Raw genomic sequence first — 57,671 nt, forward strand, 5'->3', positions numbered from 1 at the left:
ATCTTCTTCGGCCAGTTGGCTATATCTGGCCAACAGCCAGATCATGTTACAGCGTATCGAAGATCATTACCAAACTTAATTCCCCAACACGTTCTAACCTTTCGAAAACATCTTTAACACTAATAGCATCGTTTACGGCATTCTCTAACTTATGCTTTTTATAATAATCATCATTACCAATTACTAGTGCCAGAGTCTTCATAAAAAAATACAGTATACACTTTTCACCACATTGAGAAAGTTCGCGTTTCGTGTCTCTGTTCTACACAGACACGAAACGCGAACTACGAACCACAAACCGAGATTTACGCTTCCAGTGCGGCTACGCCGGGGAGGGTTTTGCCTTCCATGAATTCGAGCAGTGCACCACCACCCGTCGAGACGTAGCTGACGCGGTCGCCGTAGCCAGCCTGATTGACGGCCGACGCCGAATCACCACCGCCGATGAGCGAGAACGCGCCATTTTTTTCCGTCGCTTCTACCACCGCTTCAGCAATGGCGTTGGTCCCGTGGGCGAAGTTCTCGAACTCGAATACACCCATCGGGCCGTTCCACAGAATCGTCTTCGATTTCAGTACGACGTCCGTGAACAGCTTGATTGTTTCGGGGCCAATGTCGAGCCCTTCCCAACCGTCCGGAATTTGACCCGTAGCGACCGTTTGCCGGTTCGCATTGTTCGAGAAGTCGTCGGCACATACGTTGTCGACGGGCATGTAGATCGTTACACCTTTTGCTTTGGCTTTCTCCAGCAGTTCGAGCGCCAGATCCTGCTTGTCGGCTTCGAGCAGCGACTTACCGATCTTTCCACCTTGGGCTTTGGTGAACGTATAGGTCATACCGCCACCGATAATGAGGTTATCGACTTTGTCGAGCAGTTTCTCAATGATCAGGATTTTGTCGGAGATTTTGGCTCCGCCCATGATCGCCGTGAATGGGCGTTCAGCGTTTTCCAGAATCTTCTTAGCGTTGTCGAGTTCGGCCTGCATAACGTAGCCCGATACGCGGTCGGTGAAGAACTGCCCCATCACGGCGGTGCTGGCGTGGGCGCGGTGTGCCGTTCCGAACGCGTCGTTTACCCATACGTCGCCCAGTTTCGACAGCTTTTCCGCGAAGTCTTTATCGCCCTTCTCTTCTTCTTTGTAGAACCGGAGGTTTTCGAGCAGCAGGATTTCGCCGGGTTGCAGCGCAGCCGCCTGATCGACAGCCGATTGACCAATCGCATCATCGGCGAACTTTACGGGCCGACCGAACGCTTTTTCCAGCGCCGGGATGATGTGCTTCAGCGAATATTTTTCTTCGGGACCACCTTTCGGCCGGCCCAGGTGCGACATCAGGATAGCCGAACCACCATCGTTAACGATCTTCATCACCGTTGGGATGGTGGCTTTGATACGCGTATCGTCGGTGATGGTATACGCTTTGTCGAGAGGGACGTTGAAATCGACCCGAACCAGGGCTTTTTTGCCCGCGAAATTGTAGGTATCTACGGTTTTCATGCGAGGGGTATCGTCATGTTGGTTTACGGGTCAAACTTAGTCGTTTTATAGACAGGATGACAGGATTGGCAGGATTTGATGGCGTACCACCACCGAATACACTGCTAATGGCCACCGCCTGTGTGGGGTTACAGTTGGCTACGGTGGGAAGCCATTCGGTCGAAGAAATTCGGTCAATCCCGTAATCCTGTCAATACAATCCCTGTTCCGGTGTATTTTTGCGCATGAATTGGTATGAAGACGAGGTTGGGCAGCTTGACAAAAAACTCCGCAACAGCTCACCCAATAGTGTAATTTTCTACGGTAGCTCTACCGTTCGGCTCTGGACAGGACTAGAGCAGGATTTTCCCGACGTAAAACCCATCAATGCCGGTTTCGGCGGCTCGACGCTGGCGGCCTGTGCCTGGTTTTTTGAGCGGCTCATCGTTCCCGCCAGGCCCCGTACGCTGGTTCTTTACGCAGGCGACAACGATCTTGGCGACAATCGGCATCCCGAAGAGGTTTACCTCTCGTTTTGTGCCCTGGCGGCCAAGATTCAGCGCGACCTGCCCGATACCGACGTCACCTTTGTGTCGATCAAACCAAGCCCGTCGCGCTGGCACATCGTCGAGCAGATTCGGGCGGCCAACCGATACATCGAAAACGAAATCAAACGCCTGCCCCGCTTCTCGTTTGTCGATCTGACCCAGGTCATGCTGACACCTGACGGGAAGCCACGCAAGGAATTATACCAGGCCGACGGTCTGCACATGAATGCGGACGGCTACGCGCTCTGGTGTCGTGAGTTGACAGCCCGCGTACCGGATCTGACGCAACCGACGGAGGTCGATAATTTCATAAAATCGTAATCTACCAAGCCGAAAAAAATGTAGACATTCGTTTTACCATCATCGGCCGCGTATGCATCGTAACTACCAAAAATGGTTTAGTCCCCACCTGCAACGGGATATGGAGTTACTTGTCTTCGGACACGGTGGCACGCCCGTGCTGGTGTTCCCGGCGCGTCGGGGGCGCTTCTACGACTACGAAGACTGGGGCCTGGTCGAAGCTTTAGGCGACAAGATCGAAAACGGCTGGCTCCAACTGTTCTGTGTCGACAGTATCGACGCCGATGGCCTGTACAGCCGCCGGGTTCCACCCAATGAACGCGTTCAGCGACACGAGCAGTACGAGCGTTACATTCTGGAGGAAGTGGTGCCGTTCATGCACTGTACCAATCCGGAGCCGTTCCGAATGGTTCATGGCTGTAGTTTCGGGGCTTACCACGCCGTTAACATTGCGCTGCGGCATCCGCATCTGTTCAATAAGGTGGTGGCCCTGAGCGGTCGGTACGATCTGTCGGTGCCGGTGGCCGAGTTCCGGGATCTGTTCGACGGCTACTACGACGAAACCATCTACTTCCACACGCCCAATCATTTTCTGCCCAACATTCACGAGGAGCACGCACTGGCCGACCTGCGCCGGATGCAACTCGTACTGACGATTGGCGAAGAAGATCCCTTTCTGGAGAGCACTAAAGCACTGAGTCAGGCGCTACAGATGAAACAGGTCGATCATGAACTTCACTACTGGCAGGGTCGCGCGCATCAGGCAACCGACTGGCGTAAAATGGTGCAGTTGTATCTTTAGTTTGACGTTCGAGGGTTAACGTTTAAAGTTCACCGTTGCCGGAAAGACAAACACCGGGCTGAAGTCCGGCGCAGGACAATGAGTATCTTACTCACTATTGCGCCGGACTTCAGCCCGGTGTTTTATTTTGTACTTGCTATACCGCTACGGCGGGGGTGCCCCGGCTGATCGCCAGCAGGGCGTCGCGACCAGAATTCCAGCGATGCGACACGTTAGCTTCACGGACGGTTTCGGGCGAGCGGGCAATGTCGGCCTGCACGTAGTAGTCGGTCATGCGCTCGGTCATGCGGCTAACAATAGCTTCCGTGCTACCCGATACCAGCAGTTCAGGCGTTTCAGCGGCCAGTTGAATCAGGGCACCGGCGATGGCGTACGTGTAGAACGCGCAGTCGATATCCTGATGCCGAACGGGAACACCGTCGTGCAGCCGCTGCAATTTCACACCCGCATCTTCGAGCCGGTCCGAAGCAAGCGCTTCGCCTTCGGGTTGCGGAAACACAGCATCAACTTTCCGCTTGAACGAATGCCACCAGGGTGGTGTACCGCCCGGATTCAGCGTGTCGCAGAACAGAATGCGCTGCGGCTTATCCGGTTGCGACGCGTGAACCAGCAACAGAGCAGCCCCCAGATGCCGGTCGTCGGCAGCATGACGGGTTTGGATGATGAAGCAATGCAGTTGATCGTCACCGTCGGCCTGCAACTGCGTTGCCTGGGCTTTAACCCGTTCCATTGCTTCGGTCATGTACGCCTTCGTGATGACGTGAACCGGCAGGGATGTCTGTGCCGACGCCTGCGCGTTGAGCTTCTGACCCAACAGCGCCAGTGCCGTCGGATCGGAACGGCGGGTACCAAAGTAGTAGCCAATATCTTCACGACCTTCACCGGGAGGCAGGTCCGCCAGTCCGATCGAGTCGCCGTAATCACCCTGCCGACTGGCCGGACTATACCGGAATGGCACTTCAAGATGCTCGCGGTGAGCTGCCAGGTTATAGATACGTCGTTCAAAACGGGCCAGCAGCGGCTCGTAATGATCGCCTTCGAGAAAAACGTCGCCAATGGGGCGCAGCAGATGCCGGGCAATGGCGTCGTTACGGAGCAGTAGCTCCAGTGCGTCGTCGTGATGGTGTTTGAAAAATTGCCGAAGCGCTCCCTGCTCGACAAATTCTTCGGAATCGGCCAGTGCATCCGGGCTACGGTCGATGCCCGGTACAGTGCCTTGCGCGATCCAGTCGCGCAGGTACTGCTTTACGGTTTTGTCAAAGGCCAGATTAGCGGCTTCAGCCTGCTCACGGCTGTACGACTGCTGATCGTTCACCGGGCTGATGGCGGGCAAAATCTGGTCGGTTCCAAGGGGGTTCAGTACGCCCATGCTCAACTGCTGGGCAACAGTAAGACAAATAGTGAATGCGCTCTCCGGCATTGATCGGGTTGATGAGAAATAAGGTTATAACACCCCACAGCCGTGTGCTACGGAGTTTACAGTAAACAGTACAAGTGGTGACAGAAGTCGGTGAAAACCGACCCAAGAAGAGCTGGACGCAAAACCGCCATGAAACTACACAAATTTTTACGCTTCCCAGCGGTTAATTCGGCGTTTCACACAAAAATAACAACGATTCTTTGGCAATCGTTCGATTGTTTTCAGCGACTTAGTTGGGCATGAATCTAGTACGATTCGCCCGCGCCACCGCCACCCAGTTTTCCACCACCAAAACGGATGCCGGGCTGGTCGGTTGGGGGCATAGTCTGGCTGGTTTGCAGAGCCGCCAGCACGGTCGGGACGGGGCCAGTTATGTCGTTGCTGTCGTCGTCGGGAGCGTCGGTAAAGCCGTTGGCGGGGGTACGCAGGTGTCGGATGCCCAGAACCGCCAGCCCGATCAGGATAAATCCGCCCAGGGTCAGGGCGGCATTGGTTGGCACGAGGTGCCAGTAGCTATGCAGCGTCGCGAAGGCCCCGGTCAGCCCCGTCAGACCCAGAATGAGCAGCATACGGTCGCGTCGGGTTGTGCCGAGCCACAGGTAAAACAGGGGCAGGCTAAACGTCAGCACCCAGAACAGGCCCGGCAAGGCCAGTGTTCCCGGCGCACGCAGAGGTTGATTTTGTAAATCATCGAGTTGCCGTACCGAGTCAGCCAGTACCCCATTGAGTTCGCGAACGACGTAGTAATTGCTACTGCCAAGCACCATCGACAGGCCCATCCATTGACCAAGGTGTAATCCGTCGAGGTAGTACGTTGTCTTTTCAAGCCGTAACAGCCAGGTCGATACAGCGTACAGGGCTAATGACGCCAGCATCAGCGTGTACGGCAACAGGCCCCGACCGGTATCAGTGTGCAGGGTTAAGTCGTAAATCAGTGCATAGAACGTCAGCACCGCCAGCAGGGCGATGAGTGTATCGCCGTAGTACCAGAAAACAAGCAGGAGCAGCGGCAGTGTGAGCAGACAGTGTGTACTGAGCGATATGCCCTCCGGGATAAACTGATTCAACCCAAAGGCAACGAAGCCCGTTGCGAGCACGACAAAGGCATTATCGACTCCGTTACGGTATAGCTTGCGCTTATTGATCAGCACGGCTCCGACAACACCCACGGCTACCCCAAACCCGGCATTGACCAGCCCATATACCAGTCGATCGTTTTCGATCGCCGATGCGAACGGCAGAACCAGCAGGTACACGGCCAGAATAACGACAGTCGTGAACAGAAACAGACCAATTTCAAGGAAGCTGTTGGTTTGCAGAAAACCGACCGAATACGTTGCCTGAACCGTTGCCTGCTGCGCGTCGGTCAGCAAGCCTTGTCGATGCCAGCGGTCGGCCTGTTGCAATACATCCCGATTACGAATCCATGTCTGGTTATAGGCTCTATTCATACGCCGTTGGCCGGCTCCGGCTTACTGGGAAAAGATACTTCGTTACGGCCAGAAAGAAGGCCGCCACGTTGATGGTTGTCGTGGTAATGAGTGCGACCATCACCGTGTCCGACAGTTCGAAGTTGAGCGCTTTAACGCCCCGGCATACGACCACAGCGAAAATACCGAGTAACCACAGCGCCACCATCCAGAAAATGTAACGGGCAAACGTCCGGCGTTCGTGCGTATCCTGCCGGTAACTTTCCAGTCGGGCCTGCTCCATCTCCTGCGTCAGGTTGGCGGCCGTTTTCGGATCGGGATTGGCTAATTGCTGGTTGAAAACCCGCGCAGCCTGTTGTGTAAATCCTGACGGTATCGATTCGTCCATCGCGCGTAAGCAGGCCGATTAGTTGGTAGCGGTAGCCTTCGGTAAAAACGTCTCGCTGAAATAGCGTTTCATCAATTCGTTGCTGATGGGCGCATTGTAGTTCGTTTTACCACCAGCGTTCTGAAACGCCTGATCCCAGGGAGAGTCTTTCAGATGTGTCCAGTTCGACAGCTTGATCGGATCGATGTTTTTGGTAATGTTCCAGACCGCACTCAGCAAATCGAGCGTCATTTTGTCGGGTTCGATATCGCCCGATGGCTGGGGTTTGGTAATTGGCCGACTACCCCACTCTTTAAATTTGTGGTACACCGATTCGACAACGGGACCATATTGCCAGGCTTCCACGTTCTCCCGGATCAACGGTTTACCCGTCAGCGCCAGGTTCATGCCGTTGGCAAAGTACAACACTTTCTGAAGCTTCATGGGCGACAGTGGCGCGTCGTTGAGAATACCCAGATTGATGAAGTAATTCGCTATATAAATCGCGTCAAACATAATTCTTCTGATTAGTCACGCAGTCGCTACATGGTCAAGTAACGCGTACCGATCCGGTTTTGTGCGCCACCTGTTAACAACCCGACCGAAGCGACAAATTACCGCTTTCCCGTAACAATTAAAACTCCGCTTCGCACATAAACCTAAACGATCTTGGAGACCTTTTAGGTTTGCTTTTTAGTTCATTACCAAACAGATATCCCCCTTTCGCTACGCTGTCTGCCGACTACCGGTCAGTTGGCGAATCAGGTAGGCGATCAACGCGATTCCCGTCAGGATGAAATACCAGTAATACCAGCCATCACCCCAGTTGGTCGGGTGGAAGTAGGTAAAAAACAGGAACGTTAGCCCGATGTAGCCATAAACGGTAGCCATCAGCAGAAATAAAAACGAGCCGGCAACCCGGTCAGGTTTAGTACGTCGTTCGTAGCGGGCGTACAGGTCAAACCCCACACAGGTAACAAGCAGGGCCAGTGCATAAAGCAGCCGCTGTTCCCGGAAATTGAACAGTCCACCTAGCAACGCAATCAACAGCAGATTACCTGCGGTAGTTAGGTATGTGTACGTGAAATGCGCTTTGATCGACCGTCGTTCGAGTGCCAGCGCCACCCCGATCAGCAGCAGCGACAGGCCAATCGCCGATAGTACGGTCGGTTGCGCGAAGAAATTGGTTTTCAGGTACAGGTTCAGCGGCCGGACCGTTACGCCTACCCACGAAATCAACGCCACCAGCGCGATCGCCAGAACGCCCCGGTGATCGAACCGGTACGCCAGCGGCAGAAACAGCAGCGCGGGCAACAGCGTCGCCAGACCGTAGCGGGTACCGAAAAGGGTGTATTGGTATTGCGCGTAGCCTTCCAGCGTCAGAAACAGCAAACAAAACAGCAGCAGCGCATAGTCGGTAAAAGCGGCCCGATCTGTGACCATTGTCGTCGACCAGACCGGTCGGTTCAGCCAGGCGTAGACCAGAGAGGCAACGCACCCGGCAATCATAGCCAGCAGCAGTGATCCATGCCCGATCTGATCGAAATTAGCGTAGATCAGGTAACCCAGCCCCGCACTTAGCGCCGTAATACCGACGTAGAGCATCGACCGCAGTTCCCAGTGAATCGACACCGGCTTTTTCTGCTCATAGTCAGCGAGTAACGATTGCTGTTCGGGCGACAAAATACCCTGCTTGCCCAGTTCGTTCAATACCTTTTCGGGGGACATATCAGGCTTTTTTTTTGTTCTTATCATAGCCCCACTACCTCACGACCGGGGATACTTTATCCAGTTTACTCAACGCTGAATGCCGTGAGCATTCGAACCACTGACTGCATGGTTGGACGCCAGAAAGTTATCCTGACCCCTCGGTATTACCTCGACAACTTCCGCTATGTGCTGGACTTTGTCAAGCGGCTGTATGGTACGCTGTTGAACGACGCCGAGTGGACGTTTATTCATCAATTTGAGGCCCTGGGGCTCGACGCACAGAGCCTGTACGTGCGGCTCAGCAACCGTAAAGGACTCTTTTTCCGACTCAATAAACTAAACTACGCCGAAATAATTGACTTGCCGGGGGCGGCCGACGCCCTGCAAACGGCGGGCTTTATCGACCGACTGTCGGCCCACCACGAAGCCATGGGTGAAGCCGCCCTGAGCGTATTTACAAAACCTGAACTGCTGGAATTGCTACCGTTTGAACCGGAGGAACTGCGTCAGCTGGGCAAGGAGAAAAAGGAAGCGGTGATGCAGTATGCCCTGCAGGAGCTTAATTTCGGCGAGATCGTCACGGCGCTGTCGACCCGCGAGTCGGTGGTAAAACTCAACTTCGAGGCCGAAGACATGATGCTTAAATACTTGTTCTTCGGCAACCGGGGCGGCAACATGACCGAGTTTGTGATACGGGATCTGGGCATGATCAACTTCGAGCAGTACGACGAAAGTCAGATGACGGCCCGCTTTCGTACGCGCAAGGAGGTGGAAGACAAACTACTGATTTCGCTGACGAGTGAATCGTTCTACGAGCAGAAGGAAGCGGAACGCCCTGCCGAAGACATTTACAACTGGTTTCTGAACTGGAACGAGACCCGCCCTGAACTCAGTGACATCGCGATTCCTGGCTATCAGAAGCTGGTGTGTCGTGTTGGGGCGCACCTCGAACGGCAAAAACTCCCCGATCAGGCGCTGGCCGTCTACGAACTGTCTGACCGGGTACCGGCCCGCGAACGCCGGGTGCGGCTGCTGTTTAAAAACGGCTCGACGGAAGAAGCGCTGGCGCTGTGCGACGAAATCGCCGTGGCTCCGCTTAATGCCGACGAACGGTATTTTGCCAATGACTTCCGGGATAAGATACTGGGCCTAAGCGAGAAAAAGCGTACCCGCAAAGCCACCACGCGCTTTCTGTCCGATGCCGAAAGCGTATCGATTCCGGCGGCTTACCGGCATCATGTAGAAGAAGGGGTTATGAACTATTACTTCGAGCAGGGTTACGATGCGGCTTTCACCGAGAACTACCCATGGCGGGGTCTGTTCGGGCTGGTGTTCTGGGACATTATCTACGACGCCAACGTGTCGGCCATTCACCACCCGCTGCAACGCGCCCCGTCGGATTTTTACCTGCCCGAGTTTTACCGGAAGCGCGAAGACCTGCTGAAGAAGCGGCTGGCGGAGCTGACAACAAAAGACGACTGGCGACGCCATACCGGCCGGACGTTTAACGCCAAATACGGCATCACCAACGTGCTGGTCGACTGGTCGGACGAGCTGATGAAGCTGGTGCTGCGGTTCATCGATGTGCTGGACGTTGAACAGCTCCGGCTGATTCTGCTCGAAATGGCCCGCAACGTTCGGGAGCATACGCGCGGCTTCCCCGACCTGCTGATCTGGACCGACGACGGGCAGTATTCGTTCGTTGAAGTAAAGTCCCCGACCGACCATCTGGGGCCACAGCAGTTGCACTGGCTTGAATTTTTCCAGACCATCGGCGTACACGGCAAAGTCAACCGGGTGATCTGGGAAGCCGTATAACCGTATAGCCTGGACGCAGATCGTAGCCTGGACCGGTCCGCCGGCGCGGGTCCACGTCCGGGTGCCCGACAGGGCAATTGTGGCAGGCGGCAGCTTTGTTGGCCGCTACCGCGTTCACCAGACGTGGACCGGTCCGTCGGCACGGGTCTGGGCTACAGAGTGCCCGTTAGGGCAACTGCTTACAGTGGATGCGAACAGGCCGCTTCGCGCCCACCCGGACCAGGAGGTCCAGGCTACACAACCGCTACTCTTTCTTCGGTTGAAGCGTTCCCCGCGCCATGATCGTTGGTTTGTCCTCAGCAGTGGTGTAGTGCAGTAAGGTCGCCACAGGTAAAGACGCCTGCGGGTTTTTCACGACCACCAGCCGGTATGACTGCTTGCCGACAATCAGGTTTTGATACGACAGCTGCGGGCTGGGCGTCTGCGGCAAACTCCAGTTGGCAATCGGCTCCTTTGTGACGACAGCAATAGCTTCGTCGGACAAACCGGCTACGGTCGTGTCGGGCGTAAATGTTTTACTCGTTATCCCCTCAATCAGTTTGACAAGCGCCGGGGAAGCCATTTTGGTTTGGGCATAGGCAGTGCTGGTCAGCAACATACCCAGCAGAAGCAGGAGACGGTTCATAACGTGAGCAGATGGTTTAAAGAGTTCTTAAAAACGAACCGCTCTTGTTACGAATAGTTTACCGCCGACGATTTCGGATAATCGTTCCCAATGCTGCTGTCAACGCTGACCGGCGTAGGTTTTCGGGTTGGTAGCCGCTGGTGACCAGTGCGTCAGGAACTCAGCGACCAGCTTCGGGCTATGCCCTTTCCCCTCTTCCAGGTATGCTGAGTTTTGCGTGTGAATCCGGTTGCCTTTCTCATCGAGTACGACGAATACCGGGAAGCCAAAGCGCTGCGGATAGCCTAGTTGTGCCAGCGTTGCTTCGTTCTTGTTTTCGGGACTGTAGTTGACATGCACAACCTCGTAATTCCGGCGCAACAGCTGACTAAGCGTAGAATCCGTCGTGGTCAGGGTGTTGAAGCGAATGCACCAGATACACCAGTTTCCGCCCAGTTGCAGCAGCACGTGCTTCCCCTCCTTTCGCGCTTTGGCAACGGCATTTTTGATATCCTGCTGCGCATCGGCCTGCGGATTATAAATGTGTGGAGCAGCTTTCGCCGTTTCCTGCGCCCGAATGGTTGTTAGGGATGCGGTTAGCAGGCCCGCGATCAGCAGTAGTCGTTTCATGGTTGTATCTGGTAAGGATTAGTAACCCTGCAAGTTAATATCAGACGAGGGGAGCATCTCCACACGTTTGCCCATCTTTTTCTGAATAACCTTGAAGTGATGCTCGTCGTCGGGCGTAATCAGTGAGATTGCTTCGCCCTGGGCATCGGCGCGTCCCGTCCGACCAATGCGATGCACATAATCTTTGGGGGAACGAGGCAGTTCGAAGTTAATCACGTGCGGTAAGCCCTGAATATCAATCCCTCTGGCGATCAGATCGGTAGCCACCAGCACGGTAAGCTTACCATTCTTGAACCGACTCAGCGCATCAGTGCGCGCACCCTGACTTTTATCGCCGTGGATGGCGGCTGCCTGAATACCATTTTTGGTCAGTTTCACCACCAGATTATCGGCCGTGCGGGTCGAGGACACAAACACCAATACCTGCTGCATGGCGTCGTGCTTAATCAGGTAGCGCAGCAGCGGCCCTTTCCGCTCGGCATCGACCCGGTACGCCCGTTGCTGAATCTGGTCAATCGACTGCTCCGGCTCGGCAATGTCGATCAGGATGGGAGCGCGCAACAGATTGTCGCGAATGTCCTGTATGGCGTCACCCAGCGTAGCCGAAAACAGCAGCGTCTGCCGTTGCTGGGGCACCTGCGCCAGCACCTGATTCATTTCCTCGGCAAACCCCAGGTCGAGCATTTTGTCGGCTTCATCGAGCACCAGCGTATCGATGGTCGACAGATCGGCCGCGTTCTGGTCAATCAGATCGAGCAGACGACCCGGTGTCGCCACGACGATTTCCGCATTTCGCAGGGCAATCATCTGCGGATTAGCGGATACGCCCCCAAACACCGCCACCGTTTGCAAGGGCGTTTTCAGGTACTCCCCGAACGTTTGAAAGACCTCGGCCACCTGCACGGCCAGTTCACGGGTCGGGACCAGCACCAGTACCCGCATACTACGCCGACCGGCTCCTTTCCGTCCCGCGAAGCGTTGCAGAATCGGCAGCGCGAAACTGGCCGTTTTCCCGGAGCCGGTTTTGGCAATACCCAGTATGTCGCGACCGGTTAGTATGGCCGGGATGGCCTGCTGCTGGATCGGATAGGGTTGGGTATAACCCTGCTCGGCAACGGCGTCGACCAGCGTTTGCGAAAGGCCGAGGGCGGCAAATGATGAAGTGGTTGTCAAGTAAAATACCAGTTTAGTCCCGACGAATTCCTGCCGTCCCTCCTTCGCGGAAGGGATATACATTCGTCGGGTGGGTTGTAGGGCTTACAACGGATATACGGTCAAAACGTGCGTTTTCGTCCAGCCGATTCGAAAAAACGTCGCATCAATACTACCGTCATTCAGCCACATAAATCGGGCGTTCGCCGGTTATTTTTTCAGACTCAGGCGGTATTAACCGTATTTTTATCCAGCAATCACCTGAATAACACCGATTCAACAAATGAAACCTAAACCCTTACCGTTTAAACTCTGGGTGTGGCTGTTCCCGGCCCTGCTGACAGCCCCGGCCCTGCTGGCGCAGGACGCACCCACCTACCAGACGCCCCCCAAAGCACTGGCCGATCTGGTCACCGTGCCGCCGACACCGACAATCAGCGTATCGGACAAGGGCGACGTCATGTTGATTCTGGAACAGGCCGGTGCGCCCGACATCGCGGAGCTAGCTCAGCCCGAACTCAAGCTGGCCGGTCTGCGGCTCAACCCCGCCAACAACGGCCCCAGCCGAATGCGTTATATCACGGGCCTGAAGCTGAAAAAAGTATCGGGCACGAAAGAGGAACAGGCGCTGACGGGTCTGCCCGCCAAGCCGCTCATCAGCTACATACAATGGTCGCCCGACTACAGTAAAATCGCCTTCGCGCAGTCGACCGACGAGCATATCGAACTGTACGTGGCCGATGTCGCAACGGGCAAGGCCCAGCGCGTAGGAACGGCTTACCTGAACGCTACCCTCGGCACGCCTTACCATTGGCTGTCGGATAGTAAAGGACTGATCGCCCGCATCGTACCAACGGGTCGGGGAGCGGCACCGGAAGTAAGCCGTGTCCCGGTCGGACCAACGACGCAGGAGAACGTAGGCGGTAAGCGCGGACAAGCCCCAACCTATCAGGATCTGCTCAAAAGCCCATCCGACGAGAAACAGTTTGCCTATTACACGACGGCGCAGGTGGTTCGGATCGGTCTTGACGGGCAAACGACCAACATCGGCCCCGCCGGTATCATCGCATCGGCTGACCCATCGCCGGATGGGAAGTACGTGATGATCGAGACCGTGCACACGCCGTTTTCGTACCTCGTCCCCGTCAGTCGGTTTCCGCTGCGCACGGAGGTCTTCGCCGTAAGCGGTACGCTGGTCAAGCTGCTGAACGATGGTCCGTTGCAGGAAAGCGTCCCGTACAGTGCCGACGGTGCCCCCACCGGTCCCCGCAACTACAACTGGCGGGCCGACGCCCCCGCGTCGGTATACTATACTGAAGCGCAGGACAAAGGCGACCCAAAAGTAAAGGCCGACATTCGCGACAAAGTGTATCTGGTCGACGCGCCGTTTAGTGGTCAACCCAAAGAAATTTACGCAGCTCAGTACCGCTTCGGTGGTTTCGACTGGGGCAACGCCACGATGGCACTGGCCAGCGAACGTTGGTGGCAGAACCGCAAGAGTCTGGTCAAAACCGTCGACCCGACCAACTGGCAAACGGCCGTGCTATTCGACCGGTCGTACGAAGATCGGTACAGCAATCCTGGTCAGCCCGACATGCGGCACAATCAGTATGGGTACGAAGTACTGAATATGCTGCCCAACAACGAGATTCTGATGCTGAACGCACAGGGTTCATCGCCCGAGGGTGACCGACCCTTCGTCAGCCTGCTGAACCTGAAGACCAAGAAAACGACGGAGCTGTGGCGGTCGCAGGCTCCCTACTTCGAGCGGCCCGTGGCGGTGCTCAACGCGGCCAAACGGTCGGTACTCGTTACCCGCGAAACGCCCGACGAAAGCCCGAACTACTACGTGACTAACCTGCTGACGAAAGGCAAGAAAGCGGCCGCTCCGGTGCAGGTGACGTTCTTTCCCCACCCTTATCCGCAGCTCAAAGGCATTCAGAAACAGCAGCTTCGGTACAAGCGCGCCGATGGTGTCGACCTGACGGCAACGCTCTACCTGCCGGCTGGCTATAAGAAAGAACAGGGGCCGCTACCAACCTTCCTGTGGGCTTATCCAGCCGAATTCAAGAGCAAAGATGCCGCCAGCCAGGTGTCGGGTTCGCCCTATCAGTTCAACCGCATCAGCTACTGGGGAGCCGCAGCCTTCGTGACAATGGGCTACGCTATTCTCGATAACGCCAGTATTCCCATCGTGGGTGAAGGCGACAAAGAACCCAACGATACCTACGTCCAACAGCTGGTGTCGAGTGCTAAAGCGGCTATAGACGAGGGCGTCCGGCTGGGCGTCGTTGATTCGAGTCGCGTTGGGGTCGGTGGTCACTCCTACGGCGCTTTCATGACGGCTAACCTACTGACGCACAGCAAGCTGTTCAAAGCCGGTATCGCGCGGAGTGGTGCCTACAACCGGACGCTGACGCCGTTTGGCTTCCAGAACGAGCAGCGTACCTACTGGCAGGCACCCGACGTGTACAACACGATGTCGCCTTTCCAGAACGCCGACAAAGTGAAAACGCCCATCCTGCTGGTACACGGCGAAGCCGACAACAACACGGGTACGTTCCCGATTCAGTCGGAGCGGTATTACAATGCGTTGAAAAGCTTCGGCGTCTCGACCCGACTGGTGTTGCTACCATACGAAAGCCACGGGTATACCGCGAAAGAATCGCTGCTGCACATGCTGTCAGAAATGAACGGCTGGCTTGACAAATACGTCAAGAACCCCACCGCGACGGCTACCAAAACTGGTGGTCAACCCGCTAAAATGGGTGGTGGCAACTAAGAGAAAAACAACCCCTAACCCTTCGACCGGCCCCTCTCTCCTTCAGGAAGAGGGGCTTTTTTTGTAACCTGTGTAGCCCAGACCGGGACCGGGCCGCCGGAGCGGGTCCTGGCTACATAGTTGCGGCCCCAAAACTGTCACCTCGAGCAAGTGTAGCCTGGACGTCCACGTCCGGGTGCCCGTCAGGGCAACTACGCTGGCGGCAGCTATTTGGTCGCTCCGCGCCCACCCGGACCTGGAGGTCCAGACTACGATATAGGCTACGCTACGCGCCAGCCCCTTCACCCGATACGCTGGGTTGTGCAGGCTGCGCCGTACTGCTGCGGGTCAGCGAAATGGCGACGGCGGTCAGGATGAGGCCCGTTGCGGTCCAGTAGACGGCCCGCATCCCGCGTAGCTGTGCCATCGTATCCAGCGGGTTAGTATGATTCGTCAGGGCGTACCGGTTGCGAACGCTGTACCAGACAGCCGCGCTCATGGCAATACCGACGACTAATCCCATGTTTCGCACAAAGGCGATGATGCTACTGGCTACCCCGCGCTGCGCCAACGGAGCCGCATTAAGTGCGCTACTGCTGTTTGGTGACTGAAACAGGGCAAACCCAAAGCTGACAAGTGCACTTCGCCAGACGACATCCTGCCACACCCAGTCGGGGCGCAGAAACGAAAACGTGAAGTAGCCAACCGCCGTAACCAGCAGCCCCGCACTCGACAGCCAACGCGTCGGTACGCGGCTCGACAGGTAGCCACCGACCGGCGCAATGACACTGAGTGTCAGCGGACCAGCCAGCAGGGTCAGCCCCGCTTTCTGGGGGGTGAAATGCAGGAGCTGTTGCAGAAAAAACGGAATAATGAACAGGTTCGCCCCCGATGCGACAAAGCCCAGCCAGGCAGCCGCGATTGCTGACGTGTACGGTTTGATACGAAACAGGGCTAGTTGCAGCATGGGCAAAGGCGTGTGCGACTCCCAGAAAAAAAAGCCCGTCAATAAGGCCACGCCCACCACCAGCAGACCCAGTACACGCGGGTCGTTCCAGCCGAAATCGGGTTCGGGGCCAAAATCCAGTCCGATCAGCAAGGTCGTGACGCCGAATAGAAAGAGCCCCGCGCCTACCAGATCGAATGGTTTACGGCCCTGCGTCGGGCTGGCGGGCAGTACGACCCACGCCCGCCAGATAGCGATCAGGCCAACGGGCACGTTAACAAAGAAAATGCTCGACCAGCCAAACCGTCCCAGCAGCAGCCCGCCGATTACCGGCCCGGCACTGGCACCGGCGGCTACGATGGCCCCGACCAGTCCCAGCGCCTGCCCGCGCTCGCTGGGCGCGAACGTATCCGAAATAATGGCCGGACTGATCGCAAACAGCATCGACGCGCCCAGCCCCTGCACGATTCGCGACACGACCAGCAACTCAATCGAGTTCGACAGGCCACAGAGCAGCGACCCGACCACAAAGATGACGAACCCGGCAATGTACATCGGTCGCCGACCCAGCCAGTCAGACAGCTTCCCCATGATGAGCAGCGTACTCGTGGTCGTCAGCAGATAACTGAGCACCACCCATTCGACGCTGTCACCTGCGTTCAGTTCACGCCGGATTGTGGGTAACGCAATGTTGACGATGCTGCTGTCGAGCGTCGACATAAACGTACCGAAGGCCAGCGTAGCCAGTACAAGCCATTTATTGGGCGCTGCTGTTGTTGGGGGATTTGTTACCACGGAGACGAAACGATTGGGCACTGATTCGGTAAACCACCGACAGACCGCGTTGTTTCAACACCCCATTTTCGGGAGCGACCGGCTAACCTTGCCGTACCAAAGCCGGTTATTCAGATTAAACCAGCTACAACCATGATTACAGCCCTCGATCCTAAAACTGCCCTTGTCCAGATCGATATGCAACGCGGCATCGTCAGTGGCGACAAAGCCCACCCGACGCAGCCTATTATCGATGCCATTGCCCGCTTGCAGACAGCGTTCCGGCAGGCCGGTTTGCCCGTCGTGATCGTTCATGTCGAGCCAATTGGCAGTCCGGCGTCTATTGTTCGATCGGAGCGCAACCAGTTTCCGAAAGACAAAGTCGGGCAACAGCAACAGCAGGAAACAATGCTGGCCAATCACTTCTTCGACATCGTCGAGCCGTTAGCCCCCCAACCGGGTGACGTGACGATCACGAAAGAAACGTGGAACGCGTTTTTCAACACACCGCTGCACGACGAACTACAGCAACGCGGCATCACCGGCATCGTGCTCTGCGGTATATCGACCAGCGTCGGCGTTGAGGGGACGGCACGCGCAGCCAATGAATTTGGGTACAACGTCAGTTTCGCCACCGACGCCATGACCGATACCTTGGAAGATGCCCATGACCACAGCCTGAAAAACATCTTCCCCCGTATTGGCGAACTAGGCACCACCGACGAGATTATCGCCCGGTTAGCAGAACGAGACTAGGGCTGCGAAAGCTGATCGGCGGGCCAGATTACCGTCTCTTGTACACCTCTTCAAAATCGACCGGTGCCCAACCCGGCAGGCCCACCGCAGCAGGGCGTTCTACCAGAAACCGGCCCGTCTGCGTGTCGATGATAATGGTACGCGTGTCTTTGTTGACAACCGCCTGATAGCGTTGCGTTGGCCAGCCAGGCTGATTCTGTTGCGCAGGCTCACCGGTTGGTTTGTTAGCCATCAGCAGAACGGCTCCTACCGTTAGTGCACCAAGGCAGAAAGACTTGAGATCGATAGTAAATGAGATTGTTTTCATAATTTCACCTTCAAACGTACTGAAAGAAGAAACCGACGATTCTCAAAATCACGAAACGGCTATGAGAACGCTGACAATCACCAAAGCTAACTACGTAGACCGGTATAAAATACGACTATCATTTTCTGACGACACAAGTCAATTAATTGATTTCGAGCCGTTTTTAGTAAATCACCTGCATCCTCGGCACGATAAATATCGGCAACTCGCTAATTTTAAACAGTTTCACTTGGAGCGCGGCAACATTGTTTGGGGAGAAGACTGGGACTTAATTTTCCCCATTGTCCAACTCCATCAGGGGTTTGTCGCTCCTGCCCCCTATTAACACCATCGTGCAGTCAATAGGATTCATATGCAAGGCGAAGCGTTTGAATCACCTTATCGTCAATGATCGTGTACCGCATCGTAGGTAGGTTAGCGCTACTGTATTCATACCGATAGCTTACCCCTTCGACACGCGTGATGTTGTTAGAACTCAGCGTACTCAGGTTTAAAAACCAGTTGGCGATACCGCCGAAGTAACCGGGCACAACGTACACCCCATAAAATGGATTGATTTTCGTGTCGTAGGAAAGCGCATAGGTCTGCGGGCTGCTCGTTGTTCCGTTGATGGTCGTCAGCGTACGGACACTCGTCACCAGATCGCCGGTATCGCTGTAGTCACTGACATAGGTGGCACTGGTCGATTGACAGGAATATGCTTTCTGACTGCCTATCACTTTTTTGGCCGCATCGTATATCGGGCGTAGTACATAGCTGAACCGCCCGCTACAATCCAGTTCGCTCAGACCGACAATCGTCTGATTGGGGCACAACGGAACACCATTACTGGCTTTGTACCGGATCTCTGTTAGCTGACCGTCTGTGTTGTAATCGAACTGATGCTCCTCCGCCGGCGGGGCGACAAGCGTATAGCTGGCCGGCACAACGATCTGATGCTGGTGTTTGGGCATCTGGTTTTCGCGTCGTACTGGTAGTAATTCCGTTCGGTTGTTACCCATGTACTATCCGGGGTCTGCACCGCCTGTACCTTACTCAGGCACCCGTCACGATCATACGTAAATGTCGTTAGCCGGGCACTATTCTCCGGAAGCACTTCACTCATCAACGTCACCCGCAGGCGGGCTGCCGCCGAACCGGGCACAGTCACCGGCACAGCGCCGGGCGTGGGATTAGCCGGATCAGGCTCAACCTGTGGCGACTGACAGTCGGCTGCTATAGCCAGCAGAATAGGCAGTACCCAATAGCGACGTAAACGGCTAGCAATCACAGGATTTCGTGCTTACGTATTGCCTGGAAGCAAGTGATATTCCTGACCTACGCCATTGCGGGGCTTATTTTATCATAAGGTTTTTATTTAAACTCAAAACTGTAGCTCAGGCTCGGGATAGGCGCACCGAAGATGCTTAACTGATACGGATTTGTGGCCTGCCCTTCCGTGCGGTAGAAGATCGAATACACGTTACGACGTCCGTAGAGATTATAAACCGTGAATGTCCAGTGCCCCTGCCAGCGTCGATGCTTCAGGCTTGGATTGTAAATATTCCAGGCAAAATCAAGCCGATGGTAATCAGGAAGACGAGCCCCGTTCCGCTCGTTGTAATACGGATATGTCCGCCCTTGATAGCGGACAAACCCTTCGGGGGCGGTAAAGGGTCGGCCTGTACTGTAGATAAAGTTGAACGAAAAGCTATGGTGCTTACCCTGATTCAGATTCAGGCTGAGGTTGATGCTGTGGGGGCGGTCATAGTTAGCCCGATACCAGCTACCACCGTTGATCTGATCGCTCAACGAGACGCCCTGACTAACCTGATTGAACGTTCGGGCGAAGGTGTAATTTACCCAGCCCGTCAGTTCCCCTTTTTTCTTAGCCAGCATCACCTCCAGCCCGTACGCTTTGCTACGACCGCTCAGCAACTGGGTTTCAGGATAGGCTTGCAACAGAAAGTCCGCGCCAGCCTTATAATCTAGTACATGCTGCGTATTGCGCCAGTACCCCTCGGCGGACAACTCGAAAATAGCGGTAGGTGAAGTATAAAAATAGCCTGCCGAGACCAGTTGGTTAACCTGTGGTTGAATGTGGGCGTCGGCGGTTTTCCAGCGGGAGGTGGGTAGGGGTGTTGTTGTATTAGTAACTACCTGCAGATACTGACGCATCAGGTTGTAGCCCAGTTTGATCGATGAATGCGTGTTCAGAGCGTAGCGTAAGCCGATCCGCGGCTCCACTCCCCCGTAGCGGGCACTTACCTGCCCCCGACCATACCGTATTGAGTCGACAACCGTACTGACATCAGGCGTTTCACCAGCCCGGTATTGGCGCACCACCGATGGGCCCAGATTTAAAAAATAGCTGTATCGTAATCCGGCCGACAGGGCCAACCGGCCCGACAGGCTAATCTCATCTTCCAGATGGATGGCCAGTTCAAGCGCCTGCTCGGCCGGTGCTCTCCGGTAGTTGACTGACGGGCTCTGGTTAGGAATCAGCTCGCCCGGATTCAGGCTGTAATGTATCCCACTCACGCCTGCTTCAATCTTCTGGTTGACTAGTTGGTAGTTCAGGTTCGACTTTAACTGACGTTGGCCCAAGGCTTGTTTGAGCACAACCCGATTCGCCGTGCTATCTTCGATCGACACGATTTCCGGTCTGTATTGCGCACTTATAACCGTCGTCTGTAAGTTGAGCCGGGGTGAGACAGCGTGGAACCAGCGCATCATCCCATTCGTCGTTTGTTGCGCGTACTGCGTACCAGCCGCATTGACGTTTGCCAGACTACCAAGCAGATCGGTTTGAAACAGATCGACACCCGTGTAGCCCATCGCGGTGATCGTGTTCCGCTCGTCAAGCCGCCAGAACAACTTGGCCACGCCATCGCCGAACTTGGCCCGTATGCCTGAGAAGCGGGGAGAAACAAGCCGGAGTAAAAAGTCATTGACAGCCCCCCGACCAGAAACGAGCAGGGCCAGTTTATCGCGTACAATCGGCGTTTCAATCGTCAGCTTGTTAGCCACCAGACTTATCCCCCCCCTCAGACTGAACTGATTCAGCGAGGGATTGCGTAGGCTGACATCCAGTACCGATGCGGCCCGGCCTCCATACCGGGCCGGTACTGTTCCCTTATACAGATCCAGGCTCGTTGCCGCTTCTGGAGGAAAAACGGAGAACAGCCCGAACATATGAGTCGGATTGAAGATAGGCGTCTCGTCCAGCAGCATCAGGTTCTGGTCTGTCGTCCCTCCCCGAATATTAACGCCGTTGGCAGCTTCACCAACGCTGGTTACCCCCGGAAGCAACTGAAGACCACGCAGGATATCGACTTCACCCAAAGCGTTGGGCAGGCGTTTGAGTAGACTGACGTTCAGCTGACTAACACCCAGCAGCGGTTGATTAACAGTGCGATCAAAGCTTTTGCTGGTTACAATAACTTCGGCTAGTTGACTGGCTACGCTGGCTAATTTAACCGTCAGTTCCCGATTTTGATGCAGGCTGATGGTTGTCCGGAAGGGAACGTAGCCGATCCTGCGAATCACAATAACGCGGGAGCCGCCGGGCAGCCTGATCGTGTACCGGCCATTTATATCGGTATGAATGCCCGTTGTCGAGCGGTCGTAGTCAACAATAACAACAGCATGCTCGATGGGCTGACCAGTCAGCGAATCGGTCACAGTTCCCGATACGGTAAAACCGGACTGCGCCCAGGCAACGGAGCCAGTCGTCAGAAATAGCCAAAGAAATAAGAATGAGTACCGCGTTTTCCCCATAAAGCGGTTGGCTAGCCAATAGTACAGAATGACATTTGCCCCTGAACCAAGCTTTCGCTATCCGCCACGAGGCTCAATTGGTAGACGATCCACTCTGCCGTTAGATATTTATCGAACCAACACGTATAACTACCCGGCTAAATATAACTAAATACAGCATAAATTAAATTATTACCTTACGAGACTTGATACATCGGGGAAGAGGGCAACGTCTGGTTTAAAGCCTTCTGCCCTGGCACTACCGCAACCGAGCTACTCAGTCCTTGTATCAGGAGCAGCGCTATTATACAACAGCGATTACTATGCATCGTATACTTTCATGGACAAGTTGCTGGCTATGCGCCGTGGTCGTCGGTGCCTGCGTCGATCCGGTTTCCGTCGACAGCCAGCAGCAGAACGATATACTGGTTGTTGACGGCACTATTACCAATCTGGCGGAGCCACAACGTATCCGGATTAACCGGTCGGTAGCCGATCGACTGACTGGTCGCTTCGGTACGCTGCCCGTTACAAAAGCGACCGTAGACGTAGTAACCGACTCAGCGCAGGTTAGCGTAGCTACAGAAACTACCGATGGTACGTATCAACTACCAGCTGACTTTCGCGGTCAGGTAGGCCACGCGTATCAACTGCGCTTTACACTAAGCGATGGGAGCCGCTACGTATCCACTCAGCAAGTGATGCAGCCCGTGCCGCCAATTAGTCAGGTGACCGCTCAGTTTAGCAACACCAGTTTACCGACCGGTCAACTCAATGGGTACCGCGCCGGCCACACCCTCAATGTGCAGAGTCAGGACCCAGCCGGTCAGCACAATTACTACCGGTGGGACTGGCTCTTGTACGAACGCCAGTATTGGTGTCGTAGCTGCGTGCAGGGGGTATATTCCGTCTACAAAATCCTGCCCAACATCTACAAAGACCGGGACTACTTTGTGACGGGTGACGAAGTATACGAGGACTGTTTCAACCCACCCGCTGGTCAGGCAAGCTATGACGCTCCTGACGTACCTAAAGACTACTGGATATATGACTATCCCTGCCGAAGCGCCTGCTGGCAGATTCTACGTGGTTATACCATCAACGTCTTTAATGATTTGTACAGCAACGGAGGCATCATTAGCCGGCAAAGCGTAGCTCAGATTCCCTTCTATGCGCCACAACCCGCACTGGTTGACATTCGTCAGCTTTCCCTGACGGCGGATGCTTATCGCTATTACAAACTATTTGCGGATCAGACGCAAACAACGGGTGGCCTGGCCGACACACCCCCAACTGCACTGGTGGGTAACGTCCGGTCAACAACCGGCAATCCGCTGGCAGTAGTCGGTTATTTCACGGCTTCTGCTGTTTCACTCGTTCATTACTGGCTGGATCGTAAGGATACCCAGGGGGTTTCCTTCGGGGCAACGGACCCAGCAGGGGCACCTAGCGGTACAGGTGATGCGTTATTTTACGCGCTCAACCTACGCCGACCCATGGCGGAACCGCCACCGCCCTATCAGGGGGGGCGGGACGTACCCAAAATCAGGCTGTGGCCAACGACAGACCGCCCCCCTACCGCACCTTGTCTGTTAAGTGATAACCGGACTCCGTTCAAGCCGGAGGGATGGCGGGACTAACGACTGTGGTAATCAACTGTACTACGTTATTGGACGCTGCGCATCAATCAGATACAGTTGATCGGAGATCATTGAAAGCCTTTACTGACAGGTTATATGTAGCGTAACCAGACCTGTTCCGGGTGCGCAATTTTATAGCGTCCATACCAGCGACACAAGGGGTACAACGACGCAACGACACCAAGCCAGATCAGGTAGACGACGGGCAACGACACACCAAAGCCCGGTGGCCGACCGAAGCTCAGCGTCCCGATTACGAGCGAATAGCCCTGCGCATAGACCAGCCCAATCATAATCAGCTTGATCAGATACCAGTGTATCAGGTAATAAACCATCGGCACCGTGCCGTACACGCGGAGCACGCGGGTCAGTCCATTATCGACGCCATCGGTCCAGGCCAGCAGCAGCGCCATCAGTCCCAGCATCAGCAATGTGTACAGCAGTGAGGGCGGGTATTTACTGACATTCAGAAACGACAGCACCGTAAACAAGCCCGTCCGCTGCGCCGACCAGTGTGCCACATCGCCGTACTGATTGATAAAGCGCAACCCGACAAACAGGGCGAGACTCACCAGCCCCCCTATGCATAACCACCGCCGTCGGTCAATCAGCGGTCGACCAAACAGCATACCGCTGGCGTAACCCACCAGCATGATACCCAGCCACGGCACGAGCGGGTAGGCAACCAGCAGGGTAAACGACGGGCTGGGAAACAGCTGAAGCCTGAACAGCAACGCCCAGATCACCTGCCCGACGGGACTGGCAACCGGCGGGACAAGTAACAGCAGGTCGTGCGTAAAAACGATCAGTATACCCAGCGTACCTACCCATCGAACAGGCAACCGAGCCAGCAACGACAGCAGCACCAGTCCACCACCAATCGCGTAGATCACCTGGATTAGCATCGTCCGAAACTGAATGTCCGTCCAGAAAGCGAAGTTGATCAGCGTGAGTTCCAGCCCGATCAGCACCAGCCCCCGACGAAGCAGAAACTGGCGCGTCTGCGCTGTTGACCCACCCTGCTGCCGCCGTTTTTGCAGCGACAGATACGCCGACGTTCCCGACAGAAACACGAATGTCGGCGCGCACAGATGCGTGATCCAGCGGGTCAGGAAGATCGGAGCCGTTGTCGTGTTCAGGTCGGTCGGGTCCTGGGTCTGGGCGGGCAGGTGCAGCAGATCACGGACATGGTCGAGGGCCATAATCACCATGACCAGCCCCCGCACCGTATCAATGGCGAGAATACGCTCGGCGAGAACACGCTCGTTGAATGTAGTCGTAATTTTCATCGTTTAAACCGCTCTTTCATATGCCAGGCGAAGGCTTCCGGTCTTGGGTAATGTATCTCACCGAACGGCAAGCGTATCGGCTGACCATGAAACTGGCTAAGGTTGTAAGGACTGCTTATCGCATCGGCCAGAGCCGGTGAGACACGTACCTGAAATTGCTCATCAACACCAATCATTCCCCGATCGAAAGCGGTATGCAGCGTTGGACAGAGCGCAATTCCGTTGGTAACCTTATCATTACCGGAAACGCTGATCGGTACAATGTGGCAGGCTTCCACCAACGACAACCCATCTGTCGAAATCACGTTCATACCTGAAATGGCGCAAGTGAAACCATATACTTTCGGAACAAGTTTTTTGAATAGTCCACCGCGCACGAAACGTGTTTCCTCATCGTCAGTCAACGGTATTCCCTGCCGGTAAGGCATTTCTCGTTCGTTCAACAAGTATGTTTCCAGCTCACGCACATAGCTACGTCCTGCCTGTTTTACCTGCTCGTACGCCGTTTTGGTCACTGGAAAGTACGTATCGAGGATGGTAAATTTCAGTTGCTGACGGGCATCAGCATGGGTCAATAAGTCAAACAGGTCATCCGCAAAATAGGCATAGTCGAGCCGATCGTTCAGCGTCTGAACGCTTCGAATGTATGTATCCAGTAAGAACCCCGCCTTCGGCTTCAAAAACCAGAACCCTTCATTTTTCAAGTAAAAGAACGGTTGTGTGAAGTCGTCCTTATTAGCTACGGTTACCAGCAGGCCAAAATTTTCTTTAAACGAAGCGACCAGTTCGGGGGTAATTACGACACGATTCTCCGTGATTTCATTACGCTCAATCAACTCAATAAGCGTTAACAGAAAAACTGGTTTGTGCGGTGCCTTACCATACTGCGTCCCCCCCTGCCGCAATTTGCTAAATCGGCGACGGTATGCTGCTAGCTGCCGTTGGTAGAAAATAGGGGTCATAGGCGGTAGAGACACATGGTATGATTTTCCAACTATGTCGAGGCCAGGTTCACGTCACTATGGTCGGCAACAATATACTTACCTTTGCTTTCCTAAACTCGCTCATACGTATGAATCGATTACCGGCGCTGGGGCTTCTCCTGGCCGTGTTTACGCTGTCGCCAGTCGTGGCGCAGACATCCCCGACGACGACGACACAAAAAGCTACTTACACCAATCCGTTACCCGTCGAATTCGGCGATCCCTACGTCCTTCACACGCAGGGCACCTACTATATGTATGGCACGGGGGGCGGGGCGAAACAGGGCTTTGCCGCTTATTCATCGAAAGACATGGTCCACTGGAAACCGGAAGGGCAGGTCTATTTCCACGACAATAAAAACGGCTGGAGCGACCCGAAAGCCAAGTGGGACGGGGCCTACTGGGCACCCGAAGTCTACGAAGTGAAGGGTAAATACTACCTCTTCTACAGCGCCCAATGGCGCGTGAACCCCACCAACGAAGTCGAAAACTTCCGCATCGGGGTGGCCATCGCCGACAAACCGACCGGCCCGTTCGTCGACCTGACCAACAAACCGCTTTTCGACCCCGGTTACCCCGTTATCGACGCCAACGTATTCACAGACAGCAACGGTAAGATGTATCTGTATTATTCCCGCTGCTGCTACAAACATGCTGTCGACAGTGAGGTGGCCCGGATGGCCCGCCAGAAAGGCTGGTATCAGGAGATCGAAGAAAGCTGGGTGTACGGCGTCGAGCTGAAGCCCGACTTTTCGGGCGTGATCGGCAAGCCGGTGCTGGTACTGCGTCCACCCGTCAAGCTGGGCGACAAACAGGCGGAGTGGGAAAGTCGGTCGGTAACGGCCCGCGAAGTCAACCGACGCTGGACGGAAGGCTCTGTGACGTTCAAGAAAGATAACCTGTATTATATCATGTACTCGGCCAATCATTTCGGCGGGCAGTATTACGCCATCGGGTATGCCACGGCAACCTCCCCGCTGGGACCGTTCCGCAAAGCGGCTAACAACCCGATTCTGGAAAAGAACAGCGACAAAGGCGGCTCGGTAACGGGTACGGGTCATAACAGCGTTACGTACTCCCCCGACGGCAGGGAAATGTTCTGCGTCTACCACGGCCGGACCGCCAAAACCGGTGACGAGCGGGTCGTTTTCATCGACCGGATGCACGTAAAAGACGGACGAATTACGATCGACGGGCCAACCACATCGCCCCAGAAATTACCCTCGGGCGTACAGGCCAAGGGCAACACCCGCTGATACGAACGGATTAAGTCCACCGCCCCCAACAGATCACAAAAGCCCGTTGCCATGCGTCGACCGCACGGCAACGGGCTTTTTAGCGGCATACCGGGTCAACAAATCGGCTACCTAGTGGCAGATGGCTACATTTTTTCTATTTTTAGAATTCATCTACCCCTAAATCCCCTGAAGGGGACTTTTCTTACGCTTGGACAAAGTCCCCTTCAGGGGATTTAGGGGTCTTCAACCAGCACCCAACCAATACAACCAGTAACTCTATGAAAAAACAACTCCTCGTCACAGCGCTGCTTCTCCCGGCGCTATCCATTACCCAGCCTAGTGCGGCCCAAACCAAAAAAGCGATTAAAGCCGCGTCGGCTACCACGACCGACAGCGACAAGCAAGCCATCCTGACCGATCTGAATAAGCGGTTCCCGGAATACGCGGGTATTTCCAAGCAGATCTGGGATTTCGCCGAGCTGGGGTATCAGGAAGAGAAAAGTGCGGCTTTGCTGGAAGAACAGTTGCGCAAAGAAGGCTTCGACGTAAAGACGGGCGTCGCCGGTATTCCCACGGCCTTCGTCGCGACATACGGCTCGGGCAAGCCGGTCATCGGTATTTTGGGCGAATACGACGCCCTGCCCGGTCTGGCCACCGAAGCCAAACCCGACTTCACGCCCATTGCCGGGCAGAAAGGCGGGCACGGCTGTGGCCACAACCTGTTCGGCACCGCATCGGTAGCCGCAGCCACGGAAATTAAAGACTGGCTCAAACGGTCGGGGCACAGCGGCACGATCAAGATTTACGGTTGCCCCGCAGAAGAAGGCGGTTCGGGTAAGGTGTACATGGTACGCGAGGGGCTGTTCGACGGCGTCGACGCCGTACTGCACTGGCACCCCGGCGATAAAAACGCGGCTGATGCCGGAACGTCGCTGGCCAACAAAAACGCCAAGTTCCGCTTTCGGGGCATTGCCGCCCACGCAGCCGCGTCGCCCGAGCGGGGTCGGTCGGCACTCGACGGTGTCGAAGCGATGGATTACATGGTCAACCTGATGCGCGAACATATTCCGCAGGACACGCGCATTCACTATGTCATCACCAAAGGCGGGGAAGCACCCAACGTGGTACCGGCCTTCGCCGAAGTGTATTACTACGCCCGCCACAAAGACCGCGACATTCTGCAAAGTGTCTGGAAGCGCATCGAGAACGCAGCTGAAGGAGCCGCCAAAGGAACCGGCACGAAAGTCGAGTGGGAAATTCTGGGCGGTGTCTTCAACCTGTTGCCCAACGTTACCCTGGCCGAAGTGATGCATCAGAACCTGAAAACGGTGGGTGGCGTGCAGTATAATGCCGAAGAAACGGCCTTCGCCAAACAGATCAGCACGACCTTCGACAAGAAAGTACCCATCGAAGAAGCCGCTACGGTGAAAGACTTCCGGGATGCGTCGGAAAGCGCGACGAGTGGCGGATCGACCGACGTTGGCGACGTAAGCTGGACCGTTCCCACCGTAGGCTTGTCGACAGCGACCTGGGTGCCGGGTTCGTCGGCCCACAGCTGGCAGTCGACGGCCGCCAGTGGTATGGGCATCGGTCAGAAAGGAATGCTGGTTGCGGCCAAAACCCTCGCCCTGACGGCGCTCGACCTCTACAAAAACCCCGCACTGATCGAAAAAGCGCGCGCCGAATGGCAGCAGAAACGCGGGGCCGACTTCAAATACGAAGCCCTGCTCGGCAACCGCAAGCCCGCGCTGGATTATCGGAAATGATTGATTTGTTGAGTGACTGAATGATTGAATCAGCAAGCTGGTAAAGTGCTTACTGCGTCGGTTTGGGCAAACTCCCTACCTTTGCAGAAATCCATTTTGACTGATTGAGTGATAGAATGATTGACTGAAAGTTTCCTGGACTGGCTTATTCAATCATTCTATCACTCAATCAGTCTATCATTAAGAACTCATGCTTCGTTCCAAAACCTGCGGAGAACTCCGCCTTTCCGACGCTAACACCACCGTTACCCTGGCCGGGTGGGTACAGACCATCCGCGACAAAGGGGGGGTACTCTGGATCGACCTGCGCGACCGCTACGGTATCACGCAGCTGCTGCTCGAAGACGGGCAGACAGCACCAGAACTCTTCACGACAGCCCGTTCGCTGGGTCGCGAATTCGTGGTGCAGGCAACCGGTACGGTGATCGAACGGAAGTCGAAAAATCCGAACATTCCGACCGGCGATATCGAGTTGAAAGTGACGGAGCTTACCGTACTGAATCCCGCCAAACTGCCGCCCTTCCTGATCGATGATGATACCGACGGGGGCGACGATCTGCGGATGAAGTACCGCTACCTCGACCTGCGCCGGAACCCCGTCCGCCGGAACCTGGAATTGCGGCACCGCATGGCGCAGCAAACCCGGATTTATATGGATGGGCAGGGGTTCATCGAAGTCGAAACGCCGGTACTGATCAAATCGACGCCCGAAGGTGCGCGTGACTTTGTGGTCCCCAGCCGCATGAATCCCGGCGAATTCTACGCCCTGCCCCAGTCACCACAGACGTTCAAGCAATTACTGATGGTATCGGGCTTCGACCGGTACTACCAGATTGTCAAGTGTTTCCGCGACGAAGATCTGCGCGCTGACCGGCAGCCGGAATTTACGCAGATCGACTGTGAGATGTCGTTTGTGGAGCAGGAAGACGTGCTGAACATGTTTGAAGGGCTGGTACGCCATCTGTTCAAGAACGTGAAAGGCATCGACCTGCCCGAGGTACCGCGCATGACCTACGCCGACGCCATGAAGTTCTACGGCTCCGACAAGCCCGATACCCGCTTCGACATGAAGTTTGTGGAACTGAAAGGTACCTTCGACACGGTCGACCTGACGTCGGGTAAAGGCTTTGGCGTATTCGATTCGGCCGAACTAGTCGTCGGAATCAACGTACCTGGCTGTGCCCACTACACCCGCAAACAAATCGACGAGCTGACCGATTGGGTGAAACGCCCGCAAATCGGCGCGAAGGGCCTGATCTACGTTCGCTACAACGAAGATCGCGACGGCGAACCGGGCACGCTCAAATCGTCGGTCGACAAGTTTTATTCGGAAGAAGACCTGCAAAAGTGGGCGGTACAGTTTAAGGCCAAACCCGGCGATCTGATGCTCATTATTTCGGGGGATTCTGCCAAAGCCCGCAAGCAGTTGAACGAGTTGCGGCTCGAAATGGGTACGCGTCTGGGCCTGCGCGACCCGAACGTGTTCAGCACGCTCTGGGTGCTCGACTTCCCGCTGCTGGAATACGGTGAAGAAGAGAACCGCTGGTTCGCTATGCACCATCCTTTCACCTCGCCCAAGCCCGAAGATATCCCACTGCTCGACAACGAGGAGATGCTCGGCATGGTACGGGCCAACGCGTACGATCTGGTTATCAACGGGACGGAAGTGGGCGGTGGCTCGATCCGGATTTTCAACCGCGATCTACAGGCCCGCATGTTCAGCCTGCTTGGCTTCTCCGACGAAGAAGCTAAAGCGCAGTTTGGCTTCCTGATGGATGCGTTCGAGTATGGTGCACCTCCACACGGTGGACTAGCCTTCGGTTTCGACCGGCTTTGCTCGCTGTTCGGCGGTTCCGATTCCATTCGCGACTTCATCGCCTTCCCGAAAAACAACTCGGGCCGCGACGTGATGATCGACTCGCCCTCGACAATTGCCGACAAGCAACTCGACGAGCTGAAAATAGCGACTACTGCGCCTACCAAATAAGTATACGTTAGGCAGGATTTTTGTAAAGAACCCCTTAGGTATTAGCATACTCGCTATGCTAATACCTAAGGGGTTCTCGTTTTACGACTACCTTTACCTACCGTTTAATAAACATTAAACGGTACTCCTACTGCTTTATCCTACTGCTGAATGATTTTCCGTGTCGTGTGGCTTACGCTACTACTGGCGGGCCTGTGCTCGTTTTCTGTTTCCGCACAACTGACCATCACCAGTCCGGTGACCCGCATGGTCTTCCAGCGCAATCAGGCCAATCAGGCCAGTATACTCGTCACCGGCACAGCACCTGCCACAGCCACCACCATCGATGCCCGGTTTGTGCCCTTATCCACTGGGCAGGGTTCCGTAACCGCCTGGACAAGCTTGTCGCTCCTGTCGGGATCGCGCGTGTTTCGAGGCTTCGTAACTGTTCCGGCGGGCTGGTACCGGCTTGACGTCAGAGCCGTCACGAATGGATCAGTTGTCGCGCAAACGTCTGTCAACCGGGTTGGTGTGGGGGAAGTATTTGTTGTAGCGGGTCAATCCAACGCGGTGGGCGGCTTCGAACGGGAACCCGGTGCTACCGACGATCGGGTCTCCTGCGTCGATATTCGGCAAATCAACCGTATCGAAGAACACCTATATCCGTTGCAGTTTAGTCACGCCAGTGCCGGTAGCAACATCGGTCCCAGCCAGCCACCGCACATCTGGGCTCGGCTGGGGGATAAACTGGTCAGTCGGCTCAACGTACCGGTGCTGTTTCTGGGAGCAGCCCAACCGGGTACGTCAAGTACGCAATGGCTACAGTCAGCCATTGGTACGTCAGGGGATCTTTTTCCTTATCAGCGGCTAGGCAGCGTGTTGCGAAGTTACGTTGCCCGGACGGGTATGCGGGCGGTGCTGTGGCATCAGGGCGAAGGCGACATCGGTTCAGCGGAAGCGACGTATTTTGCCAACATGAAGGCTATTATCGGCAAAAGCCGGGCGCAGGTAGCCTTCAATCAATTGGCCTGGCTCGTGTCGCGGGTGTCGTACACGCAGGGTGCGACCAACCCCGGTGTTATTTCAGCGCAGAACCGACTCGCCAGCGAAGTCAACGATGTCTTCAACGGTCCCGCCACCGATGATCTCACCGGTTCCGACAACCGACTGGGCGATAACGTACATTTAGCCGGTAATGGGCTTGTTCGCTTCATTGACCGCTGGGACCAGAGCCTAAACACTGATTTCTTCACACGCTCAACCCCTTATACACCCGCCAATGCATCGTCGTTAGTAACGAGTGGTTATCCACTTTCCCTCGTCAACCGCCCCGGCGATGTGCTGTTGGCCCCATCTTTCCGCACCGCCCCTACCGACTCCGGTAATCAGTACTACCTTCAACTGGTCAATACCGGCACCAATACGGTCGTCTCTGAATCAGCCCGTGGGCTAACCGATCCTCTGTCTTTTACGTTACCAGCCAGCCTGAACGGTAGTTATCAATTACGTACAGTGGCAACCGCGCCGGCCCTGACCGGTACATTGAGCGAGCCGTTTACCGTTAGCCCGTCCGCACCCGGCAATGCCTACGATACCCCTACCCCGGCCATCGTGCAGGGCGGTACACTTGATTCAGCTATTATCCGAATCGGGTATCGCTACGAAACAGACAGCCACGGCTTTTTTGCCATGATCCAGGCCAATACACCGGTCGAAACCCGGATGCAGCGGCTTGATGGTGGCCCGTTTTCCGATACAGACTGGCGAACGGCGCCTTCTGCCAGTCAGGCACCTGACTACCCCGAATTCATTGATTTCAACTATGTACGCAGTTACCCACCTGTAGCAATGGCGGTTGGGGGTGTCGAGCCGGGCCGTTATCGGTTGTCGATACGCAAGCAGGGGAGTACGGGCGATGGTATCTGGTTTGAAACGACATTGCTGTACGGCCGGACCACGCTGTATCAGGGTTCCGAACCGGTGACTGCCGTACCGCCCGTCCTGACCCTGACCGATCCGGTTCCGAATGTTTGTCCCGGTGATGCGTTCAGCGTCGGTTTCACCCGGACCGAAAGCGCCGTTGACGCCACGAATTTGTATACGGTGCAATTGTCTGATACCAACGGCTCATTTACGAACCCAACGGCAATTGGCAGTGGCACGAGTAGCCCAATCTCGGTCACGCTACCCGCGACGACCAGTCCCGGCGACATCCGGCGAATCCGACTGGTAGCCAGCAGCCCGGCCGTTAGCAGCGCAGCCAGCGAAACGTTCGTTGTGTGTACCAACAGTACCAACCCGGCTGATCTGTCGATGACGATGCAGGTCGACACCCGCGTAGCAGCACTCAATAAACCCATAACCTGTACCCTATCCGTAATGAACGCTGGGCCGTCGACAGCGCGAAACGTTGTGCTTCAGAGTCGATTACCCGGCGGTCTGTCGTTCGTCGATGCCAAGAGCACCACGATCAGTTCAGCGAGTGGTGTGGTCACCATCAACGCCGGGCCGCTGTCGGCTGGTAGCCAGACAAATTACGTGTTCAGGTTGCAGGCTACGCAGCCCGGCAATTACGCCTTGGCCGCCCAGGTAACGGCCTGCCAGACACCCGACCCTGACAGCCAGCCCAACTCGGGCACCGGCGACGGACAGGACGATGCGGCCACGATTGACCTACGCACGACGCCGGGAAAAGATACCCTGTACACTTCCCCTAATCCGAATCAGGTACCACTGCCAACAGTGCAAGCCAACCAGCCCGCAACCAGTAGCAGTTCAGCCGACCTGAGCCTGATGCTAAGCCCCAGTCAACTGACCGTACCACCGAGTGGCACACTCAACGTTAGTCTGACAGTCAACAACCGGGGGGGAGCTAATGCGTCATCGGTCGGTGTGCAGGTACTCCTACCCAGTGGGTGGCAACTACTCAGCGGTAGTAGCCTGAGTCAGTCCGGACAGATCGTGTCGGGAACGATCGCGGGCGTTTCGTCGGCGGATTCTGCAACCGTCCGGTTCACGGTTCGGGTCAGCAGTGCGGGAACGCTACAGGCCCAGATCAGCAGTTCCTCGATCATCGATCCCGACAGTACGCCCGGCAATGGCTATACCAATGGCGAAGACGATACGGCCAGTCTGATGATTCGCCTAAAATGATAGAATATATCATTAACGCATGATTAAAATTACCTATTTTAGTAGGTTGATTTAGTATTGTCTGTACTCCACCGTTTCTTCTATGCTCCTTTTTACCCGGTTCGGGCTGCTCGTCAGCCTGCTTTTCGTGCTTTGCCAACCATTTAGTTCCGCCCAGGCCCCACCACAAGACACGCTCCGTTTTCTGCTGGAACAGGAACAGCAGCGCCTGAAAGACCCGGCTTTGGATCGGGTGCCGTACGAACGCCTGGAGGAAGCCCGCCAGCAAACACTAAAACGGTCGGCGAACAACGCAGCCCAGACCCAATCGGCCATTCCGAACGTTACGTGGCAGGAGCGCGGACCCTCGAATGACGGAGGACGCACACGGGCTATCCTGTTCAACCCCAGCGATGCCTCCCACAAAAAAGTGTGGGCAGGCAGCTTGATGGGTGGTCTGTGGTATACCAACGATATTACTGACCCCAAGGCGACCTGGACGCAGGTCAGCGAGTCGTGGGCCAACAGTACCATTACAGCACTGGCGGCTGACCCCAGCAATCCGCAAATCATGTATGCAGGAACCGGAGACAGATACGAATATCGATCGGGCGGGGGTATCTGGAAAACGACGGATGGTGGTGCCAACTGGAATCGCCTGACGGCAACCATACCAAATAGTTCATTATCTCCCACTGACCTGCCGCGCATCTTTGAGTATATCAGTCGACTAGCGGTTAACCAGTCAGGCCATGTTTTCGCGGCTACTCAATACGGTTTGATTCGCTCGACCGACGGTGGTTCCAGTTGGAGTAAAGTGCTGGCTCCCAACCAGGGCATCGGATTTGGCAGTGCTACGGGTAACACATACAACGACCGGGTTACGGATCTGGAGATTGGCTCGGACAACACCGTCTTTGTCGCCTTCGACCCCAGTCGGGTGTTTCGCTCGCTCAACGCCAACGCTCAGTCTTGGAAGGAAATTACACCGTCCAACACGGCCGGTAACCGTACCGAACTGGCCCTGTTTGCCGCATCGAGCGGTAGTTCGCAGACAATTTATGCGGTCGCACAGGCCTATACCTCATCCTATTCCAAAGACATTGGCTGGTTCAAACGAAGTTCAGATGGCGGTGACACCTGGTCAGACGTGACAATTCCAGCCGATGCCTACAGTACCTTTACCAGTGGCTCTGGCTGGTATGCGTTGAGTCTGGGAGTCCACCCTACCGACCCAAATCGGGTGTATGCAGGTGGCTATTATTGGTACCAGTCGACCGATGGGGGGAAGACATGGGGCAATCCGATTCTTTGGCCATCCGGGAAGCAGCACACCATACAGTTTCAACCGGGCAACAACACTGTCGCCGTCTTCAGTGGCGATGATGGCGTATCAGTATCGACAGACTTAACAACGGCAGCAAACCCGACGTTGGTCAGTCGGAATGCAGGCTACCGAGCGGCGGAAGTATCATCCGTCTCTCAACACCCAACACCTGGCAACCCCACTCTTCTGGCCAATACAGCGACTGCCACGTACCGGCAAAACACCGATGGCCTGTCGGATGGCAAACGCATTTTTTCGAGCCTGTCCGGTATGGGACTAACGTTTATTGACGACGACACTCCTAGCCTACAGTTGGTTAGCACGAGTAGTGGAGCCCTTTACCTGTTCGACAATCCATCCACAAACAACTCTACTTATTTAACGTACACAGGCTATAATTCCGCAGATTACGACAGCCAGTCTAACACGCTTTACACCTACATCTACACGAACGGCGGCTATTCGATCCGGCGGATGGCCGGTATTGGTTCCACAGTAACCACGACAGACCTTCCGCTAGCGGGACTCCAGTATGGCGCTACGTTCATCCGGCTTAGCAAAGATCGTAAGGCGCTGTTTGTAGGAACATACCCTGGAAAACTGTACAGAGTAACCAATATAGATCAATCGGCACTGACCATAACAGCCATCGATAACGGGGCTTTCCCTCAGTATAGCACGCCTTCGGCTATCGACATTGGGGCCGACGATAACGAGTTGATCGTTACCCTGTCGAATTATGGTGCACAGTCTGTCTGGTACACCCGCGACGGCGGACAAACCTGGATAGGTAAAGACCAGTCGAACTATGGCTTACCCGATATGCCGGTACGGTCGGTGTTGTTCAACCCACAGAACCGCAAACAGGTATTGCTCGGTACCGAACTGGGTGTCTGGTCGACCAACGATATCACTGCCAGCAACCCCGGCTGGGAACCAACCAATAGTGGCATGGGGATGATACGGGTCAATCAGCTGCGGGTTCGGCCGTCCGACAACCGCATCACGGCAGCCACGGCTGGCCGGGGTGTGTTCAGCAGTGATGCGCTGGCCATCCCCTATTCCGTACCTTCTATCACGCTAAACAGCGTATCGAGCACTAAACTCTGTGCGGGCAGTCAGATAACCGTCTCATTTTCAGTTAGTAGACCAGCCTTCAACGCGAACAACCGATTTGATGTGTACGTATCTGACGCTACCGGGAACTTCGCCAATCAGACGCGCATCGGCAGTAGTACCAACACGGTCGTTACAGCCACCCTGCCAACTGAATACGATCGCTTACCCTACGGCACTGGTTATCGTATCCGAGTTGTGTCGATCAGTCCGGAAGTATACAGTAATTCCAGTGAGCCTATTGCCATCGGTGATCTTTACCAAACTCGTATTTATGATCGGGTATCCGCTGCGGGTTATACCTATAATAGTTCAGCTATTTGTCTGGGCAGTCGGGTCACGATCAGCGCCCAGGGGCTTAACTCACAAGACGCTTCAACGCCAATCGAGTCGATTCAGTGGAAACGCAATGGCAGCCCAATCAGCGGAGCTACCACGTTGACCTATCAGGCCCAGCAAGAAGGCCAATACACCGCCACGATGCAACAGGCGGGTTGTTCGATAACCAGCAGCAGCTACATGCTGTATTCCAGCACTCAGCTAGCAGGCTCTATTCAATCGCCTACGGGCGGAGCACCTGTGTGTACGGGGCAAACTATCCCCGCGATATGTACCTATGCCAGCGACAACGCGACGTTTCAATGGAGCCGCGACGGCAGTATCATCAGCGGAGCTACCAGCTACACACTGGGCGTCAGTCAGACAGGTACCTATCAGTGCCAGATTACTGATGAAAACTGTACTTCCAGCCCCAACACGCTAAGCATTAGTTTTCAGTTCGGAGCCGCGCTGACAGCGTCGATACGGTCTATCCGGGGCGATACGCTGCTATGCACCGGTGCGAATCAGTACGTAGCTATGGCCTGGATGGATGATGGCGTTTTTGCGCGTCAATCGCCCTATTACTCGTATCAGTGGTATCGGGATAATGTAGCAATTACAGGTGCCACCAGCAGTTATTATTTTGCGTTTTCACCAGGACTATACACGTTGAACGTTAAACAGGGGACATGCTCGACCCGTAGTAATGGCCTTGCCATAAAAACGGTGGCGTCCCTTCCTCCTACTATCTCGACAAATGGCAATCCGATGCTCTGCACCGGTGAGACACGAACCTTAAACGCTACTCCCTATGGGAATAACTATCAGTGGCAACGAGATGGCGTCGATATAGCCGGAGCAACTTATGCCTACTACGATGCATCGGTATCCGGCAACTACACTGCTCGAATTACGAATAGCAGTTGCCCAACTACATCAGCTCCGCTTTCACTCACATTCAGTAACACGATTCAACCCAAAATCACCACCGACCCACAATACAGTCCGGGCTGCCGGTCCGTATTGTTGAGTCAGCCACCTGCCCCGTCGGGTACAGACTACCAATACCAGTGGCTGTTGAACGGCTCTCCCCTACCCGGTAATACCTTTCCGCAACTGACCGTCACGAGAGCGGGCTTATACGCGCTTCAACTGACAAAAGGTGCCTGCTCCGGCACGTCGAATCCCGTATCCGTTGTCTTCGGCACACCATTCGCTCAGCCGGTCAAGCCGGTCATTCAACGAGATAAAGCCACTGCTCTGTGCGCCAATGGGGCCACTCGCCTGATCTGTAACGCCTACGCCACTCTTCAGTGGAAACGTAACGGTCAGGCGCTTGCCAGCACGGGCAGCACGTTCTTTGCGACCCAATCGGGCCTATACACAGTAGTGGCAACCGACAATAATGGTTGTTCGGCAGAATCCGACCCTGTTGACATCCGTATCGGCGAGCCGACGACGGCACAGCTACTAGGCTACAGCCGTATAGGTGCTGGCCAATCGGCACAGCTGTCGGTAGTCCTGAGCGGCCCGGCCCCCTGGTCATTCGCGCTTACCGATGGGCTGACGGTTCAGAATACATATCAGAACCCGCACATACTCACTGTATCCCCGACAACGACGACATCGTACCGGTTGTCCCACGTCACGAATAGCTGTGGGTACGGAACGGTACTTGGCAACCCGACTGCGGTATTCGTAAGCAGTGGCAGTGCCGACGTATCTCTGCAAACCCGTGTTAGTAACCGGACGCCGAATGTGGGGGATGAAGTTGAATACGCACTGGTGCTGACCAACGACGGGCCGCAGGACGCAGCGGGCGTAGAAGTGACCAGTCGACTGCCGGCGGGCCTGGCATTTGTCAGTGCGACGGCGGGTTCACTCACCATGACCGACACGTTGTTGCGGGGTAACGTAGGCACCATCAGCGCAGGCAGTACGGAGGAACTGCGCTACAAAGCGCGGGTAACCCGATCTGGTGTCTTTGTAACAGCAGCGCAGGTGTCCGACAGTCAGACACCTGATCCCGATAGCCAGCCCAACTCGGGTACCGGCGACGGGCAGGACGATGCAGCTACGGTTGATTTACGCACCACCAACGGCAGCAGTGACCTCATGGTATCGGACAATCCAGGCCAGACACCATTACCCAGCGTAGCTGGCAACCAACCCATCGCCGACCCGCTTACGGCTGACCTGAGTCTTGCACTCTACACCGATACGAGTTTGCCGCAACCGGGCGATGTCATTACTGTGCGGGCTGTGGTCAGCAACCGGGGCGGTTCGACGGCTACGTCAGTAGCGGTTCAAACAAAACTGCCCGACGGCTGGACAGTAGCCAATACCGACAATGTAGCCAACAGTCAGAACGGAGCCAGTACGGTGTATGCCAACGAGGTGCCAGCGGGTCGTTCGGCTACGTTGCTTCTTATCGTGAAGGTAGGTAGCAGCGGAGGTATCGTTCAGTCGCAGATCGCCAGCGTGGTCGAGAAAGATCCCGACAGTACGCCCGGCAATGGCTATACCAATGGCGAAGACGATACGGCCAGTCTGATGATTCGAACGCGCTGATACAATTGGTAATAGGGCGGTCAGCGCGGGAACTGGTTTCGGGCCGCGTCGACCAGGCGACCGAAGTCCGCTATGAGCCTGTGTAACTCCGTTTTCAATTGATTCCCATGTTTTTCGGCATCCGCTTTCAACTGCGCCCGATTCGCTCTACCTGATCCGGGAACGATCAGTAAGCTGGAGACAAAGCCAGTAATCAGTCCGGCAAGAAAACGTTTCATGAGTCGCGGTTTTGAGCTGGTGAATGGAGTAATACCAGCTAAACCATAAAGCCATCGTTCTGTTTACGAATGACTTATCCATAGGCGCGCGTTTCAATTCCGAGTATGACTGCCCGGAATTGAAACGCGCGCTTTTATAATGACCAGCCTATTTTCAGCCTTCAGTCAGTTGCTGCGCTTGTTTGCCGATAGCAACCAGCAGCTTGTCATACGGTCTGCTGAATTTATCGATCCCCTCGTCTTCCAGTTGCTGCGTCAGCGCGGGCAGATCCAGCCTGTCAAAAATGTCAACGGCTCGCCATACACACCTAACAGTCAATCGATTACATAATATTTTGCCGCGTACGTTGTTTGCCCGCGTCTTCGTTGACCAGACAGCGGAGTTCACCGCAGCCATCACCTGACTCACCACAATCCGATGGGTGCTTACAACACAATCAGCCCAGCCAGCGTACTACCGGTAAAGGCACTTATTTCACGGCATGAAAGGACTTATTCGGCTGAGTTATCGGAAAGTGATCGACGCAACAGCGCAGCAGGCGTGGGACCGACTGGTATTCGACGACGCCTGGCAGGAATTTTACATGCAGGTGCAGTCGTTTAATCCCGATGGCCGCTACCAGTATTTCTGGGAACTCCTCGCCAACGTACCCACCGCCAACAAACTACATTACCTGACCAGTCGGGCCATTCTGGGCTACCTGCAACAACTCAACGACCGCATTCCCGACGTCACGAACGCGCAGCAGCAGGCCAGCCTACCCTTCACCCAGTTTACGTTCGAGATTCTGGCGGCACAGCTTGCGCAGAAAGAGACGTTTCGCATCGCCATTTTCTTTTACAGTGACGTGCTTACTTGGATCGATACCATCGGTGATCAGTTATTGCTAGCGTACGGCGATCAGCAAGCGGCCATCCGGCAGGGACAAGCCATTACTACCGATCTGATTCCGTTGCAGCCCGAATTAGCAATCTGGTCGTACCAACCTGTTATTCCCGCCAATGCATGATGGACACACAGACACAAGCGCGGATTTACCTGGCCGACCAGCGGGGCTACACGCAAACACCCTTTCTCCGCAGCGTTCACACATTCAATTTTGGCACCTACCAGCAGGAGAGTCGGCAGCCGTTTGGGGCGTTGCAGTTGCTCAACGACGACAGCCTAATTGCCGGTGCCAGTCTGTCGCTTACCGTAGAGCAACCAACCGACGTTCTCCTGTTGCCGCTCATCGGCGGACTCGAATATACCAGCGAGCAAGCCTCGGGCTTTCTCGAATCGGGGCAGGCGGGGGTACTGTCGTTGATGCCCGGCCAATCTTATGCCGTTAGCAACCCATATCCGACTGAAACGATCAACCTGCTGCAAATCTGGCTAACACAACCAGTGAATTGTTCAGCAATGGGCTTCGCCGAAACGACCTTTGATCTAAGCCAGAAAAATGGTCTGCATAGCTGTTTGCCGGAGTCAGCGGGTTCGCCACAGCAGGTCTTCATTGGTCGGTACGATGGGCGGGCCGAAGGCACGCTGAAGACAGCGCCGGGGCAGCGCGTGTTTGTCTTCGTGGTACAGGGCGTTTTCGAAGTTCAGAATCGGCTGCTGCACGAACGTGACGGCTTGTCGTTGAGCAACGTTCAACACGAAATGATTGATTTCGAGGCACTCTCTAACGACGCAATTCTGCTGCTGATTCGGTTTTAAACACAGAGGCACAGAGCAAAACCACGGAGAAAACGGAGAGCTATCAATCTGTCTCTGTTTTCTCTGTGCGAATCCTCCGTGCCTCTGTGTTTAAAATACGACTACTTCGCGGTCCAGGTGTTATCGGCGGGGGTGGCGTCCATGAAGATACCGCCGGTCAGCTTCACCGATTGCAGCTTCTGGGTGATCGGCAGTTTCACCACCGCCTGCTTCTGATTGGCCTGCCAGATGGCGGGTGTCTGGTGAACAGTCTGCGTCGTACCGTCAGCGAATGTCAGTACCACGTCGACCGGCGCTACGTAGCCACCCACGTTGTCAATAGTCAGCGTAGCCTGTTTCGCAGTCGTCACGACGGGTTGCAGGGCAAAATCGATATAGTTGTTCGAAAAATACCAGTTGTTCCAGAACCAGTTCAGGTCACGACCCGCGCCGGCGTTGAAGCTGAAAAACATATCCCAGGGCGTAGGGTGTTTGCCATTCCAGCGCTCCATGAACGTGTGTAGCCCCTTGCGGAACAGGTCGTCGCCCAGCATGTCTTTCAGGGCCAGATAACCCAGCGCGGCCTTGCCGTATTCGTTGTTTCCCATAGCCGCACCACTCAGCACATTGGTCGGCGTGATGATCGGCAGATCCTCCTCAGCCGATGGGTCGCGAATCCAGCCGTTAACCCGGAAGCCCTGAAACAGTTGCACCGCTTTGTCTTTACCCAGGTCGGCCTGCCCGATCAGGTGTTCGAGCGCGGTTGCCCAGCCTTCGTCCATAAAACCGTAGCGCGTTTCGTTGATACCCATGTAGAACGGAAACCAGGTATGCGCAATCTCGTGTTCGGCGACGAAGCGCGAAAAGTTCAGGTCTTGGGTAGTGGCGTCGTTGACCATCATCGGGTATTCCATATCGGCAAACCCCTGCACGACGGTTGTCTTCGCATACGGATACGGCACGCCGGGCCAGTTGTTGGAGAACCAGTCGAGCGCGTGTTGCCCGAAGCCGACCATCTGATGAAAGTCAGCCGCGTTGTCCAGAAAGGCTGCCTGTACGCCCGCCCGTCGGCCCGTCTTTTTGTCGACCACTACACTGGCCGCATCCCAGACATAGTGATCGCTGATGGCCAGGGCCATGTCGGGTACGTTCGTGGCACGCCAACGCCAGCTATTCGTCGCCTGACTGGCCGTAACAGCACCCGTTTTCAGCTCATCCGCCGTGGCAATATGAACCAGCGAATCGCTCGTCATCGACCGGGTCAGCCGCTGCACGTAGGTCGGCTGTAACACCTCCCCGGCGTTTTGCAGATCCCCCGTCGACCAGACGATGTAGTTTTTCGGCACCCGAACTGTCAGGTCGTAGTCGTTGAAATCGCTGTAAAACTCCTGCGCATCAGTGAAGGGCATGCGGTCCCAGCCGTAGTAATCGTCATACACCGCGATTCGTGGGTAGAAGTACGCCAGAAAGAACGTGGTCGAATCGAGCATCCCTTCCCGACCGCTTTCTTTCGACAACTCGTAGTGCCAGTCGATGCTTAGTTTCACCGAATCGCGGGGCAGCAACGGCTTACTCAATACCATCCGCTGATTGACGTCGGTGTTGCTCGGCCATTTCTTCTCCGCCTGATTTTCCGTGTAGCGGTCGATAGTCACGCCCGACGTTAAGTAGTCTTCGCTAACAGCTCCCTGCCGACCGGCACCCGGCCGGTGAATGTTCATGAACAATTTGACCGCCAGCGTTTTCAGCGTATCGGGACTGTTGTTGACGTACGTAATCTGCTCGGTACCGTTGATGGTCCGGCTGGGTGGTGTCGCGTTGATCGTGATGGTGTAGTGCGCGCGGTTCTGCCAGTAGCGGGGGCCGGGTTTCCCATCCATCGAACGGGTGCCCTTTTTGTAGGCCTGCTTGACGTTGCGGGGCATATACAGCGTCTGCGCCTGGGCAATGGTCAGCCCCAGCAGCAGTGCTAGTAATGGCGTGAGTTTCATTCCTGTAGTCAGTTTTCTGTTTACGGTTTCGGTAGTCAGTTGGTACACATGCTGACGAGTGGCGCAAAAGTATCGCAAAGAAAAAGTGAAGCCATTACTTTTATGATTAACGGCTGTCTGCCGTACCGCCTTACACTAGCCATCCCCATGAAGCAGTTACTCTTGGTTATCAACATATTGCTGGCCTGTCGAGCCGTAACGCTGGCCCAAACGACGTATTGCAATCCGATGGATATCAGCTATCGGTATAATTTCGAGCAACTGAATGAGCGGATCTCCTACCGCTCCGGGGCCGACCCGGTTATCATCAACCATAAGGGAGAATACTATCTCTTTGTCACGATTCAGGGCGGCTGGTGGCATTCAAAAGACCTGGCCAACTGGCGCTACGTCGTTCCTGACAAATGGCCGATGGAAGATATGTGTGCACCGGCAGCACTCTCCGTCCGTGATACGCTGTACTTGTTTCAAAGCACGTTTGAACAGCGTCCCATCTTTATCTCGACCCAGCCCGACAAAGGAAAGCTTACCTTTTACAATCGATGGCTACCCCGGCTCCCCAAAGACATCGGCCCCTGGGACCCGGCGCTGTTTCACGACGACGATACCGACAAATGGTACATGTACTGGGGCTCGTCGAACGTGTACCCGATTTTTGGCGCTGAACTCGACAAAAGCCGCAACCTGACGTACGCGGGCAATAATCCGGCCCAGGCTTACAAGGCGCTGTTCTGGCTCGATCCCTATCAGCACGGCTGGGAACGCTTCGGCCCCAACCATTCCGACCCCATCAAACCCTTTGTCGAAGGAGCCTGGATGACCAAACACAACGGCAAGTACTACCTGCAATACGGTGCGCCGGGCACGGAATACAACGTCTACGGCAATGGTACCTACGTCGGCAAAGACCCGCTGGGGCCGTTCGAGTACGCGCCGTATAACCCCATCGCCTACAAGCCGGGTGGCTTTGCGACGGGCACTGGGCACGGTAACACGTTTCAGGACAACTTCGGCAACTACTGGAATACGGGTACGACCTGGATCGGTGTCAACTGGGGAATGGAACGGCGCATTATGATGCACCCGGCCGGTTTCGACAAGGACGATCAACTGTTTGCCACGACGCGCTTCGGCGACTGGCCCCACCGCCTGCCAACGAAGAAATGGACCGACCGCGAAGAGCTGTTTACCGGCTGGATGCTGCTCAACTACAAAAAGCCCGTTACGGCTTCCTCGACACTGACGCCTACCGGTACCGACTCAATCCGGGTAGCGTTCGTCGCCGACGAAAACCCGCGCACGTTCTGGGTAGCCGCGCAGAACCGCCCCGGCGAAACGCTGACGACGGACCTCGGCACGCTCTGCGACGTGAAAGCCGTACAGGTCGACTACTTCGATTACAAACTCGCCATCTTCGACTCCGATTCGACGGTCTACACCCAATTCAAAATCCTGACGTCGCCCGATAACAAAACCTGGACCGTTGCCGCCGACCTCACCCGCGAATCGAAGCGGGACCGAGCCTGCGCCTATGTCGAATTCAAGCAGCCGCAACGGGCGCGCTATGTCCGCTACGAGCATGTCTACACAGCCGGGCAGCACCTGAGCATCAACGCCTTCCGCGTGTTCGGCAACGCAACTGGTAAAGCACCGGCTGTGCCAACGATGACAGCAAAGCGCCAGAAAGACCAGCGCAACGCCGACCTGACCTGGACGAAAGTACCGGGGGCCGTGGGCTATAACATCCGCTGGGGCATCGCACCCGACAAGCTCTACCAGACCTACCAGTTCTGGAATGACCAGCCCAGCGCATTCGAACTACGCGCCCTGAACGTTGGTGTCCCCTACTACTTTGCCATCGAATCCTTCAACGAAACCGGCGTGTCAGTCCTGAGCCCGGTTGTGAGCGCACTGCAATAACAATTTACATCATCAGTAGACGAAAACGTCTTTACAGGCAACACGCGTCCTGTGGAATATGCACTCGGCTTGCATCTACTGTACTAATTCATTGTCCTATGAAACGCATGCTCTGTTGGTTGGGAACTGCTACTCTTATCCTTATATCGTATGTCGGAGAAGCACAAACGCAGTGCTTGCCGTACGACTTATTTGTCGCACGAAAAGATTCATTGGATAATCAGTACGCGCCCGTCGACGATGTCCTAGACCCAGACCATCGTATACGCCCGATACGAGAAAACGGGGTTAGTTTCTTTAGTGAAATGAGTCCCACGGAGCGCATCGCGAAACAGGCAAACAGCAATTTCTACAAACAATTCGACAAGAATTTGCTGTCGTTAGGTTACCTACTGGGCAAACTGAACGGCATTGAACTGTTCGTTTACGTAAATGAGAAGGGACGCATCGATTATGCTTCGTATCGATTGGATAAACATATCCTTAATGGATTCGATCAGCAGCAAATCGATCAATCGTTTTGTCAGTTCTTTTCCGATTATGTATTTACTCAGACCAACAAAAAGCCCTATAGAATTTACAGTGGGCAAGTACTGGGGACTACACTAGTCGACAAGCAGGCTCGTATCAGGCGATTAACGCAAGAGAAAGTACCTCAACGCGGAGAAATCAGAACGCTCGCGGGTCTAGCTACGACACGGCCTGATACGGTAACCATCATTACACTTGAGCAATTAGCATTGACAAAAGCCCCACGAGCGCTGGTGCGATTCAAGAATATCCGACAACTCAATTTGAATGACAATGAATTGACGAAAGTGCCCCGGTTCGTTTTCCGTTCAAAAAAACTGTCTTCGATGAATCTGTCAGGTAATCGGTTAACTGCTTCAGCAATACGCTGTCCGCGTAATAAGCACATTGAGCGCATTAATCTCCAGTTCAATCAGCTTACCCAGTTGCCTAAACGACTACCAAGAAACCGCCATCTGCTAAGTCTTTGGCTGGGCCATAACAATTTGTCTGCGGGGCTTGATGCGCGCATACTACGTCGCTTGAAAACAATAACAGACCTGAACCTCTACAATACCAAACTAACGAGTTTACCCGCTACCATTGGTCAATTAACGCAGCTAGAGACGCTTGACGTTTACTACAATCAGTTACACGAACTTCCGCGTGAAATCGGTAAAAACCTTGCATTGAAACAGCTTGCGCTCTCTTATAATCGACTGGACAGTCTGCCGGATGAAATCAGAAAGCTAACCCAATTAGAAGCTTTGTATGTTCGTAAAAATTTGCTGGCTAAGCTGCCAGTTCACATCGATGAATTGAAAACCCTTCACACATTAGATATTAGTCATAATGCGATAAGTGAACTCCCCAACTCGATTGTTAATTTATCAATCAATACCTTACAGAACCTGAATATCAGCCAAAACAGATTAGCACATCTCCCTACAGGTCTGTTCAAAACAAATCGATTAAAACAGCTTGATATCAGTGACAACCCGGCTACCAATAAACAAAAACTGACTAAACTACTACCGCTAATTCGTGAAGCAGAAGCTAAGCATGTCACCGTACGGTATTGAGTAAGAGTATTACCGTCAACTGTTATTGATACGCCGATCGACAGCAAATCACTTGTAACAAGTGCCTCCCGGCGGTAAGACGCAAATCCCGCGTCTCTACAAGTTTGGTATATTTGTCGAATGCCTACGCCTATTCCCCGCGACCGTCGACTGCTGCACATCTATGCCATCATTTTTATCGACGTGGTGGTCGGCTCGGCGGTTGGGCCAATTCTGCCGACCTTTGTGAAGCAAATGGAGCGACCGCAGGTGTGGCTGGCACTGGGCACGGCCCTGTTTCTGGGTATGCAATTGTTTTCGGCTCCGCTGCTCGGCAAACTCTCCGATGGCTATGGCCGGCGACCCATTTTTATCGTTTCGGCGACGGGTACGTTTATCGCCAATACCCTGCTGATACCCGTCCGGCTGGGGGCGTTACTGGCCAACCGGTTCAGCGACGGTCTCACCAACGGCATGTACGCGACAGTTCGCTCGGCCATCACCGACATCTCACCCAAAGAAGAACTGTTTCGTAACCTCGGTATCGAAGGTGCCATTCTGTCGCTGGGCTTCGTGATCGGACCGGGCGTATCAGGACTGCTGCTGACGGCATTCGACGTGGTAGAAGGCGAGCAGGCACGGGTCGTGGTCATCATGGGCGTATTGCTGTCGCTGGTTAACGTCGTACTCAGCTGGACCCTGCGCGAGACGCATGCCAACCCGCCCGGCGTGACAGTAGCCGCCCTCAAAACCGAACTCGTGCAGGCACTCAATGTCGCCACCCTATGGGCGCGCCTACGGACAAAAGACAAACAGCATAACGGGCTGAAAACGCTGGTACTCATGCAACTGGCGCTTACCTTCAGCACCGGCTATTATAACTACTTCGTCACATTCGTTAGTTTCGGTGCCCTTCAGCTCGACGCGAAAGGCATCTCCTACTTCTTCATGTATTTCGGTGCGCTGAGCGTTGTAATCAGTTACGTATTCTACACCTACTTCGCCGACCGCATCAATCAGCAGCAGGCCATTATCTGGCTGGCGGCCTTGGGCGTACCGGTGCTGATTGGTTACGGACTGGTCGGCACATCGCTGTTCTGGCTATACGCGCTGGTGACCATCGACTGCCTGACGCTTTCGCTTATCCAGGGACTCATCGAAGGCCTGATGGCGCAGCGAACGACTGATGTCGACCGGGGCGAAGTGTTCGGTATCAATCAGGCCATGCAGGGACTCGGCAGCATCGTGACGACACTGGTCTTCGGCCTACTGTCGCTGATCGACTTGCGGCTACCGTTTGCCTGGTTTGGTCTGTGTCTGGCCGTTGTCGCCTGGCTGGCGTGGCAACGCGATGAAGTCAGTAATCCATCGGATACTCAGCCGGTTGCCTAACGAGTAAGCTGTTTACCAATATCGCTTTTTGACCAGTAACGAGCCAGCCACGATGCGTATACAAAACCTGCTGATTGTAAGTCTGCTGGCCCTGCTAAGCTGCCAGTCGGAAACGAAGCCGTCTCCGGCCTCATACAGCGTTCCGGCTAGTGTTGAACCGTATATTCAATCGTTCCGGTCGGCAGCACAGCAGCGTAACCGTGCCGTGTCGACGGACAGACTGATCGTTGAGTTTGGTGATCCGCAGGGGGAAGATGTTTGTGGCCGGTGTCTGCTGGAAGCGGGCCAGCCGCCCCACATTGTCCTGAGCACGGATGCCTATTGCTGGGAACAAGCCAGCGACAACGAAAAGGAAGGGCTCGTTTTTCATGAGCTAGGCCACTGTCTGCTCGGTCGACTCCATCGCAACGACCACTTCGCCAACCGCGCGTATGTCAGCCTGATGAACCCCGACAACATGGGCGTTTACGCGACGTGCCGTTACCCCATTGGCGATGATGATTGCGACAAACGCCCACGCCGGACGTATTACCTCGACGAACTGTTCGACCCAGCAACTCCCAAACCCAGTTGGGCAGACTGATACCAGCTTCGGGCGGAAATCCGTATGTTCGCTTTTCGCAACCTGCTGTTTCCTATGCTCAAAACTACATTCCTTGGCGTATGCCTGCTATCGGGCAGTCTCGCCCTGGCCCAGTCGACCGTTTCCACCTACCAGCCACCCGTGTTTACCGATCCCGACCGGGTCAAAAAAATTGAAGCGGCATGGCCCGTCATTGAAAAACTGTATCAGGACTATGCGACCAAACAGCACTTTCCGGGCATGGCCTACGGGCTCGTTGTCGATGGGAAGCTGCTGAAGGCGGGGGCCACCGGTTATACTGATCTGGCAAAGAAAACGCTCGCTACGCCCGCATCGCTGTTCCGCATTGCGTCAATGACCAAGAGTCTGACGGCGATGGCGATTCTGAAACTACGCGACGAGGGGAAACTCCGGCTCGACGACCCGGCCGAGCAGTATGTGCCACAACTGAAGAAATTGCGTTATCTGACCACCGATTCACCCCGCATCACCGTCCGTAACTTACTGACCCACTCGGCCGGTTTTCCCGAAGACAACCCCTACGGCGACCGGCAACTCGGCGACTCTGAAGCCGAACTGACGCGCTTTCTCGACGGGGGCGTATCGCTCTCCAACGTGCCGGGCGTCGCCTACGAATACAGCAACCTGGGCTTCGTTCTGCTGGGCCGTATCCTCACGAACGTAACGGGTAAGCCCTATCAGCAATACATTACCGAATCAATACTGAAGCCGCTGGGCATGACCAATACGCGCTGGGAATACACGCAGGTTCCGGCCGGCAAGCTGGCCCATGGCTATCGCTGGCAGGGCAACGAATGGCTCGAAGAAGAGCTACTGCACGACGGTTCGCACGGCGCTATGGGTGGCCTGATTACGTCGATCGATGATTTCAGTAAGTACATGGCTGTTCATCAGCAGGCCTGGCCCCCACGTTCCGGTACAGAAACCGGCCCGGTCCGGCGGTCGTCTGTTCGGGAAATGCAGCAGCCCTGGACGTTCAGCTACCTCAACGGAGCGTTCCGCTACCCCGACGGCCGCGCCTGTCCCATGACGAGTAGTTACGCCTACGGTCTGCGCTGGAGTCACGACTGTGGGGATCGCGTCTACGTGGGCCATACGGGCGGACTACCCGGCTTCGGCAGTCAGTGGTGGGTCATGCCCGAATACGGCATCGGCGTTGTTGCCTACGGTAACCTGACCTACGCCAGCATGGGTTCGGTCAACTGGGCCGTGCTCGATACCCTGATCCGGTCGGCGGACCTGAAACCGCGTCAGTTACCCGTTTCGCCGATACTGGCGCAGCGCAAAGCCGAACTCGTCAAGCTCCTCCCCGACTGGACCAACGCCGAGCGCAGCGGCATCTTCGCCGAAAACGTCTTCCCCGACCGTTCCGTAGCCTTACGTCGGCAGGAGGCACAGGCGTTGTTCAACACGATTGGCAAGGTTACCAGCGTTGGTGAATTGATACCCGAAAACCAGCTACGCGGCACCTTCCGGCTGACGGGTGAGCGCGGGGCTGTCGATGTCTTTTTCACCCTCACCCCCGAAATCCCCGCCCTGATTCAGCAACTTGACCTGCGGGAAGTGAAGCGTTGATGACTAACAATAGTTGCAAACGCTTTAAGTGGAATTTGTGAATCCACAGGCTTATTTTAGCCTATTCATCAGACAACTTTATCGTTTTATCAATTATGCTTTCAGTTAAAGAAGCTGCTCGAAATGCATTGAATTTCTATAAAGACATCTATCCCGATACGCAAGGCGAACTGATTGAAGAAGTAGAACTTGATTCAGATCGTCACCACTGGCTTATCACACTCAGTTTTGTATCCAAGGTAGAACCCAACAATCCGCTATTCGCGAACGTGCTGGCCCCTCAATTTGAGCGAAAATATAAATTGTTTAAAGTCAACGCAGACAGCGGAATGGTGGAATCAATGAAGATAAGAGTGCTTGGCAATGATCTCAACTGATCTACAACGAGCACGAGGACTTCTTATAGATACCAATCTACTGGTCCTGTTGGTAGTCGGGTCAGCAAGTGCAACTGCCATTGCGGGAAACAAACGCCTGAGCGCTTACACGGCGACTGATTATAAGCTTTTACTTTCTTTCGTTGAGCGCTTCAAATCCTTATTCACAACACCACACATCCTGACCGAAGTCAGCAATCTCATCGGTTGTGAAACGAAGCAACAACAACAGGGGCTGGAGATTCTCAAACGCTTGGTCCAACAGATGGAAGAAGTAGTACCGGCAAGTAGCGAAACGATGAACCTGTATACTAAAAGCTACTTGAAATTTGGGCTGAGTGATGCATCCATACATCGGGTGGCCACCGACAGGCTACTTGTACTAACGGACGATTTAGATTTCTGCTACTACCTTCAAGGACAGAATATGCTAGCGCTTAATTTCAATAATCTGCGTACTGCCTATCTGCTTCATTAGATGTCTTCCAGCTTCTCTCCCGAGAAGGCAATCGGTTTCTCGGCGAACAACAGCTTCGTCGCGGCCCAGGTCGTGCGGAACAGCTCGCTTTGGCGGTACGCTTCCAGCGCATCGGCGGATTCCCACAGGCTGTACGTCATGCGTACGGCGGGATTTTCCGGGTCGCGCAGCAGTTCGAGATGATAGTTACCGGGGAACGCACGAATGTGGGCTTTCGAGCGGTCGAAGATCGCGTGGAAGTCAGCCAGCTTATCGGGCTGGAAGGTCATGCGGACAATACGGACGAGCATATTTTTTCAACACAGAGGCACAAAGAACACAAAGGTATCAACCGGCCAAATCCACATCAGACTACCTCACATAAAATCCCACCAGTATGGCAGCAATTGAGTACAACACGTTAAGCCGAAGCATTATTGGCGCGTGCATCGATGTCCACCGTGAACTTGGCCCCGGTTTGCTGGAAAGCGTTTATGAAGAGTGCCTTACCTTTGAACTGCGGAGCCGGGGCTTGCTCGTTGACCGACAGTACGAACTGCCAGTGGTCTACAAGGATCAGGTACTAAACAAAACGTTTGTGATGGATCTGCTTGTCAACGGTTTGATCATAGTGGAGTTGAAAGCCGTTCAGACCGTGCTGCCTATTCATGAAGTACAGTTGTTAACCTACCTCCGCATGGCTCGCCTAAAGTTAGGTTTGCTGATTAATTTCAACGTCGAACTGATGCGGGACGGGATTATTCGCAAGATCAATGGTTATCTATAACACAGCGTCACAGAAAGCACAAGGCGCTCCTCTTTCTCCGTGTTCTCTGTGACTCTGTGTTGAAACTCTACTTTGAATACTAATTACTAAACCCAATGAATTACCGCACATTTGGCCGTACGGGCTGGAACATTTCTGAAATTGGCTACGGCATGTGGGGCCTCGCGGGCTGGACGGGTTCCGAACGCGAAACCACCGACAAAGCGCTCGACCTGGCCGTTGAGCGAGGGTGCAATTTCTTCGACACGGCCTGGGGCTATGGCGAAGGACTGAGCGAACGAATTCTGGGTGAGCTGCTGAAACGCAACGCCGACAAAAAACTGTACGTCGCGACGAAAATTCCACCCAAAAACCGGACCTGGCCGTCGCGACCAGAATTTCAGTTAGATGACGTCTTTCCGTCGGACTACATTGTCGAGTATGTCGACAAAAGCCTGCAAAATCTGGGCATCGATACCATCGACCTGATGCAGTTCCACGTCTGGGAAGACGGCTGGGCGGATCGTGACGAGTGGAAAGACGCGATCACCAAACTCAGCGAACAGGGTAAGGTACAGGCATGGGGCATCAGTATCAACCGTTGGGAGCCCGACAATGCGCTCGAAACCCTGAAAACCGGAATGATCGACGCCGTGCAGGTGATCTACAACATCTTCGATCAGAATCCGGAAGACAACCTGTTCCCGCTGTGTAAAAAGCTGGATCTGGGCATCATCGCCCGCGTGCCGTTTGACGAAGGAACACTAACCGGTACGTTTACCAAAGAAACGACCTTCCCCGCCGACGACTGGCGTTCGACCTATTTCGTACCGGAAAACCTCAACAGCAGCGTCGACCATGCCGATGCGCTGAAACCGCTGATTCCGGCGGGTATGACCATGCCCGAGATGGCGCTCCGGTTCATCCTGAGCAATCCCGACGTACACACGACCATTCCGGGCATGCGGCAACTGCGCAATGTCGAAGCTAACACCGCCGTCAGCGACGGTAAAGGCTTGACGCCCGAATTGCTACGCGAGCTGAAAGGCCACCGCTGGGACCGCACCCCGACGGAGTGGAGTCAGTAGTATACCGCTTTCACCGATTGCAAAAACGCAGCTCATACGGGCTGCGTTTTTGCGTATCACGACCGATAGAATCCGTAGATGAGTAAGCCAACCAGTACTGATTCGATGATCCAGCTATACAGCGTATTGTTACCCGTAATGCGTCGGACCAGTACGTGAATTGCTACACAAAAGGCGGCTAAGGGTAAGCCCAGTACGATTTCCAACGGGTAGTCGCGTTTTTGGGCAGGCGTACCGTATAGAGTGTAAACCAGCCCGTGCACTGTCCAGTACAACCCCAGCAAAGCCCCGAATGGTAGGGGAGCAACCCAACCCAGCAGTTTGTTTATGTCCACGGCGTTGTTTGTTGGTTTACGTTACAAACGATTATTCACCATGAATCGATTGACCGCCGTAGACCGAAAACTGTATGCCGTCAACCGTCAGTATTCCTGCTCAATGGGATGAACCATGAATTCATCGATGACGACGTGGGCGGGGCGGCTCAGTATAAAGAGCATCGATTCGGCCATGTCTTCCGCCTGTAGGTAATGCGACGACGTGGCGTGACCGTGGCCCTTCGCGTGAAAGTGCGAATCGACCAGGCCGGAGTAAACGCCCGTCACTTTGATGCGGAACGGACGAACCTCCTTGCGCAATGCCCCCATGAACGCTTCCTGCGCATATTTACTGGCGGTATACAACGACCCACCCGCGAACGTACGTTTCGCCACGTCTGACGCGACGACAACGATATGCCCCGACTGCTGCGCTTTCAGCGTAGGTAGTGCCGCCTTCGTCAGCAAAAACGTACCTTTCACGTTTGTCGCCATCAATTCGTCCCACTCGTCGACTGTGATGTCTTCGACGTTCTTGAAAACGCCATACCCCGCATTGTTGACCACCGCGTCGATTCGACCGAACCGGTCGAGCGCCGTTTGTACCACACGCTGCATATCGACTTCACTGGCTACGTCGCCCGGCACCGCCACGATACGACCCTGCCCCTCGGCCTCGACCTCTCTCAGCTCGATCACGTTACGGGCCGTAATAACCACGTTAGCACCGTTTTGCGCCAACAGCAGCGCCGTCGCCCGGCCGATCCCCCGGGACGCCCCGGAAATAATGATTACGTTGTCTTTCATCCGGTAAATGTAGAGACGCAACCCATTGCGTCTCATTACGCGCCAGCCAATCCGGCAAAATTTAGCGACCGCACAACCATCCGGGTACGGAGACGCAAGATATTGCCGCACCGGCGGACCGGTCTCTACATTTGCGCCAGCTTTTTGTTGACTAACCAAACTACGGCGTTGAAGCACAACCATCCGGATGTTGAGACGCAAAATCTTACCGCACCGGCGGTCACCGTGGCGCGGACCGGTCTCTACAAATTTCTAAAATGGCGGATCATAGCGCCGTAACCCAGCTTCATCGACAAACCTGCAATGGCCTGACTCAGTCGCTTTTCACGGGTTTGTACCGTCTTTGCGCTGTCGATCCAGTTGCTAAAATATTGCTGATGACCACGGGGCAGCGTCTCGAAAAACGCCAGCGCGTCGGGTGCGTCGGCCAGACAGGTCAATAAATCTTCCGACAGAGCCAGTTCCGATTCATCGCGTTCCAGCTCGACCTGTATGGTAGCCCCCGCTTCCTTGCCAAGGCCCCGGCGCATCGTCGCATTGATCGCGAGAATATACGGAGCCAACTCACCGGTTTCGTCAGGCTCAGCGGACTCACCCATCGGCACTAAACCCACCTGCTGAATGCTAACTGTGTCCAGTCGGCCTTTCACGCGAAACGCTTTTTTCTGCCCTCCGCTCAGCAAATTGGCAACGGCAGCCGGTATGTCGATGTACGTCCATCCTGTCTTCTCTCCCTTCGCGCCGAACCTGCGGAGCATCGCTGTAAACGTTACCATCTCTTACTGTTCGGGTTGACGATAATGCTGTAAGGTTGCCTGCAACGACTCCTGCATGGCCTGTACCAGGCTATCGGGTTTTACAACCGTCAGGTGTTCGCCGTATGAACGCAGATGCATCAGCAAATCACGGTTGGGGGCCAGCCGCAGCCGAACAACGCAGGCATCGTCGGTATCCTGCACGACTTCCTGCGTCTGGTGAATGGGTTTGGCCTTTACGTATCGCCCAAACAGCGGACTGAACGACAGCAGTATTTCCTCGACGGGTCCGCTGCTGTCGGTGATGCCGTAAATGTGCTCGAACAGTTCACTGACGTTGTCCAGCACCACCGACGGCACGTTGCACAGGTCGAGCGCAATATCCAGATCGCTCATTCGGTCAAGTGCAAACGTGCGTTCTTTTTCCGTCGCTTCGTCGTAGCCGATCACGTACCAGCTATCGGCCACTTCGCGCAGCAGGATCGGGTGAAGCGTCCGTAGCTTGTCGGGCGTCTGGGGCTGGGCATCGGTTGTTTCGTGCTTCCGGTAGTGGAACGTAATCTGCCGGTTCTGGTTGATCGCCCGGATCAGCACCGGCACGTACTGCCGGTTACCGCCCAGCACGCGCTCCTCCACGTACACGACCCGGCGCATCATCGGCTCGGATTTTACCTCCCGGATAATGTCGAGACTTTGCCGGACGCGCTGCAAGGCGTTGGCCAGTTCGCCCGCTACCGACGCACCCTGCGTGGCCGTCAGCACTTCACGCGCGTAGTCGAGCGCTTCCATATCGTCGGGACTCAGCATCAGGCGCAGAAGCCGAAACTGGGGGTCGGTGTAGTAGTAGCCGTTGCGCCGTTTGTCGTATGCGATGGGCGCGTCGTGGTCTTCGCGCAGCCGCTGAATGTCTTTCTCCAGCGACGACATCGACCGGATACCGCATTTATCCTGACACACCTCGAACAGGCGCTGCTTGGAATATTGCCGGGGGTAGCGACTGATAATCTCGTCGATGATGCGGTAGCGCTGAAACGCCGAGCGGGTTATGGGCATGGGATACGGTTTACAGTATTCGGTTTACGGTTTTCTGTAGAGATCGCACCGGCGGACCGGCAATCCATTGCGTCTCACCGCCGGATGGTTATATCGCCGGACGGCTTTTTCATACGCGTCAGCTATCAGACCAGACGATAACAAAACCATCCGGGGGCGGAGACGCAACCCATCGCGTCTCTACTATCCCCAAAAATTCAGAAAAAATTTTTATCGAAAAAGAAGAACGTAAAAAGATTACGTTTTGCCGGGTAGAACTTTGTTCTGTGAATTTTAAACAACACTACAAATGATGACGGCTTATCACACTCCATCCCCGTTGCTTTCTACTGGTTTCCCACCGGTCATTCGTACGAAAGCGTCGACACAGGCTAGTGCATCCGTATCGCATCTGATGCGCTGGCAAGAACCGCTGGCCACGCGACTACGGTTTCGCCACAACCTGCCGGGACGGGTGGCCAACCGTCTGCTGAACATCGAACTGGGTTTGTTTCTGCTGGCGGAATTACTGCCAATGGCGCCGGCAGAAGCCCTGCCCAATCTGCTCAACGGGCAGGGCATCGTGTACCGCGAACGCCCCGTCTGGACACCACATCAGCACAAGATGCTGAGCCGGGCGCGGATTCTGCTGGCCCCCTACCAGGATCGAGCCGTATGGTACAGCGCGCTGGGCAAATACGCAACCATGAACAAAAACCTGCGCCTGTTTACCACAACCGGTCGCGGTGGCCAAAATCCCGATGCCAGTTCCTACGACCGCCGTGAGCGCATCCAGCTCTACGGCTGGGCGTTAGCCTGAATACGGTTTACGGTATTCGGTAGCCAGTTTTCGGCCACTGGCCTGTGTAGCCCAGACGTCTACGTCTGGTGGGCGCGACAGCGACCAAAATAGTTACCCCATACCTTGGCCTGACGGCCTCCAGACCGAGAGGTCTGGGCTACAGGAGGCAACTCACCGTAAACGGTAAACCGAATACCGTAAACGCAATCCCCCCTTTTGAACAACTAAACAACAACCCTCATGAACACGACCCCATTCACGACACCCGCAATCAACCGCCGACCGGGTAAGCTGTCGGCGCGGCAGTTACTCGACGTCGAACTGGGCTTATTTCTGCTGTCGCAGTTACAGCCGGCCGCTTCGCCCGACACACTGCCCATTCTGCTGAGCCAGTGTACCTCGCTGACCGATCAATCGGACTGGACACCCCGCCAGCGTAAACTGCTCAACCGGGGTCGGCAGTTACTGACGCAGTTCCAACACCGGCCCGCCTGGTACGAGCTACTGGACCGCTACGTATCGGTGTCAAACCCACTCCGGCAAGCCTACGATGTCAGCGCTGACCGAAGTCGATTTACCGAGAAAAGCGTGGGCTTCTTTCGGAATCGACTGCGCACCCTGCAACAGGTAATGGCCTGACCAACGACTACACATCCACCATCCTCTTCACGCATCCCACTCCACCTATGTTTCCCGCCCTGCTTCAATCGATTACCAATCGCATCAACCCTGGCCAGGCACTCGCGCAGATCACGCCAACGGCAGCAGCTACGACAGCTTCACCGACCGCGCCACCGGTACGCCACTATCGGGTTGCCAAGCTGATTATGGTGACGGCCGCCAACAACAATAAATTCTACGAAATGCGCGAACGCGACGATCAGACGTTCAGCGTTCAGTACGGCCGCGTCGGTGGCGCGAGCAGCGTGGCAACCTACCCGATGAGCCAGTGGGACAAGAAGTTCCGGGAAAAGGTTGCCAAAGGCTATGTCGACCAGACACACCTGTTTGCGGAGGCAACAACTGCCGTCGACGCCAGTACGATTCAGGATACCGCCGTACGAACGTTTATGGGGCGACTACTTGAACTGGCCAGCCAGTCCATTCGCCAAAACTACATCGTTACCGCCGAGCAGGTTACCCGAAAACAGGTCGATTCGGCCCAGCAACTGATCGACGAACTAACCGACCAAATCAGAGCGGGGCTGGCGATGGATACGTTCAACGCCCGGCTGCTGGATCTGTTCAAAATTATCCCCCGCCGAATGCAGCGGGTCACCGAACACCTGCTACAGGAACTGCCACAGTCGGAAGACGCCATCCAGGCACTGCGCGACCGCCTGGCCAGCGAACAGGACACGCTCGACGTGATGCGCAGTCAGGTCGAACTAAACCAGTCCGACGACCTTAGCCCTGTCCAGCAACCAGATC

General features: G+C 55.1%; 51 protein-coding genes (1 of these 51 running past the window's edge). 28 read left to right on the forward strand and 23 right to left on the reverse strand.

From position 1 onward, the window contains the following. Positions 1-46: 46 nt before the first annotated feature. Together CLV58_RS29215 and CLV58_RS21415 are read right to left on the reverse strand one after the other, a co-directional pair. Positions 47-202, reverse strand: a complete 156-nt coding sequence (locus CLV58_RS29215) for a caspase family protein (RefSeq protein ID WP_425443544.1) — start codon at positions 200-202, stop codon at positions 47-49. Between the two features lie 103 nt (positions 203-305). Continuing rightward, positions 306-1,496 carry a phosphoglycerate kinase gene (locus CLV58_RS21415; RefSeq protein WP_106139884.1) on the reverse strand — a complete coding sequence of 397 codons (1,191 nt, stop codon included), beginning with the start codon at positions 1,494-1,496 and terminating at the stop codon, positions 306-308. A 224-nt stretch (positions 1,497-1,720) separates the two neighbouring features. On the opposite strand from CLV58_RS21415, the gene CLV58_RS21420 reads away from it, so the two are divergent. Together CLV58_RS21420 and CLV58_RS21425 are read left to right on the forward strand one after the other, a co-directional pair. Beyond that, on the forward strand, positions 1,721-2,344 hold the full coding sequence (locus CLV58_RS21420; RefSeq protein ID WP_106139885.1) for a GDSL-type esterase/lipase family protein: 624 nt from the start codon (positions 1,721-1,723) through the stop codon (positions 2,342-2,344). Between the two features lie 52 nt (positions 2,345-2,396). Beyond that, positions 2,397-3,125, forward strand: coding sequence for an esterase family protein (locus CLV58_RS21425; RefSeq protein WP_106139886.1), 729 nt, complete (start codon positions 2,397-2,399; stop codon positions 3,123-3,125). A gap of 136 nt (positions 3,126-3,261) precedes the next feature. Here the strand turns inward: CLV58_RS21425 and CLV58_RS21430 are convergent, their stop codons facing one another. From CLV58_RS21430 to CLV58_RS21450, 5 genes are all read right to left on the reverse strand, one after another. Then, entirely contained in the window at positions 3,262-4,545 is a 1,284-nt protein-coding gene (locus tag CLV58_RS21430; RefSeq protein WP_245882408.1) for a hypothetical protein, read from the reverse strand. A gap of 245 nt (positions 4,546-4,790) precedes the next feature. Beyond that, positions 4,791-5,996 carry a hypothetical protein gene (locus tag CLV58_RS21435; protein ID WP_106139887.1) on the reverse strand — a complete coding sequence of 402 codons (1,206 nt, stop codon included), beginning with the start codon at positions 5,994-5,996 and terminating at the stop codon, positions 4,791-4,793. Next, on the reverse strand, positions 5,989-6,363 hold the full coding sequence (locus CLV58_RS21440; protein WP_106139888.1) for a hypothetical protein: 375 nt from the start codon (positions 6,361-6,363) through the stop codon (positions 5,989-5,991). Before CLV58_RS21440 ends, CLV58_RS21435 begins: the two co-directional genes overlap by 8 nt. Positions 6,364-6,381: 18 nt before the next feature. After that, complete coding sequence (locus tag CLV58_RS21445) at positions 6,382-6,858, reverse strand: Panacea domain-containing protein (RefSeq protein ID WP_106139889.1); 477 nt, start codon at positions 6,856-6,858, stop codon at positions 6,382-6,384. 210 nt (positions 6,859-7,068) lie between these two features. Further along, positions 7,069-8,070, reverse strand: coding sequence for a DUF2157 domain-containing protein (locus tag CLV58_RS21450; protein ID WP_106139890.1), 1,002 nt, complete (start codon positions 8,068-8,070; stop codon positions 7,069-7,071). A 108-nt stretch (positions 8,071-8,178) separates the two neighbouring features. On the opposite strand from CLV58_RS21450, the gene CLV58_RS21455 reads away from it, so the two are divergent. After that, positions 8,179-9,870 carry a VRR-NUC domain-containing protein gene (locus CLV58_RS21455; protein WP_106139891.1) on the forward strand — a complete coding sequence of 564 codons (1,692 nt, stop codon included), beginning with the start codon at positions 8,179-8,181 and terminating at the stop codon, positions 9,868-9,870. A 244-nt stretch (positions 9,871-10,114) separates the two neighbouring features. On the opposite strand, the gene CLV58_RS21460 is transcribed toward CLV58_RS21455, so the two are convergent. From CLV58_RS21460 to CLV58_RS21470, 3 genes are all read right to left on the reverse strand, one after another. After that, a complete protein-coding gene (locus CLV58_RS21460) occupies positions 10,115-10,495 on the reverse strand; it encodes a hypothetical protein (RefSeq protein ID WP_106139892.1) in 381 nt (126 codons plus the stop codon). 99 nt (positions 10,496-10,594) lie between these two features. Further along, positions 10,595-11,104, reverse strand: a complete 510-nt coding sequence (locus CLV58_RS21465) for a thioredoxin family protein (protein WP_106139893.1) — start codon at positions 11,102-11,104, stop codon at positions 10,595-10,597. 18 nt (positions 11,105-11,122) lie between these two features. Next, entirely contained in the window at positions 11,123-12,340 is a 1,218-nt protein-coding gene (locus CLV58_RS21470) for a DEAD/DEAH box helicase (protein ID WP_106139894.1), read from the reverse strand. Here CLV58_RS21470 and CLV58_RS29220 point away from each other — a divergent pair. Continuing rightward, positions 12,304-12,450: a hypothetical protein gene (locus CLV58_RS29220; protein ID WP_146141500.1), complete on the forward strand. Its 147-nt coding sequence runs from the start codon at positions 12,304-12,306 to the stop codon at positions 12,448-12,450. The two genes, CLV58_RS21470 and CLV58_RS29220, sit on opposite strands and share 37 nt — an antisense overlap. Before the next feature lie 89 nt (positions 12,451-12,539). Beyond that, positions 12,540-15,038, forward strand: a complete 2,499-nt coding sequence (locus CLV58_RS21475; protein WP_106139895.1) for a S9 family peptidase — start codon at positions 12,540-12,542, stop codon at positions 15,036-15,038. A gap of 265 nt (positions 15,039-15,303) precedes the next feature. On the opposite strand, the gene CLV58_RS21480 is transcribed toward CLV58_RS21475, so the two are convergent. After that, the gene (locus CLV58_RS21480; RefSeq protein ID WP_245882409.1) at positions 15,304-16,758 is read right to left on the reverse strand and encodes an MFS transporter; all 1,455 of its coding nucleotides are present in this window, start codon (positions 16,756-16,758) and stop codon (positions 15,304-15,306) included. 132 nt (positions 16,759-16,890) lie between these two features. Between CLV58_RS21480 and CLV58_RS21485 the strand changes: the two genes are divergently transcribed. Then, the gene (locus CLV58_RS21485) at positions 16,891-17,493 is read left to right on the forward strand and encodes an isochorismatase family protein (RefSeq protein ID WP_106139896.1); all 603 of its coding nucleotides are present in this window, start codon (positions 16,891-16,893) and stop codon (positions 17,491-17,493) included. A gap of 28 nt (positions 17,494-17,521) precedes the next feature. Here the strand turns inward: CLV58_RS21485 and CLV58_RS21490 are convergent, their stop codons facing one another. Next, the gene (locus CLV58_RS21490; RefSeq protein ID WP_106139897.1) at positions 17,522-17,800 is read right to left on the reverse strand and encodes a hypothetical protein; all 279 of its coding nucleotides are present in this window, start codon (positions 17,798-17,800) and stop codon (positions 17,522-17,524) included. Between the two features lie 61 nt (positions 17,801-17,861). On the opposite strand from CLV58_RS21490, the gene CLV58_RS21495 reads away from it, so the two are divergent. Further along, entirely contained in the window at positions 17,862-18,125 is a 264-nt protein-coding gene (locus CLV58_RS21495; RefSeq protein ID WP_106139898.1) for a DUF2442 domain-containing protein, read from the forward strand. 13 nt (positions 18,126-18,138) lie between these two features. Here the strand turns inward: CLV58_RS21495 and CLV58_RS21500 are convergent, their stop codons facing one another. Both CLV58_RS21500 and CLV58_RS21505 read right to left on the reverse strand, forming a co-directional pair. Further along, positions 18,139-18,801: a hypothetical protein gene (locus CLV58_RS21500; protein WP_106139899.1), complete on the reverse strand. Its 663-nt coding sequence runs from the start codon at positions 18,799-18,801 to the stop codon at positions 18,139-18,141. A gap of 352 nt (positions 18,802-19,153) precedes the next feature. Continuing rightward, complete coding sequence (locus CLV58_RS21505; RefSeq protein WP_106139900.1) at positions 19,154-21,559, reverse strand: TonB-dependent receptor; 2,406 nt, start codon at positions 21,557-21,559, stop codon at positions 19,154-19,156. A gap of 302 nt (positions 21,560-21,861) precedes the next feature. Here CLV58_RS21505 and CLV58_RS21510 point away from each other — a divergent pair, with 302 nt between their 5' ends. Beyond that, the gene (locus CLV58_RS21510) at positions 21,862-23,178 is read left to right on the forward strand and encodes a DUF4249 domain-containing protein (protein WP_106139901.1); all 1,317 of its coding nucleotides are present in this window, start codon (positions 21,862-21,864) and stop codon (positions 23,176-23,178) included. A 92-nt stretch (positions 23,179-23,270) separates the two neighbouring features. Here CLV58_RS21510 and CLV58_RS21515 read toward each other — a convergent pair whose 3' ends face one another. Together CLV58_RS21515 and CLV58_RS21520 are read right to left on the reverse strand one after the other, a co-directional pair. Further along, positions 23,271-24,467, reverse strand: coding sequence for an acetyltransferase domain-containing protein (locus CLV58_RS21515; protein WP_106139902.1), 1,197 nt, complete (start codon positions 24,465-24,467; stop codon positions 23,271-23,273). Next, positions 24,464-25,429, reverse strand: a complete 966-nt coding sequence (locus tag CLV58_RS21520) for an HNH endonuclease (protein WP_106139903.1) — start codon at positions 25,427-25,429, stop codon at positions 24,464-24,466. The genes CLV58_RS21515 and CLV58_RS21520 overlap by 4 nt, the downstream gene beginning before the upstream one ends. 110 nt (positions 25,430-25,539) lie before the next feature. Between CLV58_RS21520 and CLV58_RS21525 the strand changes: the two genes are divergently transcribed. The 5 genes from CLV58_RS21525 to CLV58_RS21545 all read left to right on the forward strand — a co-directional run bounded on the left by CLV58_RS21525 (position 25,540) and on the right by CLV58_RS21545 (position 38,887). Then, entirely contained in the window at positions 25,540-26,706 is a 1,167-nt protein-coding gene (locus CLV58_RS21525) for a glycoside hydrolase family 43 protein (protein WP_106139904.1), read from the forward strand. A 260-nt stretch (positions 26,707-26,966) separates the two neighbouring features. Next, positions 26,967-28,454 carry an amidohydrolase gene (locus CLV58_RS21530; protein ID WP_106139905.1) on the forward strand — a complete coding sequence of 496 codons (1,488 nt, stop codon included), beginning with the start codon at positions 26,967-26,969 and terminating at the stop codon, positions 28,452-28,454. Between the two features lie 190 nt (positions 28,455-28,644). After that, positions 28,645-30,441, forward strand: coding sequence for an aspartate--tRNA ligase (gene aspS, locus CLV58_RS21535; RefSeq protein ID WP_106139906.1), 1,797 nt, complete (start codon positions 28,645-28,647; stop codon positions 30,439-30,441). Positions 30,442-30,591: 150 nt separating this feature from the next. Then, on the forward strand, positions 30,592-33,573 hold the full coding sequence (locus tag CLV58_RS21540) for a sialate O-acetylesterase (RefSeq protein WP_106139907.1): 2,982 nt from the start codon (positions 30,592-30,594) through the stop codon (positions 33,571-33,573). Positions 33,574-33,655: 82 nt separating this feature from the next. Next, a complete protein-coding gene (locus CLV58_RS21545; RefSeq protein ID WP_106139908.1) occupies positions 33,656-38,887 on the forward strand; it encodes a DUF11 domain-containing protein in 5,232 nt (1,743 codons plus the stop codon). A gap of 20 nt (positions 38,888-38,907) precedes the next feature. On the opposite strand, the gene CLV58_RS21550 is transcribed toward CLV58_RS21545, so the two are convergent. Further along, positions 38,908-39,105 (reverse strand): YtxH domain-containing protein, encoded by a 198-nt coding sequence (locus tag CLV58_RS21550; protein WP_106139909.1) that lies wholly within the window; start codon positions 39,103-39,105, stop codon positions 38,908-38,910. A gap of 139 nt (positions 39,106-39,244) precedes the next feature. On the opposite strand from CLV58_RS21550, the gene CLV58_RS21555 reads away from it, so the two are divergent. From CLV58_RS21555 to CLV58_RS21565, 3 genes are all read left to right on the forward strand, one after another. Beyond that, a complete protein-coding gene (locus CLV58_RS21555) occupies positions 39,245-39,436 on the forward strand; it encodes a hypothetical protein (protein WP_106139910.1) in 192 nt (63 codons plus the stop codon). Positions 39,437-39,587: 151 nt separating this feature from the next. Continuing rightward, positions 39,588-40,115, forward strand: coding sequence for a hypothetical protein (locus CLV58_RS21560; RefSeq protein ID WP_106139911.1), 528 nt, complete (start codon positions 39,588-39,590; stop codon positions 40,113-40,115). Then, positions 40,112-40,807: a pirin family protein gene (locus tag CLV58_RS21565; protein WP_342748938.1), complete on the forward strand. Its 696-nt coding sequence runs from the start codon at positions 40,112-40,114 to the stop codon at positions 40,805-40,807. Before CLV58_RS21560 ends, CLV58_RS21565 begins: the two co-directional genes overlap by 4 nt. A gap of 101 nt (positions 40,808-40,908) precedes the next feature. Here the strand turns inward: CLV58_RS21565 and CLV58_RS21570 are convergent, their stop codons facing one another. After that, entirely contained in the window at positions 40,909-42,777 is a 1,869-nt protein-coding gene (locus CLV58_RS21570; RefSeq protein WP_106139913.1) for a M1 family metallopeptidase, read from the reverse strand. A 147-nt stretch (positions 42,778-42,924) separates the two neighbouring features. Between CLV58_RS21570 and CLV58_RS21575 the strand changes: the two genes are divergently transcribed. From CLV58_RS21575 to CLV58_RS21605, 7 genes are all read left to right on the forward strand, one after another. Further along, positions 42,925-44,697, forward strand: a complete 1,773-nt coding sequence (locus tag CLV58_RS21575) for a family 43 glycosylhydrolase (RefSeq protein ID WP_106139957.1) — start codon at positions 42,925-42,927, stop codon at positions 44,695-44,697. A gap of 98 nt (positions 44,698-44,795) precedes the next feature. Beyond that, positions 44,796-46,289 (forward strand): leucine-rich repeat domain-containing protein, encoded by a 1,494-nt coding sequence (locus tag CLV58_RS21580; RefSeq protein ID WP_106139914.1) that lies wholly within the window; start codon positions 44,796-44,798, stop codon positions 46,287-46,289. Positions 46,290-46,409: 120 nt separating this feature from the next. After that, positions 46,410-47,660 carry an MFS transporter gene (locus tag CLV58_RS21585; protein ID WP_245882410.1) on the forward strand — a complete coding sequence of 417 codons (1,251 nt, stop codon included), beginning with the start codon at positions 46,410-46,412 and terminating at the stop codon, positions 47,658-47,660. 52 nt (positions 47,661-47,712) lie between these two features. Then, complete coding sequence (locus CLV58_RS21590; RefSeq protein WP_106139915.1) at positions 47,713-48,243, forward strand: putative metallopeptidase; 531 nt, start codon at positions 47,713-47,715, stop codon at positions 48,241-48,243. A gap of 54 nt (positions 48,244-48,297) precedes the next feature. Continuing rightward, positions 48,298-49,839, forward strand: a complete 1,542-nt coding sequence (locus tag CLV58_RS21595; protein WP_245882411.1) for a serine hydrolase domain-containing protein — start codon at positions 48,298-48,300, stop codon at positions 49,837-49,839. 95 nt (positions 49,840-49,934) lie between these two features. Then, positions 49,935-50,216: a hypothetical protein gene (locus CLV58_RS21600; protein ID WP_106139917.1), complete on the forward strand. Its 282-nt coding sequence runs from the start codon at positions 49,935-49,937 to the stop codon at positions 50,214-50,216. Further along, positions 50,203-50,694, forward strand: coding sequence for a PIN domain-containing protein (locus CLV58_RS21605; protein WP_106139918.1), 492 nt, complete (start codon positions 50,203-50,205; stop codon positions 50,692-50,694). Before CLV58_RS21600 ends, CLV58_RS21605 begins: the two co-directional genes overlap by 14 nt. On the opposite strand, the gene CLV58_RS21610 is transcribed toward CLV58_RS21605, so the two are convergent. After that, positions 50,691-50,984, reverse strand: a complete 294-nt coding sequence (locus CLV58_RS21610) for a putative quinol monooxygenase (RefSeq protein ID WP_106139919.1) — start codon at positions 50,982-50,984, stop codon at positions 50,691-50,693. The two genes, CLV58_RS21605 and CLV58_RS21610, sit on opposite strands and share 4 nt — an antisense overlap. Positions 50,985-51,070: 86 nt before the next feature. On the opposite strand from CLV58_RS21610, the gene CLV58_RS21615 reads away from it, so the two are divergent. Next, positions 51,071-51,460 carry a GxxExxY protein gene (locus tag CLV58_RS21615; protein WP_106139920.1) on the forward strand — a complete coding sequence of 130 codons (390 nt, stop codon included), beginning with the start codon at positions 51,071-51,073 and terminating at the stop codon, positions 51,458-51,460. Between the two features lie 95 nt (positions 51,461-51,555). After that, entirely contained in the window at positions 51,556-52,527 is a 972-nt protein-coding gene (locus CLV58_RS21620; RefSeq protein ID WP_106139921.1) for an aldo/keto reductase, read from the forward strand. 56 nt (positions 52,528-52,583) lie between these two features. Here the strand turns inward: CLV58_RS21620 and CLV58_RS21625 are convergent, their stop codons facing one another. The 4 genes from CLV58_RS21625 to CLV58_RS21640 all read right to left on the reverse strand — a co-directional run bounded on the left by CLV58_RS21625 (position 52,584) and on the right by CLV58_RS21640 (position 55,459). After that, entirely contained in the window at positions 52,584-52,862 is a 279-nt protein-coding gene (locus CLV58_RS21625; protein ID WP_106139922.1) for a hypothetical protein, read from the reverse strand. An 87-nt stretch (positions 52,863-52,949) separates the two neighbouring features. Then, the gene (locus tag CLV58_RS21630) at positions 52,950-53,651 is read right to left on the reverse strand and encodes an SDR family oxidoreductase (RefSeq protein ID WP_106139923.1); all 702 of its coding nucleotides are present in this window, start codon (positions 53,649-53,651) and stop codon (positions 52,950-52,952) included. Positions 53,652-53,893: 242 nt separating this feature from the next. Beyond that, positions 53,894-54,427 carry a YdeI/OmpD-associated family protein gene (locus tag CLV58_RS21635; RefSeq protein WP_106139924.1) on the reverse strand — a complete coding sequence of 178 codons (534 nt, stop codon included), beginning with the start codon at positions 54,425-54,427 and terminating at the stop codon, positions 53,894-53,896. Between the two features lie 3 nt (positions 54,428-54,430). Then, positions 54,431-55,459 carry a helix-turn-helix transcriptional regulator gene (locus CLV58_RS21640; RefSeq protein ID WP_106139925.1) on the reverse strand — a complete coding sequence of 343 codons (1,029 nt, stop codon included), beginning with the start codon at positions 55,457-55,459 and terminating at the stop codon, positions 54,431-54,433. A 289-nt stretch (positions 55,460-55,748) separates the two neighbouring features. Between CLV58_RS21640 and CLV58_RS21645 the strand changes: the two genes are divergently transcribed. The 3 genes from CLV58_RS21645 to CLV58_RS21655 form a co-directional block, all read left to right on the forward strand. Continuing rightward, a complete protein-coding gene (locus CLV58_RS21645) occupies positions 55,749-56,258 on the forward strand; it encodes a pPIWI_RE_Z domain-containing protein (RefSeq protein WP_245882412.1) in 510 nt (169 codons plus the stop codon). A 222-nt stretch (positions 56,259-56,480) separates the two neighbouring features. Beyond that, positions 56,481-56,879: a pPIWI_RE_Z domain-containing protein gene (locus tag CLV58_RS21650; protein WP_106139926.1), complete on the forward strand. Its 399-nt coding sequence runs from the start codon at positions 56,481-56,483 to the stop codon at positions 56,877-56,879. A gap of 47 nt (positions 56,880-56,926) precedes the next feature. Beyond that, positions 56,927-57,671 carry the 5' portion of a WGR domain-containing protein gene (locus CLV58_RS21655; RefSeq protein ID WP_106139927.1) on the forward strand. Its footprint extends 590 nt past the window's final position, so the window shows 745 of its 1,335 coding nt (coding positions 1-745); the start codon lies at positions 56,927-56,929; the stop codon falls past the right edge of the window.

This window comes from Spirosoma oryzae, from assembly GCF_003002825.1.
GTDB classification, from domain to species: domain Bacteria; phylum Bacteroidota; class Bacteroidia; order Cytophagales; family Spirosomataceae; genus Spirosoma; species Spirosoma oryzae.

What these genes read in the sequence shown, in the direction of transcription:
- CLV58_RS21595 (WP_245882411.1), top strand. Translation starts at nt 48,298, where the DNA reads ATGCTCAAAACTACATTCCTTGGCGTATGCCTGCTATCGGGCAGTCTC.
- CLV58_RS21475 (WP_106139895.1), top strand. Translation starts at nt 12,540, where the DNA reads ATGAAACCTAAACCCTTACCGTTTAAACTCTGGGTGTGGCTGTTCCCG.
- CLV58_RS21605 (WP_106139918.1), top strand. Translation starts at nt 50,203, where the DNA reads ATGATCTCAACTGATCTACAACGAGCACGAGGACTTCTTATAGATACC.
- CLV58_RS21515 (WP_106139902.1), bottom strand. Translation starts at nt 24,467, where the DNA reads ATGAAAATTACGACTACATTCAACGAGCGTGTTCTCGCCGAGCGTATT.
- CLV58_RS21540 (WP_106139907.1), top strand. Translation starts at nt 30,592, where the DNA reads ATGATTTTCCGTGTCGTGTGGCTTACGCTACTACTGGCGGGCCTGTGC.
- CLV58_RS21585 (WP_245882410.1), top strand. Translation starts at nt 46,410, where the DNA reads ATGCCTACGCCTATTCCCCGCGACCGTCGACTGCTGCACATCTATGCC.
- CLV58_RS21450 (WP_106139890.1), bottom strand. Translation starts at nt 8,070, where the DNA reads ATGTCCCCCGAAAAGGTATTGAACGAACTGGGCAAGCAGGGTATTTTG.
- CLV58_RS21445 (WP_106139889.1), bottom strand. Translation starts at nt 6,858, where the DNA reads ATGTTTGACGCGATTTATATAGCGAATTACTTCATCAATCTGGGTATT.
- CLV58_RS21460 (WP_106139892.1), bottom strand. Translation starts at nt 10,495, where the DNA reads ATGAACCGTCTCCTGCTTCTGCTGGGTATGTTGCTGACCAGCACTGCC.
- CLV58_RS21465 (WP_106139893.1), bottom strand. Translation starts at nt 11,104, where the DNA reads ATGAAACGACTACTGCTGATCGCGGGCCTGCTAACCGCATCCCTAACA.
- CLV58_RS21600 (WP_106139917.1), top strand. Translation starts at nt 49,935, where the DNA reads ATGCTTTCAGTTAAAGAAGCTGCTCGAAATGCATTGAATTTCTATAAA.
- CLV58_RS21435 (WP_106139887.1), bottom strand. Translation starts at nt 5,996, where the DNA reads ATGAATAGAGCCTATAACCAGACATGGATTCGTAATCGGGATGTATTG.
- CLV58_RS21615 (WP_106139920.1), top strand. Translation starts at nt 51,071, where the DNA reads ATGGCAGCAATTGAGTACAACACGTTAAGCCGAAGCATTATTGGCGCG.
- CLV58_RS21645 (WP_245882412.1), top strand. Translation starts at nt 55,749, where the DNA reads ATGATGACGGCTTATCACACTCCATCCCCGTTGCTTTCTACTGGTTTC.
- CLV58_RS21650 (WP_106139926.1), top strand. Translation starts at nt 56,481, where the DNA reads ATGAACACGACCCCATTCACGACACCCGCAATCAACCGCCGACCGGGT.
- CLV58_RS21635 (WP_106139924.1), bottom strand. Translation starts at nt 54,427, where the DNA reads ATGGTAACGTTTACAGCGATGCTCCGCAGGTTCGGCGCGAAGGGAGAG.
- CLV58_RS21485 (WP_106139896.1), top strand. Translation starts at nt 16,891, where the DNA reads ATGATTACAGCCCTCGATCCTAAAACTGCCCTTGTCCAGATCGATATG.
- CLV58_RS21570 (WP_106139913.1), bottom strand. Translation starts at nt 42,777, where the DNA reads ATGAAACTCACGCCATTACTAGCACTGCTGCTGGGGCTGACCATTGCC.
- CLV58_RS21610 (WP_106139919.1), bottom strand. Translation starts at nt 50,984, where the DNA reads ATGCTCGTCCGTATTGTCCGCATGACCTTCCAGCCCGATAAGCTGGCT.
- CLV58_RS21455 (WP_106139891.1), top strand. Translation starts at nt 8,179, where the DNA reads ATGGTTGGACGCCAGAAAGTTATCCTGACCCCTCGGTATTACCTCGAC.
- CLV58_RS21640 (WP_106139925.1), bottom strand. Translation starts at nt 55,459, where the DNA reads ATGCCCATAACCCGCTCGGCGTTTCAGCGCTACCGCATCATCGACGAG.
- CLV58_RS21520 (WP_106139903.1), bottom strand. Translation starts at nt 25,429, where the DNA reads ATGACCCCTATTTTCTACCAACGGCAGCTAGCAGCATACCGTCGCCGA.
- CLV58_RS21440 (WP_106139888.1), bottom strand. Translation starts at nt 6,363, where the DNA reads ATGGACGAATCGATACCGTCAGGATTTACACAACAGGCTGCGCGGGTT.
- CLV58_RS21495 (WP_106139898.1), top strand. Translation starts at nt 17,862, where the DNA reads ATGAGAACGCTGACAATCACCAAAGCTAACTACGTAGACCGGTATAAA.
- CLV58_RS21490 (WP_106139897.1), bottom strand. Translation starts at nt 17,800, where the DNA reads ATGAAAACAATCTCATTTACTATCGATCTCAAGTCTTTCTGCCTTGGT.
- aspS (WP_106139906.1), top strand. Translation starts at nt 28,645, where the DNA reads ATGCTTCGTTCCAAAACCTGCGGAGAACTCCGCCTTTCCGACGCTAAC.
- CLV58_RS21555 (WP_106139910.1), top strand. Translation starts at nt 39,245, where the DNA reads ATGACCAGCCTATTTTCAGCCTTCAGTCAGTTGCTGCGCTTGTTTGCC.
- CLV58_RS21565 (WP_342748938.1), top strand. Translation starts at nt 40,112, where the DNA reads ATGATGGACACACAGACACAAGCGCGGATTTACCTGGCCGACCAGCGG.
- CLV58_RS21590 (WP_106139915.1), top strand. Translation starts at nt 47,713, where the DNA reads ATGCGTATACAAAACCTGCTGATTGTAAGTCTGCTGGCCCTGCTAAGC.
- CLV58_RS21550 (WP_106139909.1), bottom strand. Translation starts at nt 39,105, where the DNA reads ATGAAACGTTTTCTTGCCGGACTGATTACTGGCTTTGTCTCCAGCTTA.
- CLV58_RS21580 (WP_106139914.1), top strand. Translation starts at nt 44,796, where the DNA reads ATGAAACGCATGCTCTGTTGGTTGGGAACTGCTACTCTTATCCTTATA.
- CLV58_RS21500 (WP_106139899.1), bottom strand. Translation starts at nt 18,801, where the DNA reads ATGGGTAACAACCGAACGGAATTACTACCAGTACGACGCGAAAACCAG.
- CLV58_RS21420 (WP_106139885.1), top strand. Translation starts at nt 1,721, where the DNA reads ATGAATTGGTATGAAGACGAGGTTGGGCAGCTTGACAAAAAACTCCGC.
- CLV58_RS21505 (WP_106139900.1), bottom strand. Translation starts at nt 21,559, where the DNA reads ATGGGGAAAACGCGGTACTCATTCTTATTTCTTTGGCTATTTCTGACG.
- CLV58_RS21620 (WP_106139921.1), top strand. Translation starts at nt 51,556, where the DNA reads ATGAATTACCGCACATTTGGCCGTACGGGCTGGAACATTTCTGAAATT.
- CLV58_RS21430 (WP_245882408.1), bottom strand. Translation starts at nt 4,545, where the DNA reads ATGCCGGAGAGCGCATTCACTATTTGTCTTACTGTTGCCCAGCAGTTG.
- CLV58_RS21470 (WP_106139894.1), bottom strand. Translation starts at nt 12,340, where the DNA reads ATGTATATCCCTTCCGCGAAGGAGGGACGGCAGGAATTCGTCGGGACT.
- CLV58_RS21545 (WP_106139908.1), top strand. Translation starts at nt 33,656, where the DNA reads ATGCTCCTTTTTACCCGGTTCGGGCTGCTCGTCAGCCTGCTTTTCGTG.
- CLV58_RS21575 (WP_106139957.1), top strand. Translation starts at nt 42,925, where the DNA reads ATGAAGCAGTTACTCTTGGTTATCAACATATTGCTGGCCTGTCGAGCC.
- CLV58_RS21510 (WP_106139901.1), top strand. Translation starts at nt 21,862, where the DNA reads ATGCATCGTATACTTTCATGGACAAGTTGCTGGCTATGCGCCGTGGTC.
- CLV58_RS21630 (WP_106139923.1), bottom strand. Translation starts at nt 53,651, where the DNA reads ATGAAAGACAACGTAATCATTATTTCCGGGGCGTCCCGGGGGATCGGC.
- CLV58_RS21560 (WP_106139911.1), top strand. Translation starts at nt 39,588, where the DNA reads ATGAAAGGACTTATTCGGCTGAGTTATCGGAAAGTGATCGACGCAACA.
- CLV58_RS21525 (WP_106139904.1), top strand. Translation starts at nt 25,540, where the DNA reads ATGAATCGATTACCGGCGCTGGGGCTTCTCCTGGCCGTGTTTACGCTG.
- CLV58_RS29215 (WP_425443544.1), bottom strand. Translation starts at nt 202, where the DNA reads ATGAAGACTCTGGCACTAGTAATTGGTAATGATGATTATTATAAAAAG.
- CLV58_RS21530 (WP_106139905.1), top strand. Translation starts at nt 26,967, where the DNA reads ATGAAAAAACAACTCCTCGTCACAGCGCTGCTTCTCCCGGCGCTATCC.
- CLV58_RS21425 (WP_106139886.1), top strand. Translation starts at nt 2,397, where the DNA reads ATGCATCGTAACTACCAAAAATGGTTTAGTCCCCACCTGCAACGGGAT.
- CLV58_RS21415 (WP_106139884.1), bottom strand. Translation starts at nt 1,496, where the DNA reads ATGAAAACCGTAGATACCTACAATTTCGCGGGCAAAAAAGCCCTGGTT.